Source organism: Cytobacillus sp. FSL W8-0315, from assembly GCF_038002905.1.
Taxonomy (GTDB): Bacteria; Bacillota; Bacilli; order Bacillales; family Cytobacillaceae; genus Cytobacillus; species Cytobacillus pseudoceanisediminis.
In genome coordinates, this window is the sequence record NZ_JBBOOC010000001.1 from 3397723 (window position 1) to 3455187 (window position 57465).

Annotated in this window: 59 protein-coding genes, 2 pseudogenes and 3 riboswitches (1 of these 64 only partly in view); of the genes and pseudogenes, 36 read left to right on the forward strand and 25 right to left on the reverse strand. The window is 41.1% G+C overall.

The features are described from left to right. Positions 1 to 362 precede the first annotated feature (362 nt). On the reverse strand, positions 363 to 560 hold the full coding sequence (locus MKY20_RS17350; RefSeq protein WP_009334494.1) for a hypothetical protein: 198 nt from the start codon (positions 558 to 560) through the stop codon (positions 363 to 365). 164 nt (positions 561 to 724) lie between these two features. Here MKY20_RS17350 and MKY20_RS17355 point away from each other — a divergent pair, with 164 nt between their 5' ends. After that, positions 725 to 1867 carry a metallophosphoesterase gene (locus MKY20_RS17355; protein WP_009334495.1) on the forward strand — a complete coding sequence of 381 codons (1143 nt, stop codon included), beginning with the start codon at positions 725 to 727 and terminating at the stop codon, positions 1865 to 1867. A gap of 25 nt (positions 1868 to 1892) precedes the next feature. On the opposite strand, the gene MKY20_RS17360 is transcribed toward MKY20_RS17355, so the two are convergent. From MKY20_RS17360 to pxpB, 5 genes are all read right to left on the reverse strand, one after another. Then, on the reverse strand, positions 1893 to 2684 hold the full coding sequence (locus tag MKY20_RS17360; protein WP_009334496.1) for a putative hydro-lyase: 792 nt from the start codon (positions 2682 to 2684) through the stop codon (positions 1893 to 1895). Positions 2685 to 2704: 20 nt separating this feature from the next. Continuing rightward, positions 2705 to 3895, reverse strand: a complete 1191-nt coding sequence (locus MKY20_RS17365) for an NRAMP family divalent metal transporter (RefSeq protein WP_341002151.1) — start codon at positions 3893 to 3895, stop codon at positions 2705 to 2707. A gap of 269 nt (positions 3896 to 4164) precedes the next feature. After that, a complete protein-coding gene (locus MKY20_RS17370) occupies positions 4165 to 4935 on the reverse strand; it encodes a LamB/YcsF family protein (protein WP_019379805.1) in 771 nt (256 codons plus the stop codon). A gap of 1 nt (position 4936) precedes the next feature. Beyond that, positions 4937 to 5947: a 5-oxoprolinase subunit C family protein gene (locus MKY20_RS17375; protein WP_009334499.1), complete on the reverse strand. Its 1011-nt coding sequence runs from the start codon at positions 5945 to 5947 to the stop codon at positions 4937 to 4939. Continuing rightward, entirely contained in the window at positions 5944 to 6654 is a 711-nt protein-coding gene (gene pxpB, locus MKY20_RS17380) for a 5-oxoprolinase subunit PxpB (RefSeq protein WP_341003389.1), read from the reverse strand. Before pxpB ends, MKY20_RS17375 begins: the two co-directional genes overlap by 4 nt. Before the next feature lie 336 nt (positions 6655 to 6990). On the opposite strand from pxpB, the gene MKY20_RS17385 reads away from it, so the two are divergent. Further along, on the forward strand, positions 6991 to 7713 hold the full coding sequence (locus MKY20_RS17385; protein WP_226280726.1) for a CBS domain-containing protein: 723 nt from the start codon (positions 6991 to 6993) through the stop codon (positions 7711 to 7713). Positions 7714 to 7762: 49 nt separating this feature from the next. Here the strand turns inward: MKY20_RS17385 and MKY20_RS17390 are convergent, their stop codons facing one another. Continuing rightward, a complete protein-coding gene (locus MKY20_RS17390) occupies positions 7763 to 7891 on the reverse strand; it encodes a hypothetical protein (RefSeq protein WP_019379809.1) in 129 nt (42 codons plus the stop codon). Between the two features lie 152 nt (positions 7892 to 8043). Beyond that, a riboswitch (PreQ1 riboswitch) is annotated at positions 8044 to 8086 on the forward strand. 52 nt (positions 8087 to 8138) lie between these two features. On the opposite strand from MKY20_RS17390, the gene queC reads away from it, so the two are divergent. The 9 genes from queC to MKY20_RS17435 all read left to right on the forward strand — a co-directional run bounded on the left by queC (position 8139) and on the right by MKY20_RS17435 (position 15881). After that, complete coding sequence (gene queC / locus MKY20_RS17395; protein WP_009334502.1) at positions 8139 to 8798, forward strand: 7-cyano-7-deazaguanine synthase QueC; 660 nt, start codon at positions 8139 to 8141, stop codon at positions 8796 to 8798. A 3-nt stretch (positions 8799 to 8801) separates the two neighbouring features. Further along, on the forward strand, positions 8802 to 9278 hold the full coding sequence (gene queD / locus MKY20_RS17400; RefSeq protein ID WP_009334503.1) for a 6-carboxytetrahydropterin synthase QueD: 477 nt from the start codon (positions 8802 to 8804) through the stop codon (positions 9276 to 9278). Further along, on the forward strand, positions 9271 to 10002 hold the full coding sequence (gene queE, locus MKY20_RS17405) for a 7-carboxy-7-deazaguanine synthase QueE (RefSeq protein WP_009334504.1): 732 nt from the start codon (positions 9271 to 9273) through the stop codon (positions 10000 to 10002). The genes queD and queE overlap by 8 nt, the downstream gene beginning before the upstream one ends. Positions 10003 to 10149: 147 nt before the next feature. Next, a complete protein-coding gene (locus MKY20_RS17410) occupies positions 10150 to 11256 on the forward strand; it encodes an ABC transporter ATP-binding protein (protein WP_009334505.1) in 1107 nt (368 codons plus the stop codon). Beyond that, the gene (locus tag MKY20_RS17415; protein WP_009334506.1) at positions 11246 to 12049 is read left to right on the forward strand and encodes an ABC transporter permease; all 804 of its coding nucleotides are present in this window, start codon (positions 11246 to 11248) and stop codon (positions 12047 to 12049) included. The genes MKY20_RS17410 and MKY20_RS17415 overlap by 11 nt, the downstream gene beginning before the upstream one ends. Then, on the forward strand, positions 12049 to 12852 hold the full coding sequence (locus MKY20_RS17420) for an ABC transporter permease (RefSeq protein WP_019379810.1): 804 nt from the start codon (positions 12049 to 12051) through the stop codon (positions 12850 to 12852). Before MKY20_RS17415 ends, MKY20_RS17420 begins: the two co-directional genes overlap by 1 nt. Then, positions 12849 to 13922, forward strand: a complete 1074-nt coding sequence (locus MKY20_RS17425; RefSeq protein WP_009334508.1) for an ABC transporter substrate-binding protein — start codon at positions 12849 to 12851, stop codon at positions 13920 to 13922. The genes MKY20_RS17420 and MKY20_RS17425 overlap by 4 nt, the downstream gene beginning before the upstream one ends. A gap of 86 nt (positions 13923 to 14008) precedes the next feature. Beyond that, positions 14009 to 14782, forward strand: coding sequence for a divergent polysaccharide deacetylase family protein (locus MKY20_RS17430; protein ID WP_009334509.1), 774 nt, complete (start codon positions 14009 to 14011; stop codon positions 14780 to 14782). Between the two features lie 946 nt (positions 14783 to 15728). Further along, complete coding sequence (locus MKY20_RS17435) at positions 15729 to 15881, forward strand: lmo0937 family membrane protein (RefSeq protein ID WP_019379812.1); 153 nt, start codon at positions 15729 to 15731, stop codon at positions 15879 to 15881. Positions 15882 to 16006: 125 nt separating this feature from the next. On the opposite strand, the gene MKY20_RS17440 is transcribed toward MKY20_RS17435, so the two are convergent. Beyond that, entirely contained in the window at positions 16007 to 17311 is a 1305-nt protein-coding gene (locus tag MKY20_RS17440) for an ATP-binding protein (RefSeq protein WP_341002159.1), read from the reverse strand. Between the two features lie 201 nt (positions 17312 to 17512). Further along, positions 17513 to 19243: an AAA family ATPase gene (locus MKY20_RS17445; RefSeq protein ID WP_019379814.1), complete on the reverse strand. Its 1731-nt coding sequence runs from the start codon at positions 19241 to 19243 to the stop codon at positions 17513 to 17515. Between the two features lie 285 nt (positions 19244 to 19528). Here MKY20_RS17445 and MKY20_RS17450 point away from each other — a divergent pair, with 285 nt between their 5' ends. The 4 genes from MKY20_RS17450 (at position 19529) to MKY20_RS17465 (ending at position 22417) form a co-directional block, all read left to right on the forward strand. After that, on the forward strand, positions 19529 to 20869 hold the full coding sequence (locus tag MKY20_RS17450; protein ID WP_341002162.1) for an MATE family efflux transporter: 1341 nt from the start codon (positions 19529 to 19531) through the stop codon (positions 20867 to 20869). Between the two features lie 51 nt (positions 20870 to 20920). Then, positions 20921 to 21023, forward strand: a riboswitch (TPP riboswitch). 66 nt (positions 21024 to 21089) lie between these two features. Then, positions 21090 to 21689: an energy-coupled thiamine transporter ThiT gene (thiT, locus tag MKY20_RS17455; RefSeq protein ID WP_019379816.1), complete on the forward strand. Its 600-nt coding sequence runs from the start codon at positions 21090 to 21092 to the stop codon at positions 21687 to 21689. Between the two features lie 99 nt (positions 21690 to 21788). Continuing rightward, on the forward strand, positions 21789 to 22058 hold the full coding sequence (locus tag MKY20_RS17460) for a hypothetical protein (protein ID WP_009334515.1): 270 nt from the start codon (positions 21789 to 21791) through the stop codon (positions 22056 to 22058). 119 nt (positions 22059 to 22177) lie between these two features. Beyond that, on the forward strand, positions 22178 to 22417 hold the full coding sequence (locus MKY20_RS17465) for a hypothetical protein (RefSeq protein WP_009334516.1): 240 nt from the start codon (positions 22178 to 22180) through the stop codon (positions 22415 to 22417). A 75-nt stretch (positions 22418 to 22492) separates the two neighbouring features. Here the strand turns inward: MKY20_RS17465 and qoxD are convergent, their stop codons facing one another. From qoxD to qoxA, 4 genes are read right to left on the reverse strand one after another with little or no spacing between them, the layout of a single operon-like run. Continuing rightward, a complete protein-coding gene (qoxD, locus tag MKY20_RS17470) occupies positions 22493 to 22798 on the reverse strand; it encodes a cytochrome aa3 quinol oxidase subunit IV (RefSeq protein WP_019379818.1) in 306 nt (101 codons plus the stop codon). Next, on the reverse strand, positions 22799 to 23404 hold the full coding sequence (gene qoxC / locus MKY20_RS17475) for a cytochrome aa3 quinol oxidase subunit III (protein WP_009334518.1): 606 nt from the start codon (positions 23402 to 23404) through the stop codon (positions 22799 to 22801). Further along, on the reverse strand, positions 23394 to 25370 hold the full coding sequence (gene qoxB / locus MKY20_RS17480) for a cytochrome aa3 quinol oxidase subunit I (protein ID WP_341002170.1): 1977 nt from the start codon (positions 25368 to 25370) through the stop codon (positions 23394 to 23396). Before qoxB ends, qoxC begins: the two co-directional genes overlap by 11 nt. Further along, positions 25360 to 26349, reverse strand: coding sequence for a cytochrome aa3 quinol oxidase subunit II (gene qoxA, locus MKY20_RS17485; RefSeq protein ID WP_009334520.1), 990 nt, complete (start codon positions 26347 to 26349; stop codon positions 25360 to 25362). The genes qoxB and qoxA overlap by 11 nt, the downstream gene beginning before the upstream one ends. 458 nt (positions 26350 to 26807) lie before the next feature. On the opposite strand from qoxA, the gene ltaE reads away from it, so the two are divergent. Beyond that, positions 26808 to 27839 carry a low-specificity L-threonine aldolase gene (ltaE, locus tag MKY20_RS17490; RefSeq protein ID WP_019379820.1) on the forward strand — a complete coding sequence of 344 codons (1032 nt, stop codon included), beginning with the start codon at positions 26808 to 26810 and terminating at the stop codon, positions 27837 to 27839. A 125-nt stretch (positions 27840 to 27964) separates the two neighbouring features. Here the strand turns inward: ltaE and MKY20_RS17495 are convergent, their stop codons facing one another. Continuing rightward, positions 27965 to 28111 (reverse strand): hypothetical protein, encoded by a 147-nt coding sequence (locus tag MKY20_RS17495; RefSeq protein ID WP_019379821.1) that lies wholly within the window; start codon positions 28109 to 28111, stop codon positions 27965 to 27967. A 280-nt stretch (positions 28112 to 28391) separates the two neighbouring features. Between MKY20_RS17495 and MKY20_RS17500 the strand changes: the two genes are divergently transcribed. Beyond that, positions 28392 to 28520: a hypothetical protein gene (locus tag MKY20_RS17500; RefSeq protein WP_019379822.1), complete on the forward strand. Its 129-nt coding sequence runs from the start codon at positions 28392 to 28394 to the stop codon at positions 28518 to 28520. A 42-nt stretch (positions 28521 to 28562) separates the two neighbouring features. Here the strand turns inward: MKY20_RS17500 and MKY20_RS17505 are convergent, their stop codons facing one another. After that, positions 28563 to 29501: a DMT family transporter gene (locus MKY20_RS17505; RefSeq protein ID WP_217024862.1), complete on the reverse strand. Its 939-nt coding sequence runs from the start codon at positions 29499 to 29501 to the stop codon at positions 28563 to 28565. A 147-nt stretch (positions 29502 to 29648) separates the two neighbouring features. Between MKY20_RS17505 and MKY20_RS17510 the strand changes: the two genes are divergently transcribed. The 3 genes from MKY20_RS17510 (at position 29649) to MKY20_RS17520 (ending at position 33499) form a co-directional block, all read left to right on the forward strand. Continuing rightward, complete coding sequence (locus MKY20_RS17510) at positions 29649 to 31817, forward strand: beta-propeller domain-containing protein (RefSeq protein WP_251175630.1); 2169 nt, start codon at positions 29649 to 29651, stop codon at positions 31815 to 31817. Positions 31818 to 31978: 161 nt separating this feature from the next. After that, a complete protein-coding gene (locus tag MKY20_RS17515; RefSeq protein ID WP_009334525.1) occupies positions 31979 to 32983 on the forward strand; it encodes a DUF3231 family protein in 1005 nt (334 codons plus the stop codon). Positions 32984 to 33091: 108 nt separating this feature from the next. Then, positions 33092 to 33499, forward strand: a complete 408-nt coding sequence (locus MKY20_RS17520) for a hypothetical protein (protein ID WP_019379826.1) — start codon at positions 33092 to 33094, stop codon at positions 33497 to 33499. Positions 33500 to 33582: 83 nt separating this feature from the next. Here MKY20_RS17520 and MKY20_RS17525 read toward each other — a convergent pair. Beyond that, positions 33583 to 33968 (reverse strand): annotated as a pseudogene (locus MKY20_RS17525) (globin domain-containing protein). A gap of 146 nt (positions 33969 to 34114) precedes the next feature. On the opposite strand from MKY20_RS17525, the pseudogene MKY20_RS17530 reads away from it, so the two are divergent. Beyond that, a pseudogene (locus MKY20_RS17530) lies at positions 34115 to 34320 on the forward strand (zinc ribbon domain-containing protein). 128 nt (positions 34321 to 34448) lie between these two features. Continuing rightward, the gene (locus MKY20_RS17535; protein WP_251156375.1) at positions 34449 to 35276 is read left to right on the forward strand and encodes an aldo/keto reductase; all 828 of its coding nucleotides are present in this window, start codon (positions 34449 to 34451) and stop codon (positions 35274 to 35276) included. A 43-nt stretch (positions 35277 to 35319) separates the two neighbouring features. On the opposite strand, the gene MKY20_RS17540 is transcribed toward MKY20_RS17535, so the two are convergent. After that, positions 35320 to 35520, reverse strand: a complete 201-nt coding sequence (locus tag MKY20_RS17540) for a hypothetical protein (protein WP_009334530.1) — start codon at positions 35518 to 35520, stop codon at positions 35320 to 35322. Positions 35521 to 35680: 160 nt separating this feature from the next. On the opposite strand from MKY20_RS17540, the gene MKY20_RS17545 reads away from it, so the two are divergent. Next, on the forward strand, positions 35681 to 36253 hold the full coding sequence (locus tag MKY20_RS17545; RefSeq protein WP_009334531.1) for a hypothetical protein: 573 nt from the start codon (positions 35681 to 35683) through the stop codon (positions 36251 to 36253). 32 nt (positions 36254 to 36285) lie between these two features. On the opposite strand, the gene MKY20_RS17550 is transcribed toward MKY20_RS17545, so the two are convergent. Beyond that, positions 36286 to 36594 (reverse strand): hypothetical protein, encoded by a 309-nt coding sequence (locus MKY20_RS17550; protein WP_009334532.1) that lies wholly within the window; start codon positions 36592 to 36594, stop codon positions 36286 to 36288. Positions 36595 to 36748: 154 nt separating this feature from the next. Between MKY20_RS17550 and MKY20_RS17555 the strand changes: the two genes are divergently transcribed. The 3 genes from MKY20_RS17555 to MKY20_RS17565 are packed head-to-tail and all read left to right on the forward strand — an operon-like array spanning position 36749 to position 37777. Then, complete coding sequence (locus MKY20_RS17555; RefSeq protein WP_009334533.1) at positions 36749 to 37273, forward strand: hypothetical protein; 525 nt, start codon at positions 36749 to 36751, stop codon at positions 37271 to 37273. After that, on the forward strand, positions 37273 to 37416 hold the full coding sequence (locus MKY20_RS17560; protein WP_019379830.1) for a hypothetical protein: 144 nt from the start codon (positions 37273 to 37275) through the stop codon (positions 37414 to 37416). Before MKY20_RS17555 ends, MKY20_RS17560 begins: the two co-directional genes overlap by 1 nt. A gap of 25 nt (positions 37417 to 37441) precedes the next feature. Then, positions 37442 to 37777 (forward strand): DUF3889 domain-containing protein, encoded by a 336-nt coding sequence (locus tag MKY20_RS17565; protein WP_009334534.1) that lies wholly within the window; start codon positions 37442 to 37444, stop codon positions 37775 to 37777. Between the two features lie 52 nt (positions 37778 to 37829). Here MKY20_RS17565 and MKY20_RS17570 read toward each other — a convergent pair whose 3' ends face one another. The 6 genes from MKY20_RS17570 to MKY20_RS17595 all read right to left on the reverse strand — a co-directional run bounded on the left by MKY20_RS17570 (position 37830) and on the right by MKY20_RS17595 (position 46636). After that, a complete protein-coding gene (locus tag MKY20_RS17570; protein ID WP_009334535.1) occupies positions 37830 to 38384 on the reverse strand; it encodes an HAD hydrolase-like protein in 555 nt (184 codons plus the stop codon). Between the two features lie 92 nt (positions 38385 to 38476). Then, positions 38477 to 41923, reverse strand: a complete 3447-nt coding sequence (gene metH / locus MKY20_RS17575) for a methionine synthase (protein ID WP_341002180.1) — start codon at positions 41921 to 41923, stop codon at positions 38477 to 38479. Further along, the gene (locus MKY20_RS17580; RefSeq protein WP_341002181.1) at positions 41916 to 43766 is read right to left on the reverse strand and encodes a bifunctional homocysteine S-methyltransferase/methylenetetrahydrofolate reductase; all 1851 of its coding nucleotides are present in this window, start codon (positions 43764 to 43766) and stop codon (positions 41916 to 41918) included. Before MKY20_RS17580 ends, metH begins: the two co-directional genes overlap by 8 nt. Positions 43767 to 43770: 4 nt before the next feature. Further along, a complete protein-coding gene (metC, locus tag MKY20_RS17585; RefSeq protein WP_251267233.1) occupies positions 43771 to 44955 on the reverse strand; it encodes a cystathionine beta-lyase in 1185 nt (394 codons plus the stop codon). Beyond that, the gene (locus tag MKY20_RS17590; protein WP_341002183.1) at positions 44952 to 46064 is read right to left on the reverse strand and encodes a methionine biosynthesis PLP-dependent protein; all 1113 of its coding nucleotides are present in this window, start codon (positions 46062 to 46064) and stop codon (positions 44952 to 44954) included. Before MKY20_RS17590 ends, metC begins: the two co-directional genes overlap by 4 nt. A 77-nt stretch (positions 46065 to 46141) precedes the next feature. Further along, positions 46142 to 46256: riboswitch (SAM riboswitch) on the reverse strand. 200 nt (positions 46257 to 46456) lie between these two features. Continuing rightward, complete coding sequence (locus MKY20_RS17595) at positions 46457 to 46636, reverse strand: H-type small acid-soluble spore protein (protein WP_341002184.1); 180 nt, start codon at positions 46634 to 46636, stop codon at positions 46457 to 46459. Positions 46637 to 46800: 164 nt separating this feature from the next. Here MKY20_RS17595 and MKY20_RS17600 point away from each other — a divergent pair, with 164 nt between their 5' ends. The 3 genes from MKY20_RS17600 (at position 46801) to odhB (ending at position 51755) form a co-directional block, all read left to right on the forward strand. Then, positions 46801 to 47040, forward strand: a complete 240-nt coding sequence (locus MKY20_RS17600; RefSeq protein WP_009334542.1) for a hypothetical protein — start codon at positions 46801 to 46803, stop codon at positions 47038 to 47040. Between the two features lie 616 nt (positions 47041 to 47656). After that, positions 47657 to 50500, forward strand: coding sequence for a 2-oxoglutarate dehydrogenase E1 component (gene sucA, locus MKY20_RS17605; protein ID WP_217024875.1), 2844 nt, complete (start codon positions 47657 to 47659; stop codon positions 50498 to 50500). A gap of 1 nt (position 50501) precedes the next feature. After that, entirely contained in the window at positions 50502 to 51755 is a 1254-nt protein-coding gene (gene odhB, locus MKY20_RS17610) for a 2-oxoglutarate dehydrogenase complex dihydrolipoyllysine-residue succinyltransferase (RefSeq protein WP_009334544.1), read from the forward strand. Between the two features lie 317 nt (positions 51756 to 52072). On the opposite strand, the gene sda is transcribed toward odhB, so the two are convergent. Then, positions 52073 to 52204 carry a sporulation histidine kinase inhibitor Sda gene (sda, locus tag MKY20_RS17615; protein ID WP_009334545.1) on the reverse strand — a complete coding sequence of 44 codons (132 nt, stop codon included), beginning with the start codon at positions 52202 to 52204 and terminating at the stop codon, positions 52073 to 52075. 208 nt (positions 52205 to 52412) lie between these two features. Here sda and MKY20_RS17620 point away from each other — a divergent pair, with 208 nt between their 5' ends. The 7 genes from MKY20_RS17620 to MKY20_RS17650 form a co-directional block, all read left to right on the forward strand. Next, positions 52413 to 53207, forward strand: coding sequence for a VOC family protein (locus tag MKY20_RS17620; RefSeq protein WP_217024879.1), 795 nt, complete (start codon positions 52413 to 52415; stop codon positions 53205 to 53207). 13 nt (positions 53208 to 53220) lie between these two features. Beyond that, complete coding sequence (locus MKY20_RS17625) at positions 53221 to 53619, forward strand: secondary thiamine-phosphate synthase enzyme YjbQ (RefSeq protein WP_217024887.1); 399 nt, start codon at positions 53221 to 53223, stop codon at positions 53617 to 53619. 234 nt (positions 53620 to 53853) lie between these two features. After that, complete coding sequence (locus tag MKY20_RS17630) at positions 53854 to 55506, forward strand: AMP-binding protein (RefSeq protein ID WP_217024889.1); 1653 nt, start codon at positions 53854 to 53856, stop codon at positions 55504 to 55506. 160 nt (positions 55507 to 55666) lie between these two features. Continuing rightward, complete coding sequence (locus tag MKY20_RS17635) at positions 55667 to 55825, forward strand: hypothetical protein (RefSeq protein ID WP_009334549.1); 159 nt, start codon at positions 55667 to 55669, stop codon at positions 55823 to 55825. Positions 55826 to 55921: 96 nt separating this feature from the next. Then, entirely contained in the window at positions 55922 to 56791 is an 870-nt protein-coding gene (locus MKY20_RS17640) for a gamma-glutamylcyclotransferase (RefSeq protein ID WP_341002191.1), read from the forward strand. Between the two features lie 106 nt (positions 56792 to 56897). Next, positions 56898 to 57146, forward strand: a complete 249-nt coding sequence (locus MKY20_RS17645; protein ID WP_064328215.1) for a hypothetical protein — start codon at positions 56898 to 56900, stop codon at positions 57144 to 57146. 280 nt (positions 57147 to 57426) lie between these two features. After that, on the forward strand, positions 57427 to 57465 hold the 5' end (the start) of the coding sequence (locus tag MKY20_RS17650) for a hypothetical protein (RefSeq protein ID WP_026041563.1). 204 nt of this gene lie beyond the right edge of the window; the window shows 39 of its 243 coding nt (coding positions 1–39); the start codon lies at positions 57427 to 57429; the stop codon falls past the right edge of the window.

A 57465-nucleotide genomic window follows, 5' to 3' on the forward strand; every position in this document is an offset into this window, starting at 1 on the left:
GTTTTTTTTACTCCAAATTTTATTTAATCTGCTGAGTTGATCTTCGCTGTGGGCACTTGATCCTTGAAAATGCATACGCATTTTCTTCGTGCGGTGATGATTCAAGGAAGACAATTCAAAGTCCTTCGGGAGGAGAGGGAGTAAGAGACCCCACAAGCGAAGCAAAGGAGGCTCTCATGCCTCCCCGCGGAAAGAAACGGACATCATTAAACACTAAAACAACAACAAATTAACTTATAAACAAATACACCGTAATTATTATCCCAACGATAAAAAAAGCAAATGTCCCTGAAAGAAACGGATTGATATGAATGAAAAATTCAGCTCTTTCTTCTTCATTCATATGAGTCATCATATTTAGCTTAATCAGCAATCACATTATTTGTCCAGGCATCATCCTGTGAAAAAGCAAATAGGCTTAATGCAAAAAGAATAAAGCTGCTGTAGGCAATGGTATCAAGCAGAGGGAAGTGAAGAAAAAACGAAATACCCGCTGCTAAAATTGATTCTAAAATAAAGAACAACAATGCCCAAACCCAGAATTTTTTTTGTCTAACCATGCAGGACCTCCTATTTTTGTTTTCTTTTATAACGAATAGGATGATAAAAAGTTTCAAAATTTTCCTTTTTTTCTTCTTTTTTCTTAAGCCCCCAATCTCTGATTAATTTTCATGTATCGAGAGAAAATAAGAAAACTTATCTTAGATCATCTGGGGGAGATGGAATGAAAAAGGGAATGAAAAAATACTTAATCACGCTGTTATTATTCATAGCCCTGCTGATTGTCTGGAACCAGACGGAAGCTGAAGTCTCCGGACCGCCAACCATCCATCTGCGCCTGATGGAAACAACGGATTTGCATGGAAATATGATTGGTTATGATTACGAAGACCGCAAGAAAACAGTGGAGTTTGGGCTTTCAAGAACGGCCAGCTTGATTAAACAGGCAAGAAATGAGTCTCCTAATTCCCTTCTATTTGATAATGGGGACATTCTTGAAGGCAACGGACTCGATGAGTATGCCTATAGAAGCCATCCGCTTGACATGGCTAATGTCCATCCTGTTTTTAAAGCCATGAATACTCTGCTTTATGATGCTGCTACGGTGGGAAATCATGAATTTAATTACGGAATTGATTTTATGGAAGAAAGCCTCAGGGGGGCTAACTTTCCTTATGTCAATGCCAATATATATGTTGAAGACAGCAATCAGCTCGATGAGGATGATTTGAATTATTTTAATCCCTATACCATTATAGAGAAAGAAGTGACAGATACAGCCGGGGAGAAGCATAAGCTGAAAGTTGGAGTCATCGGCTTTATCACACCGATTGTTGCGGAATGGAATAAGGAGTATTTTCACGGAAACCTTAAAGTGAAAAATATAAAGGAAACTGCCGAGCATTTTATCCCTATTATGAAAAGCAAAGGGGCAGATATTATTGTGGCTCTTGCCCATACAGGTCTAGAGTCCGATAAAGGACTGGATGAAAAAAAGGGCAACTCAGTTCATGCCCTCAGCAAGGTTAAAGGATTAGATGCCATTCTATTCGGGCACAGCCATTCTGTTTTTCCTGTCAAAGATGAACTGCAAAAGCTGCCTGGAATCGACTTAAAGACTGGCACCATTAACGGAACTGCTGCAGTCCAAGCTGGATATTGGGGCAATCATCTTGGTCTCATCGATTTGAAAATTGTTTTCCAGGATAGCGAATGGAAAGTTAAAAGCAGTCTTTCGTCGATCAGGCCCGTTTACCGGACAATCAATAAAAAAAGCAGGGAAGTAATACCCGCAGACCCAATAATTGAGCAGATTATGAAAAAAGATCATCATGATGCCCTGAATTATTTGAAAAATAAAAAGTAAAAGGCGCCCATGGGACGCCTTTTTCCTATAAAACCGAAAACTCCTCATTTTTCAAATCAGTAATAAACATATGTCCCGGAGCATGTGTAATCATAATTTCCGGCTTCACATGCATGGCAACTGCCTGGGGTGTTACCCCGCAGGCCCAGAAAACCGGTACCTCTCCATCTTTAATGGTCACAGGGTCCCCAAAATCTGGGCGTTGGATATTGCTAATGCCGATTGCTTCTGGATTTCCAATATGGACAGGGGCCCCATGGACAGATGGGAAGCGGCTTGTCACCTGTACAGCCCTAATGGCTTCCTTTTCTGTCATCGGACGCATACTCACTACCATCGGGCCTTCAAACCGGCCTGCACCCACACAGCCAATATTGGTTTTATACATCGGGACATTCCGATTTTCCTCAATATGGCGGATAGGGATATTATTTTTGAGCAATGCGTCTTCGAATGTAAAACTGCATCCGAGCAGAAATGCTACCATATCATCATTCCAATAAGATGTTATATCTGAAAGTTCCTCAGCGAGCTCTCCGTTTTTATATACCCTGTATTTTGGCAGGTCGGTTCTAATATCAGCATTTGGAGCTGACAGCATTGGCACTGGTGAACCTGGTTCAGTCACATCAATGATTGGACATGATTTAGGATTACGCTGGCAGAAGAGCAGAAATTCAAAGGCCAGCTCCTTTGGCAATATAGCCAGATTAGCTTGAATAAAGCCATTAGCCATTCCTGCAGTTGGATCATCCCAATCCTTTACACGGATTAATTTGCGCGCCTCTTCGGGATTCAATTGAGAAGGGGTGATCATATGAAAATCTCCTTTCATGCTTATTTAAATAGCTCGGGGATACCATTGATTAATGAATAAACCCCCATGTAAGACATGGCTATCACGATAATGACTCCGAAAATCGTCATCCAAAGGGGATGTTTATAATCACCGACAATTTTGGTTTTATAGGCAGCAATCAGCATTACACCTAGTGCAATCGGCAGGATAAGCCCGTTTAATGAACCAACTAAAACCAATATTTTTACCGGTTTTCCAATCAAAACAAAAACAAATGTAGAAATGGCGATAAAACCGACAATGACCCATTTATGATATTTCTCGACAGCAGGGCTCAATGTCCGAATGAATGAGACCGATGTATAAGCTGCACCGACAACAGAAGTTATGGCAGCTGCCCACATAACTACTCCAAACATCTTATATCCAATATTCCCCGCTGCCAGCTGGAAGACAGAAGCAGGAGGGTTGGATGGATCGAGTGCAAGGCCCTGTGAAACCACACCCAGTGCGGCAAGGAACAGGAAGATACGCATAATGGAAGCAATCCCGATTGCACTGACAGAGCTCTTTGTGACTTCCGGCAGAGCTTCTTTTCCTTTGACTCCAGCATCAATTAAACGATGCCCGCCAGCGAAGGTAATATAACCGCCAACCGTTCCGCCGACTAGTGTAATAATGGCCAGAATATCAATTTTATCCGGCACGAACGTTTTGACAACAGCTTCACCAACAGGAGGCTGTGCAGTAAACATTACATAAAGAGTTAATCCAATCATGACAAATCCTAAAATCTGTGTGAAACGGTCCATTAATCTGCCCGCTTCTTTTACAAGAAAGATGCCGATTGCCAAAATTCCGCTTAGAAGGGCGCCCAATTCAGGGGATATACCGAAAATAACATTTGTACCTAACCCGGCACCGGCAATATTCCCAATATTAAAAGCAAGACCGCCCATGACAATCAGGGCAGCAAGGAAATATCCCATTCCCGGAAGGACATCGTTGGCAATATCCTGTGCGCGCTTTTCAGAAACGGCTATGATTCGCCAGATATTCATCTGTGCCCCAATATCGATAATAATAGAAATTAAAATTACAAATCCAAAACTCGCAAGCAGGGTTTCTGTAAATACTGTCGTTTGTGTCAGAAAGCCTGGTCCAATGGCAGAAGTGGCCATAAGGAATGCCGCACCCAGCAAAAGACTGGCATTAGATTGCTTTTTCATTCATTTTCCCCCAATAATTCTATTTGTGGTTATCTTTCGTGCTTCTTTTACCTTGCATCAGCACTATTTGTAATGATTGAGTTCCATTCGCGCTAGAGTATTCTTCTTCAACAGAACTATTCCCGACAATCGCCCCTAAAAGCCTGCACGCTATTTTTTAAAACCTCATATGCACTATTTCAACCCGATGAGAACATCGGAATCCCCGCAAGATAAATAAGTCTCCTTAAAGGGGCACCAACTTTTCATTACTTCCACGAATATCGGTTTTATTTCAAAAACTCGCTGATTTTCGCTACCTGGATTCCTGCTTCATTCAGTGCCTTCGGAATATATTGGGCAAATTCAAGTGCGCTTTCCCCGTCACCATGGATGCATATCGTATTGGCCTCAATGGAAACGTCAGTACCCTGGACAGAATGAACCTTTCCTTCCTTGACCATGCGGATTACCTGATTTACAGCTTCGCTATGATCTGTAATAAGTGCATTGTGTTCCCTTCTTGAAGTAAGAGTTCCATCCTCCTGGTACGTGCGGTCTGAGAACACCTCATTTGCAGAGCGGAGTCCAATTTTCCTGCCGGCTTTTACTAATTCGCTTCCTGAGAGCCCGAAAAGAATCAGTTCAGGATCCACTTTATAAACCGCTTCTGCGATTGCTTCTGATAATGGTGCGCTTTTTGAGGCCATGTTGAATAATGCACCGTGCGGTTTTACATGCTGAAGCTTTCCGCCTTCAGATTTAACAAAGGCATACAAAGCACCAATTTGATAGACCACTAAGTCATAAGCTTCCTGAGGGGTTATGTTTATATCCCTCCGGCCGAATCCATGCAGATCCTGGAGTCCCGGATGGACACCCAGGCCAACATTCTTCTCAAGTGCCATCTTAACTGTTTTTCGCATGGTCGCAGGGTCGCCGGCATGAAAGCCGCATGCAATATTGGCAGAAGTAATATAATCAAGTATTTCCTCATCGCTCCCCATCTTGTATGAACCAAAGCTTTCTCCCATATCACAATTAATGTCTACAATGTGCATCTTAATTTCCTCCTCTTGTTTTTAAAAATATGCCTTGCTTTAATTCCCTTAATTTCATTTCTCTATTAATTAATAACTGCTGCGCCTGTTCATTTGATATTTCTGCAAAACTTAAGGAGTCTCCGGGTTTGGCCTGCGCCAGAAGGGGGAGGTCGACAGCAGCAACCTGTCCAATTTTTGGATAACCTCCAGTTGTTTGCCGGTCAGCCAGCAATACAATCGGATTTCCATCCGGAGGAACTTGAATGGAACCAAAATTTACGGCTTCAGATATTTGCTCAGCATGTTCTGACAGCGAAAGAGCAGGGCCTTTCAGTCTATATCCCATCCTGTCCGATTGTGAGGTAACTTCAAAGGCATGTTTGAAAAGCTGAACCTGGCTTGCTTCGGAAAATAAATCAAATTGGCGGCCCCTTGTTATTCTGATTTCTGGATTTGCCGCTGTGTCCGGTATGAGTTCTGATGCAATACCCCAGTCGTTTTCAACAAAAGTCCTATCAAGAATCTGTTTTGTCAAATACTCCGTTATTTTCAATGATTGGAGAGAAGGTTTGCCGGTTTCCAGCAGGTCTCCTGACTTTAATGCTCTGCCTTTATAACCGCCAATTCCTGCACGCAGGTAGGTGGATTTGCTGTTCATTACATCAGGTACGGCAAATCCGCCCGCAGCAGCCAGATAGGCTCGGCACCCTTTACGGCACCGGCCGAATTTAAGTTCACTGCCTTTTTTCACAAAAACGGATCTCCATGTCCGAACAGGCTGGCCATTGATGGAAGGGGAAAGGTCACCGCCGCAAATCGAAATGAGGGTATCTTTTTCAAATGTTAAAATTGGACCCATCATCGTTATTTCTAAAACAGGATCATTTTCTTCGTTTCCAGCCAGCAGATTGGCCATCCGGTGTGAAAATGGGTCCATGGCCCCGCTGGAAATCACGCCAAACTTTTGATAGCCGGTTCTCCCCAGGTCCTGAATGCTAGAAAGGAGTCCAGGCTTTAAAACGTTAATCATTGTTCCGTCTCCTCCCAATGATGGTATTCTTCCAGACTGATTGGCTTGAATTTGATTTGGTCGCCTGCTTTGAGTAGGGTAGGGGAGTCATCCGTCGGCCGAAACAATTTAACAGGAGTACGCCCAATCAGCTGCCAGCCGCCTGGCGTCTCGATGGGGTAAATACCCGTCTGCATCCCGGCAATCCCCACTGTTCTCTCGGGAATCTTTAGACGCGGCGTATCCCGTCTTGGTGCGGCAATTTGTTCTGACATTCCGCCAATAAAAGGGAATCCTGGTGCAAATCCAATCATATAGACCAGGTAGCTGCCTGAGGAGTGAAATTCAATAACTTCTTCGGGGGTAATCCCATTATGCTCTGCCACAAAATCAAGATCCGGCCCAAATTCTCCTCCATAGCATACCGGGATTTCAACAATTTCAGGTTCCGGCATATTATTTTCCGTCATCTCTTCAATAAGCGGTTTAATCAGTGAACACACGAAATTAAACGGGAGCTGGCCATTTGAAAGCTGATAGGCCTTAAATGGATTATAAAACATGGTTACAGTTGTGTAAGCAGGTATGTATTCAATCATCCATTCGGGAGGGTACTTTTCAAGAAAGGCAGTCAGCGACTGAACTTTCTGATGAGTTTCCTTGCTGATTTCTTTCCCAAGCTCAACAAGAACAGCATCATCCCCTAATGGGTGAAGGGTGTATCTCATCATTTCACCAGCTTTCGCAGTAAATTTGTTTGTACTGAGGAATAAAATATTATTTGGTAATAATAAATCTTCATTTTTATTCAAAAGAATTTCATTCATTATTCTTTCTGAAAAAAGGGAAAATCATGTCTTCTAATGCTTGATTGAAAAACATTTATTAGTAATGTTATATATTTATGCAATGTCCTTAGCAGAAGAATATAATATTATATAATAGACTGAAAATTCTATTTGTGCAAATTATTCTGCTAGAAGGCGTACCAATATCTTCAAAGTTTAGTTTGTCCATCATTTTGGGAATAGAGGAGGTACATCACCATTTAGGGAGAGATCATATTGGAAGCAGATTTAGAAATGAACTTATCAGAAAGATTTGAGGCTGCCTTTAACCGTATTCACAAAGCCTTAAAACAATCTGCTAAAAACGCCAGAACAGATAGATTTTATAAACTTATAGAAATACAGAAAAATCATTCGCTGATTCGATTATATGAAGATGATTTGCATCAGTTTGCCAAGCTGCGAAATGCCATTGTCCATGAAAAAATAGACCTTGATTATTATATTGCGGAGCCTCATCTCGAGACGGTAGAAAAGATTGAAAGGATTGCCGGCCATTTTGAAAAGCCAAAAACCGCACTTTCCATAGCTGCAACTCCGGTATTTTATTTTTATGAAGATGGCAAGCTAACGGATGTACTGGCCATAATTAATAAATTTTCACACTCCCAATTCCCCATTTACTCGAGAAAAGAGGAATACTCATGGCTATTAACTTCGGCAGATATCGTGAAATGGATGGCAGAGCACTTTACAGAAGAAACAATCCAGTTGAAAAAGGTGAGAATTAAAGAGCTTTTCAGCAAGAAATCAAAGTATCAAATCTCGTTTGCAGGCAAACATACATCTATCTTTGAATTAGAGGATATGTTTGAGGACTGCCGAAATAAAAATGAAAAGCTTGAAGGGATCATAGTTACCGAGAACGGAAAGCCGACCGAAAAACCAAAAGGCATCATAACAGCGTGGGACCTCCTGGAAGCCGATTCAGAAAATTAAAACGCAAAAAAGGTGCAAGCAATAGCTGCACCTTTTTTGCCGGTTCCGATTATTGCAGCAGTCCCAGACGCATCAGAGTAGACCTATCCTGAATATTCATTCCTGCAGACCTTCTTATAAATGTCCCTTTTTTTGCAATGCCAAAGGAATAGCGTGAAGTCGATGTAAACCTGATCATGGCTTCAGTCCCTCCTTATGAAATTGGCGCTGCATTATTACTTTCCCGCGATTTTGAATAATAAAACTTTTTTACTGTATAAATTTAAGCCTTCTAAAAAGCCAATAAAGATGATAATATAAACTGATAGTTCAATAGCTAAATCCGTGTACACGGTAGAGGTTCTAGCTACCCTCTTTAAAAAACTAAGGAAAACAGGTCTGCTTTCTTAGTGGTCCTGTTTTTCTATTTAAAGGAGAATTTTTATATGAAAAATGATAAAGCACTCGTTGTGTTCAGTGGCGGTCAGGATAGTACAACTTGCTTATTCTGGGCAAAGGAACGTTTTGAAGAAGTGGAAGCCGTCACTTTTAATTATAATCAGCGTCATAAGCTGGAGATCGAATGTGCACAGCAAATAGCAAAGGAACTGGGGATCAGGCACCACATTCTAGATATGTCCCTATTGAATCAGCTGGCACCAAATGCACTAACCCGTGATGAGATTAAAGTAAAGGATGGGGAGGAAGGCGGGCTTCCATCCACATTTGTGCCTGGGAGAAACCTTTTATTCCTGTCATTTGCTGGTGTGCTGGCCAGTCAGATTAATGCAAAGCATATTATAACCGGGGTGTGTGAAACAGATTTCAGCGGCTACCCAGACTGCAGGGATATTTTTATAAAATCATTGAATGTCACCCTTAATCTATCAATGGATGAACAGTTTGTGATCCATACACCATTAATGTGGCTCAACAAAGCAGAGACATGGAAGCTGGCAGATGAATTAAATGCCCTTGATTATGTGCGTGAGAAAACACTGACATGCTATAACGGAATTCCGGCTGATGGCTGCGGTGAGTGTCCAGCATGCCATTTAAGGAAAAATGGCCTTGAAGAATACCTCAAGGAAAAGGAGGAGCTTTAAGCCATGTACGGTTTCAGGATTGTTGATAAACTGCAGAAGATAAATGAGGATATCAAACCCGATCAGCTGAAATACCACCATAAGCGTGTAATGGTCAGCAAGGAATTCACTTTTGATTCAGCCCATCATCTGCATTGCTATGAAGGCAAATGCAAAAACCTGCATGGGCACACCTACAAGGTGATTTTTGGCATAAGCGGATTCGTGGATGACAGAGGATTAATGATTGATTTCGGCGACATTAAAAAAATTTGGAAAAACGAAATTGAAATATTCCTTGACCACAAGTATCTGAATGAAACGCTGCCGCCAATGAATACGACAGCAGAGAATATGGTTGTCTGGATTTATGAAAAAATGGCACAAAGCCTCCAAAACAGAAAAGAGCAATATGTTGGTGCAAGAGTAGAATTTGTGCGCCTTTTTGAAACTCCTACAAGCTATGCGGAAGCAAGAAGGGAGTGGATGGAGGTTGAGTAAGATTCCTGTTCTCGAAATATTCGGACCAACCATTCAGGGTGAAGGAATGGTGATCGGCCAGAAAACGATGTTCGTCCGTACAGCAGGATGTGATTATTCATGCAGCTGGTGTGATTCATCCTTTACCTGGGATGGAAGTGCGAAAGACAGCATCCGCCAAATGGAACCGGATGAAATTTGGAAAGAGCTTAAAGAGCTGGGTGGGGATGGATTTTCCTTTGTGACCATATCCGGGGGTAATCCTGCACTTTTAAAAAATTTGAGTGAACTCATTTCTTTGCTCAAAGCAGAAAAAATTAAGATCTGCCTGGAAACACAGGGGAGCCGCTGGCAGGATTGGTTTTATGAAATTGATGAACTGACCCTATCCCCAAAACCGCCGAGCTCAGGCATGAAAACAGACTTCGATGTGCTCGGTTATATTGTGAATAATCTTCAGACCAAAAGAAAGGCAGAACAGCAGGTCTCACTGAAGATTGTTGTTTTTGATGATAAGGATTATGAATACGCTAAAAACATTCATAAGCGCTATCCCGGTGTTCCGTTTTATCTGCAGGTGGGAAATGATGACACTGTTACAGCTGACGACCGAAATTTATTGCAGAAACTGCTTGACAAATATGATTGGCTCATTGAAAAAACGATACATGACAATGATTTGACAGATGTTAAAGTACTTCCGCAGCTGCATACATATGTATGGGGCAATAAGCGGGGAGTGTAGTATCTGCTAATCCCGCACCAATTGGTGCGGTTTTTTTTGTAAAGGATGTTCAACAATTTATGACAGATTCCGAGAAATTTATGATATTATACGTTTGAACTTAACAATACATTAGTGCTGTAAATTTCTATAGATAGGGAGAGTTAGATGACAGATAACACCATTATTCGATTTAATTCCGTTACAAAAAGATATGATAATGATCCGCCAGTTTTAAAAAATGTCAGCTTTGAAATTGAGCGCGGGAAGTTCTATACCCTTTTAGGGCCATCGGGCTGCGGGAAAACGACCATATTGCGATTGATTGCCGGATTTACTGAACCTTCCGAAGGGGACATTTATTTTAATGGGCGAATAATAAATAATGTTCCAGCCAACAAAAGGCAAGTAAACACCGTTTTTCAGGATTACGCTCTATTTCCGCATTTGAATGTGTATGAAAATATTGCATTCGGTTTAAAAATCAAAAAAATGAAGAATGCCGATATTGAGAGGAAAGTAAAGGAAGCGCTAAGATTTGTAAACCTTGAAGGCTACGAAAATCGTGAAATCAAAGAAATGTCAGGTGGACAGCGCCAGCGTGTTGCCATCGCGCGTGCCATTGTCAATGAACCAGAGGTTATTCTCCTTGATGAACCTTTATCCGCACTTGATTTAAAGCTGCGGACCGAAATGCAATATGAGCTGAGGGAACTGCAGAGAAATCTGGGCATTACGTTTATTTTCGTCACACATGACCAGGAAGAAGCATTAGCCATGTCAGATGAAATTTTCGTACTTAACAGCGGAAGCATCGAGCAAAGCGGAACTCCTACTGATATTTATGATGAGCCGATCAATCGTTTCGTAGCAGATTTTATTGGGGAATCAAATATCGTTGCTGGAACGATGATCCAAGACTATCTGGTGAAGTTTGCCGGCAAATTATTTGAGTGTGTTGATGGGGGCTTTGAGCCAAACGAAGATGTTGAGATCGTCATCCGCCCTGAAGACCTGGCTATTACCGCACCGGAAGATGGGAAACTGAAGGTACAAGTTGACTCCCAGCTCTTTAGGGGAGTCCATTATGAAATCAGCTGCTATGACAGCGATGGCAATGAGTGGCTGGTCCATTCAACGAAAAAGGCGACAGTCGGGGATCAAATTGGCCTTCATTTCGATCCCGAAGCAATACACGTCATGAGGCACGGGGAAACAGAAGAGGAATTTGATAAGCGTCTTGAAGCTTATGAAGAGGAAAGCCATGAGAACTAATTCCCGCAACTTTTATTTAATTCCTTATGTCCTTTGGATTGCTCTCTTTGTAGTAGCGCCATTGCTTCTTGTTCTGTATTATTCGTTTTTTGATATTGAAGGGCACTTCACTTTGGAGAATTATAGAAAGTTCTTTACACCCGTTTATTTAAAAATGACTTTAAGCTCCTTTTGGTATGCCTTTTTAATAACGTTATTTTCATTGCTGATCGCTTATCCGACAGCTTATTTGCTTACTAAGACGAAACATAAGCAGCTGTGGCTCTTATTAATTATACTGCCATCGTGGATTAATTTGCTTTTAAAAGCCTATGCATTCCTGGGTATCTTTGGAACATATGGTGCAGCCAATAGCTTTTTGGATGCAATGGGAATAGGGGGCAGGCAAATTCTGTTCACTGATTTCAGCTTTATCTTTGTGTCAGTATACATCTTTCTTCCTTTCATGATTTTGCCGATATTTAATTCTCTGAATGAACTGAATCCAACCCTTCTTGATGCCAGCAATGATTTAGGCGGGTCTTCCTGGGTAACATTTAAACGCGTAATTTTTCCTTTGACACTTGATGGCGTGAAATCGGGATGCCAGATCGTCTTTATCCCTGCACTGTCATTATTCATGCTGACAAGGCTGATTGCAGGAAACCGTGTCATCACTCTTGGAACAGCCATTGAACAGCATTTCCTTGTGACACAGGACTGGGGAATGGGCTCGACCATTGCCGTATTTCTGATTATCGCAATGGTGTTCATTATGGTGCTGACAGGCAGAAGAAAGCGGGGGATCCTATAATGAAAAAGAACAGGAAATGGCCGGCGATTTATTTGGCACTTATCTTTATCATCCTGTACGCCCCGATCTTTTACTTGATATTTTATTCATTCAACAGCGGAGGGACCATGTATCAATTCGAAGGTTTCACCCTGGATTGGTATCGGGAGCTGTTTGCTGATGCCCGATTACTCATCATTGTCCTTAACACCATTATTATTGCCCTTTTATCTGCAGCGATTTCGACCATTATTGGAGTGGCTGGAGGACTAGCCATTGCCTATGCTAGAAAACGCAGAGTGAAAAATACGCTCCTGTCACTGAATAATGTGCTGATTGTCAGTCCGGATGTCATTATAGGCGCCTCGTTTTTGATTCTGTTTACAATGATCGGACTTAAGCTTGGATTTGTATCTGTTTTGCTTGCTCACATAGCCTTTAGTGTACCGATTGTTGTGCTGATGGTTTTGCCTAAAATAGAAGAAATGAGCACGTCCATGATTTATGCAGCCATGGATCTTGGGGCAAGCAGATTCGATGTGCTGACCAAAGTCATTCTCCCTTATATTACTCCTGGAATTTTCGCTGGCTTTTTTATGGCCCTGACGTATTCCCTGGATGATTTTGCGGTAACTTTCTTTGTTACAGGCAACGGCTTTACCACTTTGTCTGTTGAGATTTATTCACTGGCAAGACGGGGAGTTTCTTTAAATATTAATGCTTTATCTGCTTTGCTTTTCCTATTTACAATCATTCTGGTAATAGGCTATTACTTTATTACGAAACGAAATGATAAGCCGAATGGAATGGGGGTAAGGCAATGAAGAAGCTTGTTCAGGCACTCGCCGCGGTATTAATTGTTTCATTTGCCTTATTGTACATCGCTTCAGGGCTGAATTCCTCCCAGGGCTACACAAGCGGAAATACTTTGACCATTTTTAATTGGGGCGACTATATAGATGCAGACTTGGTGGACAAATTCGAACAGGAAACAGGCATAAAAGTCATCTATGAGACATTCGATTCCAATGAAGCGATGATGACGAAAATTGAACAGGGTGGCACAGCTTATGATATTGCTGTTCCATCTGAATATGCGATTGAAAAAATGAAAGAGGAAGACCTGCTTTTGCCGGTTGATCATTCAAAAATTCCGAACCTGAAATATATCGATCAGCGTTTTATGGACCTGCCTTTTGATCCCGGGAATGAATATTCAATTCCCTATTTCTGGGGTACTGTCGGAATTCTTTATAACACCGATATTTTAGGAGATAAAAAAATCACAAGCTGGAATGATTTATGGGACCCTGAATTAAAGAACCAGATCCTGCTGATAGATGGGGCAAGGGAAGTAATGGGCATGGGTCTCAACAGTCTCCATTATTCGCTGAATGACAAAAATAGAGACCATTTGGTCGAAGCTAAACAAAAGCTCGATAGTCTTACTCCTAACATTAAAGCCATTGTCGGTGATGAAATCAGAATGCTGATGGAAAATGATGAAGCCGGCATTGGGGTGGTCTGGTCCGGCACGGCTCAGGAACTCATGTGGGAGAAGGATAATCTGGAATATGTACTTCCGGAAGAAGGCTCCAATCTTTGGTTTGATAATATGGTCATCCCTAAGACTGCCAAAAACCCGGAAGCAGCCCACCAGTTTATGAATTTCATCCTTGACCCGGAAAATGCGGCACAAAATACAGAATACGTTGGATATTCAACGCCGAATAAAGAAGCGCTGAAATATATGGACGAAGAAACAATTTCAGATGAACGATTCTATCCGGATGAAGAAATGACAGCTCGGCTGGAGGTTTATGAGAACCTGGGAAAAAGAATGCTTGCTTATTATAACGAGCTTTTCCTTGAATTTAAAATGCATAAAAAATAAAGTGCTGCCAGGATCAATTCCTGGCAGTTTTTGCATTGGAACTGTTTTAAAGAATCAGGGAATGCTAGCTCAAAGGAGGATGGAAAATGAAAATATTCATCAGTATATTTTTATTGATTTTTTCATTCGCAAGTATAGGGAATTCCATAAGTGCTGCCCCGCTAAAACCTGAATTGGCGATTGTCATTGACGATCTGGGAAACAACATGAAGGGAACAGCAGAAATGATGGAGCTTCCGGTGACCTTAACAGTTGCCATCATGCCTTTCATGCCAACGACAAAAGAAGATGCAGAACTGGCAAGTGAAAATGGACATGAAGTGATCGTTCATATGCCAATGGAGCCGAAAAGAGGAAAGAGGAGCTGGCTTGGTCCGGGGGCAATCACAACAGATTTAACTGATGAAGAAATCCGCAGCAGGGTAGAGAGTGCCATCAAAGAAGTGCCGCATGCGGTCGGGATGAATCACCATATGGGTTCAAGAGCCACTGAGAATGAGCGGGTCATGAGAATTGTCCTTAAAGTATGCAAAGAACACGGATTATTTTATCTTGACAGCAAAACAACCGGCAAAAGCGTCGTCGGCAAACTGGCAAAAGAAATCGGTGTACCATATGTAGAAAACAATATTTTCTTCGATGACATATACACTACTGCCCATATTACAAAACAGGCTGACAGACTTGCAGAAAAACTGGTGAAAAATGAACGCATTATCGCAATTGGCCATGTCGGCATCACAGGTACAAAGATGGTTAATGTGCTTAAAGAGTATATACCTGTTTATAAAGAGAAAGCAGAAATAGTGCCGCTCTCAGAACTGATTCCAGGCTATGAACTTATTGACGAAGGTCCTTGAACTAAAGCGGAAGCTCCTTGATCAGGGTAAACGTCAACTAAAAACCGCCACGTCCTGTGGCGAACGTTGAAGCCGGCACATCCTGTGCAAGTCCGACAGGCATATGACGAATCACGCAGGAAACCTTCCAAAGCAGCTTTGGTCGGGCGATGTATCCGATGACGAAGCGTTCCTTGTCCTGATTTCTGGAGTGATTTGGCTTATGACCCGAGGGGCTAGGCGCTGGAGGTAGATGCAATCTTTCCACAGAGTGATTCACACAGTTCCATTTTATAATTTACTATAAATAAAAGCTGCAAGCCTGGTGTGGTTTGCAGCTTTGTTCATGGTGTGTAATAAAACGGTGCAATGGTGAAATACGGCTTAAATCCTAAAAGGTGGCCGCCCACATTCCGGTCTGGTTAGTCCCGCAACGAAGCGATGTTAGAAGAGGTGGGCGACCGTGAATATAGTATATGCAGTGATGCAAAAAGGATGCAGCAAAACTTCCCTGAATACAGGAAGGTTTTGTATGATCTTACTGAACTTGTGTGGCATGGGTGTCCGGCACCTTTTTAAAAGAGATACATCATTGTAACAATGATAAGGGTTAGAATGACCGAGAAAAAAGATGCCTGAGATGTTAATGGATTTTGCTGTTGAAATGGCAAAGATGGTGCATTTATTTCTTTTGAGAAAAGGGAGCAGGCATGGAAAACGTTTTATCACAAGCTTAAGGATTTGAAAAAAAGTGAAGCATCCTCATTAAAAGAAATTGCCAATCGGGGCTGCTGCAAAAGAACTGGAAAATGCAATACTCTCTGAATAATAATATCCATCCACTGCAAAACATAACATTGTCAGAACTGTAAAAAGTGCGGCAATGTTTTTTTTTTCATTTACTCATGATTTTGTCCCGGTTGTTAGGGGTATGTAAATATTAAATCAACAGGAAGGGGTGAATTGCATGCTTTGGACTATAGCAGGTATTTTGCTTGTATTATGGATACTCGGATTAATATTTAAAGTAGCAGGAGGCATCATTCATATACTGCTGGTAATAGCAGCGATCATCTTTGTTGTAAACTTTATAAGAGGCCGTGCATCCGGCAGAGGATAAATGAAAAAAGCCTTCAGATTTTGGAGGCTTTTTTTAAAGTTAATGTATTTGATCCATCACGATTAAGCTACCCTGTGCTGGCGATCATTTATTTTCGGAAAGATTCCCATTCAGGGAATATGGAGTTAACGCTCATTCATACGCTGACCTTCAGACATGTTCTGGAAAGAAGGCTGCCGTATCTCTTCAGGCGAGTAATATAGAGGCAGCGAAATAGTAAAGCTGGTTCCTTTATTCTGTGTGCTCTCTATTAAATATTTTCCTTTCAAACGATTGATGATGTCAAAAGATATCATTAACCCTAAGCCGGTTCCTTTTGTTTTCGTTGAGTAATAGGGCTGACCGAGCATTTGAAGCTTTTCTTTCGACATTCCGACACCTTCATCTTTAATTTGTATATCTGCTGTAGTATTTCTTTTGAATGCTGAAACCTCTAGAATACCGCCATCAGGCATGGCTTCTATACTATTTTTCATTAAGTTTATAAATAATTGCTTTATTTCATTCGGATTACCCATGATAAAAATGCCTTCAAAAATACTTGTCCTTATTTCAACCTTTGTCATCAGTCCATATGGCCGCATAAAATCAGCCACCTCAAATAATAATCCGGAAAGTGAAACTTTACTGGCAACAGAAGTTTCCGGGCGTGCAAGTGAGAGGAAATCACTAATAATATGATTGGTTCTGTCCAGCTCTTCCAAAGAAACTTTAATAAATGTCTTTTGATCTGCAGTCAGGTTTTTTTCATTTTTAAGCATTTGCAGAAAACCTCTTACAGTAGTCATTGGATTCCTAATTTCATGGGCGACTGACGCAGCCAGCTGACTGATTGCATTGATTTTTTCGGCATTTCTCAGTTTTTCCATCATATTTTCCTGAACCAGATTCATTTCAATCAAATAGATGATTATAGAAAGCGTCATAATGGAAACTGCTGAAAACAATAGTAAGTATACAGCGTCTTCGTTTATATCCTTTTGGAGGAAAATAACATACCTGGTTATCGTAATGGGAAGATAAAATAAAACTGCTATACTGAGTTTTTGCCTAAATGTACATTTTTTATAGATTTTTGACGCATAGAAAAAAAGCACAGAAATTATTGTGTAATTTACAAGCGCAATCCAAATATCTCCTGGTGAAAAAAAGCCCTTAAAAGAAATCAATGCAAAAATAGTCAGGAAGCCTGCACGGGGCTTAATGTAAAAATAGGCGACAAAAACAGGAATAAATTTCAAGTCAAAAAACTGACCGCCTGCAATTTCCACAGGAAAAGTCATAGTGAGGAAAAGTGCTAAAAAAAGAACAGATAAAAGCGGGGCAGAAGTCTTCCAGTAATCCCCCCGATAAGAAGAGATTTTATGGATAAAAGGGATCATGATCATAATCAGAAAGTGAAAAATCAAGTCAGCTGTAAAATCATACAAAAGAACCATTCCTCCATTATGTAGGTAATATTAGTAATTAAACAAAAGAAAGGAAGAATCCTTTATATGGGAACATTTATTTATTCTGGTTATATGAAAGAACCATTTGTTTACATAACATTATTATGGGTTAATTTGATTATTTACAAATGACCCGCAGTTCCATTATAAAAAACCGGCCCATAGTGGGCCGGTTTCTCATCATGCCAGTACCATTTCAGTCTTCAATTCTCCAACAATCTTCTGGACTTCACTGCCTTCAAGAGTTTCTTTTTCAAGAAGGGCCTCTACCAGCGTTTCAAATTGAGGCTGATGATTTGCGATGATCAATTCGCATCTTTCCAGTGCTTTCTGGAAAAGATCCTGCATTTTTGCTTCTTTTTGACCTTTGTTAAAAGTAAGCTCAAAGCCGTTATCCAGTAACCCGGTATCAACCATTTGCTCAATGATATGCTTGGCTTGTTTTACGTCACCGCTTACTCCAATGCTATGCTCGCCAAGAATCATTCGTTCTGATACACCGCCAGCGAGAATCATGGCAACTTGATCAAGCAATTCACTTGTTGTCGATAAGTGAAGTTCTTTTTGAATGGGGGCCACGTAACCAAGAGCTTCACCTCGGGGAATGATGGTTGCTTTTCGGACGGATCCTGGTTTTGTTAAAGCAGCCACTAAAGCATGGCCAGCTTCGTGTATGGCCACCCGCTGCTTCGTGCCGGGATCCTGCAATGCACGGGTGGTAGTTCCCAAAATGGTCCGATCCAGCGCATAATCCAAATCATCCTTAGAGATAATTTCCTGGCCGTTACGGACAGCTCTGCGGCTTGCCGTTTCAAAAAGGGAATGAAGATCTGCTCCCGAGAATCCAGAAGTGCTTTCTGCCAGATCGCCAAGTGTTGTCATGACATCCTCAGCAAGTAATCTATTTTTCGTGTGAATATTGATAATCTCTCTTCGGCCCTTTGTATCCGGAAGAGGGACATTGAAGGAGAAGTCAATACGCCCAGGACGGAGGAAGGCTTCATCGAGCATATCCTTCCTGTTTGTCGCTGCAATAAATAGTATTCCATCATTGGAATATCCGCCGTCAAGCTGAACTAGCAGCTCAGTTAATGTTTTTTCACTTTCTTCCCCGCCATGCTGCTTTCTTCTGCCTGCCAGTGCATCTACTTCGTCAATGAAGACAACAGCAGGGGCATGCTTTCTTGCATTTTGGAAAAGATTTCTTACACGGGATGCTCCCACACCAACGAACAATTCATTAAAACCGGAACCGCTGGTTGAGAAAAAAGTAGCTCCAAGCTCTTTAGCGATTGCCTGAGCCAGCAACGTTTTCCCCGTTCCAGGAGGCCCGTATAACAGAATTCCCTTTGGCGGCTTAATCCCCATCTTCAGGGAGCGCTCAGGTTCTTTTAAAATTGAAAGAGTCTGCATGATTTCCTCTTTCATTTCTTCCTGAATTCCGCCAACATCCTCAAGTGAAATGGAAGGAAGGGCCTTTGGCTTAGATACACTTTGCTTCATAGTATTTGTAGCGCCCATTCCGCCTTTTCCTGACTTAAACAGGTAAATGCCAATGGCTATAAACAAAAGGACTACACCGCCCAGAATCCAAGGGGTATAAGGTCCTGTGTTTGCGAACGTATATTGTATATTATAGGTTTCTACTAATTTATCAACCATCTCACTGTTGGGGGGCACATGGGAGATGTACTCGCCATCAGGGGCTGTGATCAGCAGTTTCCCATTTTTATATTCCTGTACTGCAACAGTCTTCCCATCCTGGGAGGCAATAATTTTTTCCACAGAAGAAAACGGGACTGTCACATCCTTTTTTCCTGCTTGTACGGTCCAAATAACCGCCGCCAAAATCACCGTGATCACCAATGCAATAGAAACAATCGTCGAAGGCTTCTTAAGACGTGATTTCAACTATTTCCCTCCTCATTAAACATACCTACATTATAAGGAAAAAGAATTGTTAATTACAGGGTTTTACACTTTTTAAACGTTGTAAATTATGGAAAAATAATATCTCCTTAGAGGAATTGTGCTATAACAGCATTCCAGGTGCATCAATTTATGATAAAAATGTGACAGAGATGAAGCAAATAAAATTATAAAACATAATAACAATCAAAACTATAAAATTGGAAACTGGATATGAAATAGTGAATAATAGAAACTGTGAAAAAAATATGGGAAAAAGGTGTAAAGATGGCACAGCAGGATTTTACAAAAGGAAATATATTCAAACAGCTCTTGGTGTTCTCAACTCCAATCATGCTCACTAATTTTCTGCAGGTTTCCTATCAATTTATTGATAGTCTGTGGGTTGGGAATCTGCTTGGGGCCGACGCATTGGGAGCTTTGGCGGTGTCCGGCACTGTAATCTTTACAGTTCTTTCTTTTATCATTGGAATAAACAATGCGGCGTTAACGATTTTATCCCAGCAAAAGGGTGGGGATCATGAAGAGGGGCTGAAACAATATTTGAATGCCTTTACCGTCATTCAGACAATTATGTCAGTTGCTCTTGGAATAGCCGGATTCCTGTTTGCAGAAAGAATTTTGGCCATAATGGGCACACCTGCAGGAATGGCTGAAGGTGCAGCATCCTATTTGCAGATTAACTTCATTGGTATTCTGTTTTTATTTGGATACAATTTTATAGGAACCGTACTCAGGGCGCTTGGAGACAGCAAGAGTCCACTGTACTTTGTCCTGATAGCAGTCGTATTAAATGCAATCCTGGACCCTCTTTTTATATCTGTATTCCAGCTTGGTATTGATGGGGCAGCTTGTGCTACGATCCTTTCACAGGGGTTCGCATTTATGATCGGAATGATATTCATACTCCGCAAAAAGCTGGCGCCGTTCACTATTCCTTCTTGGCCGCATAAAGAGGAAGCGGCATTAATTTTCAAGCTCGGCATCCCTTCTGGACTTCAAATGACCGTTATATCGGCTGGTGTTATGGCTATTATGTCTGTCGTCACCTCTTTTGGCGATGACGTGGTTGCGGGATTTGGTGCAGCTCAGCGTATTGACAGCATCATTATGCTTCCTGCGATGGCATTGGGGACTGCAGTCAACAGTATGGCCGGTCAAAATATAGGGAGAAATCAATGGGAACGGGTTCATCAAATCGCCTTGTACGGAGTCATTTACAATCTTGGAATCATGTTTATCATCGCTTTTGGTACGGTCCTATTTGCAGAACACGGGGTGCGCCTGTTTATACAGGATAAAGAATCAGTTCAGTATGGCACTGACTATTTAAAGATCATTGCCTTTTTTTATCCGCTCCTGGGCATTAATTTTATATTGAATGGTGTGGTAAGAGCTTCCGGTGCGATGTTTCAAGTGCTCATACTGAATATCATTTCATTCTGGATCCTGCGCTATCCTTTAACATTCCTATTTTCAAAGTTTATGGGTGATAAAGGAATTGCTGCAGGCATGGGGATAAGCTTTGCTATAAGCAGTGTCATCGCCTTTATGTATTACCGTATCGGAAAGTGGGATAAACAGGCTATATTTGGAGAGGGAAAATAATCCTTTTCACTTTCATTTATTTCATTTATACTAAAATTGGATAATACAATAACGTGCCACAAGGGGAGCATTCTGCTGAGAGTGAATAGTTCGCTGTTCTGACCCTTTGAACCTGTTAGATAATGCTAGCGCAGGAATGTGGAATAAAAGGCGGAAGGGGTTTTTCTGCCTGCTTGTTCTCCCTTGGGGTATCGTCATACGATTATAGGGGGATTTTTTTATGAAAAAATTAAGCCTGACGGCGATGATTGAAGCTTCATTTTTTGCAGCATTTGCTATTATTTTGGATTTCCTTCCATCTATTAAGCTGTCGCCTTCCATTTCGATTTCTGCTGCGATGATTCCCATATTCATTTTGGCATTCAGATGGGGCTTTAAAGTCAGCTTCATTGCCGGTCTATTATGGGGAATATTGCAGATTGCCATGGGTGATGCCTGGATTGCGACTCCGCTTCAGGCATTTATTGAGTACTTTGTGGCATTTGCCTGTATCGGTTTTGCCGGTTTGTTTTTCCGACCAATTCAAAATCAGCTGCGCAGCGGAAACAAGAAAAAGGCATTGGGCTGGGTTGTTTTAGCTGTGTTTGCCGGAAGCCTTGCCCGGTATTTCTGGCATTTCATAGCAGGTGTCCTTTTCTTTGGGAGCTATGCGCCGGAAGGGATGTCACCGGTTCTCTTTTCCTTCCTGGCAAACGGTGCAACCATGCTCGGAGCAGCTATTCTCTGCTCGATTTTAGCAGTATTAATTATATCTTCAGCTCCAAGATTGATCATAAGAAAAACGGATGAAGTTATTCAATCACAAAAACGCGCTTCCTAATATAATCAGCCTCTTTGGAAATTTCCAAAGAGGTTTTTTCTTATTTTAGGAAACTGCTCCTGAAAAATGGGTATATTACTCAAAAAGGGGAGTGATTGTTTGTCAAACACATTGCAGGGCAATATTATTACAGGTGTATATGATGCAGAAACCAGTGCCTTTGAGATCCAGAAGGTTAAAAATTTCAGCACCCAGTCTGTCCTTAACAAAAATCAATGTGAAAATTTGTATAACTATTTATCCCTTCATGAAGAGGATGAGGGAGGACAGATTATTACACTTTACGATCAAATGCCATTAATGCTGACCAGGCAGGAAATAGGCAATTTAAAGAAAGATTTGGAGAACATTAAAAAGCTATATCAGTAGAAAATTGCTTTGCACCTTTGCAAAGCTTTTTTTGCATAAATAAATTTGACAATTTTGTGACAAAAAGTTTGACAAATTTGTGAACATAGTTAGAATATTAAATAAAAGGGGATGGAAATATGACTTTAAAACAGCAAAAGGTGCTGCATTTTTTTAGAAATGTTACTGCGGCCGGTATTCTTTTAGGGTTAATTGTCTTTATTTCAAGCTTTTTTGTAAGCGGTCTCACGGGTGAGTATGTTTTATCAATCGGTTTAAGCATTATGGTATCATCCATGCTAATTTTTGGATTCGGATTTTTTATTAATGTGATGGAAGAAATGACAAAGGGCAGCAAGGGAATCAGACAATACAAATAAAACCGGCCTCCAAAAGGGAGACCGGTTTTATTATCTGGCTCATGGGATGGACAAGGCGATTCCGCTTTTCTTGAATTAATGAGCCGCGTGCCCAGAAGTGAGAACCCAAATAGAACCTACTACAATTACAATAACCATAAATACGGCATAAATCATATTAACTAAGTTCGTTTTGCCGTCTTCTCCTTCTCTTAAGTGCATGAACATGAACAGCTGCATGCCTGCCTGAATGACAGCCAGCGAGCCGATGATCCACATGATCACTTTAAAAGAGAGGTTCGTTTTTAGGGCAATACCTGCTGCTGCAAATGTCAGCACAAGGGAAACAACAAATCCAATGACATGGCTTATAGGGAAGCTTTTTGATTGATGATGTTCCATTTAAGCCACCAGTCCTTTCAAATACACGAATGTGAAAATAAAGATCCAGACCACATCAAGGAAGTGCCAGTAAAGGCCGATAATAAACGTTTTTCTTGCTGTAGTAGGGGTAAGGCCTCTTTTTAAAAGCTGGATAATGACCATAGTTGCCCAGCCAATTCCCAATGTAACATGGGCTCCGTGTGTACCCAGCAGGACAAATAAGCTGGATAGGAACGCACTTGTCTGCATCGTTGCACCTTCATGGGCATAATGGATAAACTCATTAATCTCCATGAATAGGAATCCTGCGCCAAGTGCAAGGGTAATCACCAGCCAGGTGATTAGCCCTTTCAGGTTATGGCGGCGCATTTCAAAAATGGCGATGCCCATTGTAAAGCTGCTTGTCAAAAGGAGGACTGTCTGAATCATGACATCCTTGATCACAAAAATGTCTTTATGTGTTGGCCCTCCAGCAAAGCGTTCATATAAAACTCCATATACTCCGAACAGAGTGGCAAATAGAACGATTTCAGCGCCAAGGAAAACCCAGAAGCCAAGAATATTCATCCGGTCCTGTTCAGTTTGATATTCAAGGGGCAAAGAAGTATCCACTTTAGCTGACATGATCGTGCACCTCTCCTTCTGTTTTTCTCCACGCATTTTCAATTCTGTGGATTTCATCTTTTGTAACATGGAAGCCTTCATTGTAATCGAATGAACGAATGATCAATCCAGCAAAAATGCCGATGGCAGCTACAGCTGCAGCGATGTGCCATTCAAATACAAGGAGGAAGCCTGCGATGCCAAAGATGACACCCATATAAATCGGAAGCCAGGAATTGCTTGGCATATGAATCTCTTCGATTTCACTGTCATATAACGTTAAGCCTTCATTCTTTTTTTTCATGTGCCAGAAAGGATCAAGGGATTTAACTTCCGGCAGTTTTGCAAAGTTATAGAATTGAACAGGTGACGCAGTAGACCATTCCAATGTTCTTGCGTCCCATGGGTCGCTTGAAATGTTTCTGTCGGCATAGCGGATGCTCCAGTAAATGTTGTAGCAGAACACCGCGAATCCGGCTGCCAGAATGATGGAACCAATTGCCGAAAGCATAAAGAGTGGTGCAAATCCAGACTCGGCAGAGTATGTGTATGCACGTCTTACAGCTCCGTTTAATCCAAGGAAGAACATAGGCATGAATGTTACGTTAAAGCCGATAACAAATAGCCAGAAATGCCATTTACCGATTTTTTTATTCAGCATGAAGCCGAACATTTTTGGCCACCAGTAGTAAAGACCTGCAAATACCGCAAATACGACACCTGGAATTAATACATAGTGGAAGTGGGCAACCAGGAATAATGTATTGTGATACTGATAATCCGCTGCACCCATTGCAAGCATTACGCCAGTAACCCCGCCTATGACGAAGCATGGGACGAATGCAAGTGCCCAAAGCATGGCGGAAGTAATTTTTATGCGGCCTTTACGCATCGTAAACAGCCAGTTAAACATCTTGACTCCAGTCGGTATGGCTATCGCCATCGTCGTGATGGAGAAGAAAGAGTTTACAGCAGGGCCTGATCCCATTGTATAGAAATGGTGGACCCAGACAACCATACTTAAAAGGGCAATTCCAAGGATGGAAAATACCATTGATTTATATCCAAACAATGATTTTCTTGAGAAAGTGGCAATAACTTCTGAGAAAATCCCGAATGCAGGAAGGGCAACAATGTAAACTTCAGGATGTCCCCAAAGCCAGAACAGGTTAGCCCAAAGCATATCCATTCCTCCGCCTGATACTGTAAAGAAGTGTGTTCCATACAGACGGTCGAATGTCATCAGTGCCAATGCAACTGTGAAAATAGGGAAAGCTGCCACAATCAGAATGGATGTTACAAAGGTAGTCCAAGTGAACATCGGCATTTTCATTAGTGTCATGCCTTTTGTTCTCATTTTCAAAATCGTGACGATAAAGTTTATACCTGTCATCAGTGTCCCGATACCAGCAATTTGCAGCGCGACTGCGTAAAAATTATTGCCGATTCCAGGGCTGAATTCCTTGCCTGCAAGAGGGAAGTAAGATGTCCAGCCTGCATCAGGCGATCCCCCGATAACAAAAGAAATATTAAATAGCATAGCTCCGCTGAAGAACAGCCAGAAGCTAAGTGCATTCAGCTGCGGAAAGGCAACGTCACGCGCACCAATTTGAAGCGGAATGACAACGTTCATTAATCCAATCAAGAATGGCATTGCCATGAAAAGAATCATAATAACGCCGTGTGTTGTAAAAATTTCATTATAGTGCTGTGAATTCAGAAATTCCATTTCAGGGCGTGCTGTCTGAGCTTTCATCAGCAAGCCGTCCATCCCGCCGCGGAAAAACATCAATACTGCGGAGATGATATACATGATACCGATTTTTTTATGATCAACTGTAGTCAGCCATTCGGTCCAGAGGTATTTCCACTTTTTTAAATACGTGATGGCAGCGACTGCACCAATCATCGTTAATAAAATAGCAATCTGTGAACCTAGTATAAGGGGGTCCCCAGTAATAAAAAACTCATCCCATTTAATGCCCATGATGGCCACCTCCATGGTTTTCTTGACTATCATGGCTCTCTTCTTCACCATGACCTTCAATTACGTTTGGATTCTCATTTTTATAATTGTCATCTTCTTCGAATGTTTTACCTTGATATCCATGGCCTCTGTAGAGCTCAGGATTTGTATAAGCCTTCGAATTTGGATCAGCATGGTTAACCCATTCTAAATGAGTATTGGAATATGTCAGTCTTCCTAAATGCGTAGGCTTCAGCAGCCCTTCATACTCTTTCTCAGTCAGTTTAGGTGCTGTTTCTTTAACGTCGTCAACCCATTGGTCAAAATCTTCCTGTGTTTGAGCAAGAACCTCAAACTTCATATCCGCATAGCCGCGGCCGTTAAAGTTCGTGTTCTGTCCTTCATATGATCCAGGGTTATCAGCGACAAGATACATTTCAGTTTCCATTTTGGGCATCGTATATTTCTGTCCGCCAAGTGCAGGCACCCAGAAAGATTGCATAGTGCTGGCAGATGTCATTTTAAAGAGAACCGGCGTATCTTCAGGAATATTGACATAGTTCACTGTTTCAATGCCTTCTTCAGGATAGCTGAAGATCCATTTCCAGTCAGCAGATGTTACATGTATTGTAATAGGTTCTTTTTCTTCATAGCCCTTAGGTGTTTCTTCCAGCGCATAAAGTGTTTTTACTGTCGGGATTGTTAGGGCGATGACAATTAAAATCGGAATCCCGGTCCAAATAATTTCAAGTAGTGTACTTCCATGCTCCTCAGGGGGTTCATAATCTTTATTCTCAGGTCGTTCACGGTATTTCCAGACAATGTAGCCGAATAATCCAAACACGACTGCAACGACAAGAAGCATCCAGATCAGGGACCAGTTAATTAATTCGGTAATGCTTCTTGCAACGGGGCCCTGAGGTTCAAATACAACCATATTGCAGCCGCTTAAAACCATTAAGGGCAATAGGGCTGTTAAAGAGAGCAGCATTTTCTTCATCTGATGTTTCATCTCCTTTTGACAAAAACTATTGTTAAATAATTCACAAATAATGTGCGGGTTTTCACAAAGATGCCAAAAAAATATATAGCTGGTAAACATAAGCATCCTTAAAAACCTTTATTTAACTTAGTTATCACTGTGTAAATGATATTAACATAAGCAAATGTGAAAAGTTGTGACAAAAGTGGGAAGGAAATAAATGTAAGCTATTTGGACAGCTTATATTTTTGTTCAAATAGCATTATTACAGGGTTTTGGTCATCAAAACAACTTTTGAACAAATTTTGAACTTTAATGCGACACCCTAATTATCTTATGTTACATCCATATTCAAGCAAAAAACCACCAAATAAAATTCTCCATACAAGAATTAATTAAATGAATTCTCTCTTTGTTGAAAAATACTGAATAGTACAGTAACATGGACTAATAATAGAGAAGGACAGGGTGAGGAAATGACTGATTTAAGAAGTGATACGGTTACAAAGCCAACTGAAGAAATGCGGAAAGCTGCTTATGAAGCTGAAGTTGGGGATGACGTATATGGAGAGGATCCATCAATAAATAAATTGGAAGAGACAGCTGCTGAGGTGCTTGGTAAGGAGGCAGCTCTGTTTGTAACGAGCGGCACACAGGGAAACCAGATTGCCATCTTAACACATTGCCGTCCGGGCAATGAAATTATTCTTGAAGCAGAAAGCCATATTTTTTATTATGAAAGCGGCGCTTCATCTGCCTTTGCCGGAGTCCAGACAAGGACGCTAAATGGGATAAGAGGTGCAATGAATCCTTCAGAAGTGGAGTATGCCATTAGGGGAGAAGATCAGCATTATCCGGAAACAGGATTGATTTGTCTGGAAAATACCCATAACAGAGCTGGCGGTGCCGTAATACCTATTGATAATATGGAAGAAATATACAGAATTGCCAAAACGAATAATATTCCCGTACATATTGATGGGGCAAGACTGTTTAATGCAGCCGCAGCCTTAAACCTGCCGGCTTCTGAAATGGCCAATCATTGCGACACTGTGCAAGTATGCCTCTCTAAGGGGCTCGGAGCACCTGTTGGTTCCATTCTTGCAGGCAGCAGAGAATTTATTGCTGCAGCAAGAAAATGGCGCAAAAGATTGGGAGGGGGACTCCGCCAGGCTGGGATCATAGCAGCTCCGGGAATTGTTGCATTAACGAATATGAGAGAGCGTTTAGCCGAGGATCACGAAAATGCTCAATATCTTGCACAGCAGCTTGGACAAATCAAAGGGATTGAAATCGTAAATCAAGTAGATACAAATATCATTGTGGCTGATGTAAAAAACCTTAAAATGAACTCATCGGAATTTGTTGAAAAGTTAAAAGCTGAGGGAGTGCTTTCAGGAACTTTCGGACCTTCTTATGTGCGTTTTGTCACTCACTATGATGTTACTAAAAAGCAGCTTGAAGATGCAGTCATAGCCATACACAGAACAGCTGGTCAAATGATCTAACTGCAAATAAAAACGCATGTTTTCTGCAGCAAGCGTTTTTCCGTTTCAAATGAATCGCATATCTCAGCTTAGATGGCTCAAAAAGCACACAAATGGTTATAAGAAAATAAAAGGAAATCGGCGCATTAGCCGATTTCCTTTTTGTTGATTAAAGGTTCAAGCTGATTTTTTATATCATCAAGCAATTCATGAATGGTCACTTCATTATCTGTTTGTCCTTTATCAAGAGCGGATTCCAAAAGCTTTGCAAAATCATTAAAGTTAGTTTTCATAATAGACACCTTCAAATTGCAATGTATTTTATGACTCTATTCCCTGATAAGATTTTTTAAAACTCATTATATATTATTAATTTTCCGGCTGAGGTGTGACGAATAGTGAACAGCCATTCAATCTTGTTCTTTGTATGAATGTTTAGGTCCTAAGAAATCTGGGTAATTAATACTGATAAATTTCTCAGCTGCCCCCATACCTGTCTAATACAAAGCGAATAGTATAGCAGAAAGAGATTATAGATTCATTCATTCATTAATTAAATCAGGAGGTCTGGTTATGAGATTGGTGCAAATGGATATTGATCAGCTATTGGAAGCCACATCGGAAATTGCCGAAGAAGATCTTGGCTATATGATCAGACATGTAGAAATTGATCATTTATTAGAACGAACCCAGGATTGGTAATATATATGGAAAATCCCCGCAGTCAGGAACTGAGGGGATTTTTTATGCTGAAGACTTATTTTCTTGAACATGGTTCTTAAATCGCAAAGTTTTTTTAGAAGATATAACTACCCCCAAGGTGACAATGCCTCCGCCGATTATCTGATACAAATACAATTTTTCCTCCGTAAAACACAATGCGAAAATGATAGCGAAAATAGGGAGAAGATTCAGGAAAACCCCTGCTTTGGCTGCTCCTATTAAGGAAACTCCAAAATTCCAGGATAGAAAAGCCATAATTGAAGCCAGAAAACCAACATACAGCAAGATTCCTGCGGAAGTTAAGGTGAAGACAGGGGTTTTTTCCATCACTAGATATTCAATAAGGCTTAAAGGCACCAATAGTAAAATGCCGATATATGTTGATGCATAAAAAGAAGTTAGCACAGGCAAAACGTTTGAATATTTTTTGCCAATTACCGAATACGATGCCCACATAATGACTGCTGCCAATACGTATAGATCTCCGGCATTTATTTTCCATGAAAGAAACATTTCAATCGATCCCTTTGAAATAATATATAAAATTCCAAAGACTGACAGGAGAATTCCTGCTGCCTGGTGGGCTAGAAGTTTTTCTCTTAAAATAAATATGGCTAGAATGGCGATAAAAAGCGGTGTAGTACTATTTACCACAGATGCATTAATTGATGTGGTGTATTGCAGCGCAAAATAAATGATTGTGTTGTAACCGGCAACACCTGTCACCGCCAATAGCAAAAGTATCCGCTTATGCTCCCAAATTATGTTCCAATCTCTTTTTAGCTTCTTGACCATAAAAGGAGTTAAAAGCAAGAATGCAATGATCCATCGCATTAGGGAAAAGAGCAGCGGCGGAAAATAATCGACACCAATTCTCCCTATAACAAAATTCCCTCCCCAAATCATGTTCGCTAAAATCAGCATTAAAAAACCATACTTTTTGTTTGTCCCATCCAGCATTTGAGAAAACCTTCTTCCTGCACTGTAATAAATTAAATTTTACCTTTACCGCCAGGAAAATTCATTAATTTCAGAAATTTTATAAAAATTAATTTGTAACTATTGGAAGATTCAACCCGTCAACTTACTTAAAAAGGGGTGTCTTTCATGAAGAAGAAATGGATTTTTCTGGGCGGAATCACACTGATCATTATTTTATTGGCGTACTTCTCGTTTCTTAACAGGTTAAAAATTGTCAGTAACCTGGCAGAAAATAATGAAGAAGTGACAGTTTTAAAGAATAAGGTGTGGGAAGTTACGTTTTCAAAAGAACTTAATCCAGATAGTGTGAACAACAGCTCCGTTTATATTTTGAATGAGGAGGGCGGAAAAGAGCAGGTTAAAGTCTCACTGGAAAATAATAATAAATCCATCGAAATTCAACCGCCTGATGAAGGATATAATCTAAATTCTCCAAACTATACATTGGTCCTTACTAAAGATATCAAAACAAAGGGCGGACAAAACCTGAATCAATCAGTAAAAACTGCTTTCAAAGTTATAGATACTCTGCCGGCAATCGGCTCAAGAAATAAATTGAACGATTACTTTTCAAAAATGCTCAATGAAGAAAGGACATTCCTTGCTGGAAGGGATATGGCAGTGAGCGAGGAGAGCAGCAGTGAAAAGAGCTCAGCAGATTCTGCAGGTGCAGACTTTTCCGCAACAAATGTTCAAGTAGCCGGTATAGATGAAGCTGATCTGATAAAAACGGATGGTACGCATATATACAAAATTACTGATAATAAAGTCCAGATTATTAAGGCCATCCCGGCTGACAAAATGAAGATGGAATCTGAATTATCATTTAATCAGGAATTCTCTCCCTATCAGCTATTTATAGAAGGCAATCAATTAATTGTTATGGGCCACAGCTATAAAGATGCTCCTGTTCACATAGGAAAACCTGCTTCAGAAAAAAAGATTGCACCTGCATTTCATTCCACAAAAACGATTGTTTTCAATATCGATAATAAACAAAATCCAGCACAAATCAGAGAAGCAGATATCGAAGGCAGTTTGCTTGCTTCCAGGCTAATGGATGGAAAGGTATATTTGATTACAAGTCATTTTCCCGAATATTGGATTTTGGAAAGAAATAAAAATGCAGATATGCGTCCCCGTTATTTTGATACTGCCGAGAGCAGGGAGCAGCAGATCGTCGATTATAATGAGATAAAATATTTTCCAGGTTCCCAAAACGCAAATTATATTAATGTAGCTGTATTGAATTTAAGAGCCGACAAAGAGCCACTATCAGTCACAAGCTACTTAGGCAGCGGAAATGAATTCTATATGTCCCATAATAATCTATATTTATCAGCAGCCAATTACAATAATGAAACAATCGGAGACAGACAGATGCCCCATCCGGATACGAGCATCTATAAATTCAATATAAAAGACGGAAAAGTAGAGTTCCAGACATCAACTGAAATAAAAGGCACCGTTTTAAACCAGTTTTCAATGGATGAATATAATGAAAACTTCAGAGTGGTAACAACCAAAGGAGAGGCCTGGGACGAAAGAACCCCTTCTTCCAACAGCCTTTATATTCTGGATAAGAATTTAAAAAAGATTGGACAGCTGGAAAACCTGGCTAGAGGAGAACGGATTTATTCTGCAAGGTTTATGAATGACCGTATTTATATGGTTACTTTTAAGGAAACGGACCCGCTCTTTGTCATTGATGGATCAAATCCGGAAAAACCTTCTGTTCTGGGTGAGTTAAAAATTCCCGGCTTCAGCAATTACCTGCACCCATTAGACGAAAACCACCTCATTGGCTTCGGACATGATACGAAGATAACAGGAGGCAAAGGAGCAGGCAGCCAGCCTGTTATTACAACAGACGGTGTAAAAATATCTTTATTCGATGTAAGCAATACCAATAAGCCAGTTGAAAAAGATACAGAAATAATAGGAGGACGCGGAACATATTCACCTTTAAATCACGATCACAAAGCTCTGTTTATCCATAAAAAGAAAAATCTATATGGATTTCCGATTTCAATCTATCAAAATAAAGAAGGAAGCCAGTTTGAATCAAATTTCGACTACCAGGGTGCGTTAATATACAAAATTACTGCCCAAAATGGAATCGAGCTTCAAAGACAAATAACCCATCAGACAGAAAATGCAATTTATGAAGAATGGGAAGATACAATTGAAAGGCTTATCTATATCGGCGACCACATATATAGCATTTCCCCTAAAAAAGTGGATGCCTACCATATAGATGGATTCAAAAAAGCAGGAGAACTTGAGTTAAATTAATTGGAGGAACCAGCCATTTTCTGGCCGGTTCTTTTTTATGCGCACACTGAAAAACAATAATGGAAATGAATTACCACATATTAGAATGAAAATGTCGAATAAAGGCTAATATAAAGCTGATAGTATATAAATATAATTTTACTAAAACGGCTGGTGAGAATATGAAAGGCGGGAGTACCCCTAAATTAATATCTTCTGAAATGGCCATGCTCTGGAACACCTATGTAGCTGATACAGCAGCAGTCTGCTGCATAAAACACTATATAAAAACAAATGAAGATCCGGATGTCTTGCCGGTTTTGAAATATGCGCTATCCATCGCCAAGGATCACATAGACGACATTTCCTCACTCTTTCAAAAAGAAGATTTTCCCATACCTGATGGATTCAATGAAAAAGACCTGCACAATGACACACCCAGGTTATTTTCAGACGTAACCTATATTAGATTCATGCATCATTTAGGAAGAACCGGATTGAATGCCTATTCACTTGCTAAATCAGTTTCTGCAAGAAAAGACATTCGCAGCATGTTTAAAAAATACTATGAGCAAACAGAGAAACTTTTTGATATGGCCGCTGAGGCCATGGAGGAAAAGGGAATATTCATTCGATCACCATATATAGATTATCCTAAAAAAGTAGAATATGTATCAAACCATCGTTTCCTTGGCGGAATTGCAGGCAAAAAGAGGCAGCTGCTGGCCATCGAAATCGCCCATTTGGGTACGAATATCGAGTTATCCAATATTGCTAAAACTATGCTTTTGGCATTCAGCCAGGTAGCTAAACAAAAAGTCATAAGCGATTATTTCAAAAGAGGCTATGATATGAGCCTGGAGCATGCGGAATATTTTCTCAATGTCTTAAAAAATGACGATGTGGCATATCCAAGCACATGGGATGGGTCTATTACAGACTCAACCATCTCACCTTTTTCGGATAGATTAATGATGTTTCTGATCGCCAGCATAACTGCGGTCGGCGTAATGGACTTTGGAATAGCCATCGGGGCAAGCATTCGAAAAGACCTGGCTATTCAATATGCTAAAATGATGATCAAAGTCGGAAATTTTGCAGATGAAGGAGCAAAAATTATGATTGACAACGGCTGGCTGGAAAAGCCGCCTCAATCACTTGATAGAGAAAAGCTCAGAAATAAGTAGCTGAAGCACCTTTTTGCGGGTGCTTTATTTTTTTTATGATGAATGCAGACCAAAAATTGGGGTAATAGATTACTAGCTTAGAAGAATTAAAAAAGGAGATGAACTCTTATGCGAAAATGGATGCTTGTTTTTACCGCCTGCATACTGATGACAGCATGCAGTGCAGAGGAAGAAAATAAGGAAGGAGCAAAGAATGATTCAACTAATAGCCAGGAATATAATGAAGCTGTGAATACAGAAGGTGAAGAAAAGCCTCTCTCAGTTGCTGAATTGGATGACCGCATTGATGAGGGAATGAATATTGATACTTACTCGGCCGAAGTTCAATCTTGGGCGGAAAAAGGGCAGCTTGAAATGGAAGAAACAGTTACCGTCGAAGATGAAAACACATCATCTGCTGATATCCTGCAGCTTGCGGATGGATTTCTCGGAGTAGCATATGATGAAAAAGAGGTGACAGAAGTTAAAATGTTCCAGTCGGTAGAACATGCAAAAGAATATTTTGAATCTCTGTAACTGGAAAAGTGCTGGAGCTTACCTAACAAAATAATAATTTCTAACCCAACTGATAGTAGACCTTCCGGATGGAAGGTCTTTTCTCATTCTGGACTATTTACCATAATGGCCGCCACCTGCAAAAGCCGATCATAGAATAGAGCGGATGAAGGGTTTTGATCCAGCTCCGTTTCCTTGAAAGCATCTTTCATGCAGGCAAGCCATCTTTGTGCTCTTAAAGGTGTAATATCAAATGGCATTGCCTTTGTTTCATGGCCGGCGGTCCAAACTCCTGGCTGTAAAGTGGCGGTCCTCCAAGAAATTGCGTAAGAAACATTTTTTGCTTTCTCTTAATTTCCTCTATATCACCTTCAAAAAGGGGACTTAATACAGGATCTGCATAAACCCGGGGATAAAACGCCTCCACTAGCTTCTCAATGGTTTCAGTTCCGCCTATTTCTTCAAAAAGTGTCTTAAAATCATTCACGATTCTCACCTGACTGAATTACATTTTTTTAATTTCATTATATAGAAGTTATACTAACTTAAATGTGATTTAAATCACAGTATGATTATTGGCGAAACTTTTTTCAGCTGTGAACGTAAATTAAAGTAAGAAGTCGAAAGGGTGAGAAGATGGGCAAAAAAGGCTGTATTAAATGCGGCAGCAGTGATGCCGGCCAAAAAGAAGTTGCCATGACTGGTACAGGACTTTCCAAAATGTTTGATATTCAGCATAACCGTTTTCTGGTAGTTTACTGTAAAAAATGCGGATACTCAGAATTCTATAATAAAACTCTTCCACTGCAGGAAATGTTCTGGATTTTTTCTTCGGCGGATAAAAGTAACGGATCATGCATTGCCCATCATGCGGCAATGTTTTTCTTTTTTAGGCAAAAAATTTTGTTAGCTGAATGGAATGTGAGAAAATTATCCAGTACCCTAATTAATAAAAAGAGGTGAAAAAAGAATGGAAAATTTACAATCTGCTGTATCATTACATAACGGTGTCAAAATGCCGTGGCTGGGACTGGGTGTTTTTAAAGTTAAGGACGGAGACGAAGTGGTTCAGTCAGTGAAATCAGCCCTTAAAGCAGGATATAAAAGCATTGATACGGCTGCAGTCTATCAGAATGAAGAAGGTGTAGGCCAGGCAATCAAGGAAGCAGGCGTACCTCGTGAAGAACTTTTTATTACCACAAAAGTTTGGAATTCTGACCAGGGCTATGATTCTACAATCAATGCATTTGAAACCAGCCTTGAAAAGCTGGGCCTCGATTATATCGACCTTTACCTGATCCATTGGCCTGTGAAGGGGAAATATAAAGAAACATGGAAAGCCCTTGAAACTCTTTATAAAGAAAAAAGAGTAAAGGCAATTGGTGTGAGCAACTTCCAGATCCATCACCTCGAAGATCTGATGCAGGATGCTGAAATAAATCCTATGGTTAACCAGGTTGAGCTTCATCCTTTGCTGAACCAGGCAGAGCTTAGGGACTTCTGCAAGAAGCAGGACATTCAAATAGAAGCATGGTCACCGCTGGCACAGGGAGAGCTTCTTGAAAACGAAGCATTGAAGGAAATTGCCCAAAAGTACAGCAAATCGGTGGCACAAGTGATCTTAAGATGGGATCTTCAGAACGAAATTGTAACAATACCCAAGTCAGTGAAAGAACATCGCATCATTGAAAATGCTGATGTATTTGACTTTGAGCTTTCTTCAGAAGATATGGACAAAATCAGCAGCTTAAATGAAAATAGACGAGTAGGTCCGGACCCTGACAACTTCGATTTCTAAATAATGCAGGAAACCGGCAGGCAAAAAGCCTGCCGGTTTCCTTTTACTCCTCAAAATAATCCCGAAATTCTTCTGTATCCGTTTCGGCTTTATTCTTAAAGTAAGGGTTATCTTCAGTCGAATTTTCCGGATCGAGATTTGTCTTTATCACAAGTGTTGGCCCCGAAGTATGCCCGGCAATCATCCGATCATCCAGTTCTTCGAAATCCGGCAGCTTTTTGCTTCCTGGTTTTATTGGATCCATGGCTGCACCTCCCATCAATAGCGTGCAATGAGCAGGCGGAATTTATTCACATACGTTCCTTAAAAGCTAAAGAATGTTTGCATAGAGGAAAAAAAGGTTATTAGGGAAGAAAACATTCTTAGGCAGATATAACGACCGTGTTTTGATGGAGGAAGAAACAATGAGTATTTTCGAGAATATTTTGGATATTTTGGAGAAAAAGGGAGCTATATCAATCCCTTCTTTGCTTGATGAAATGAATAAACTAAGTAACTCTCAGAATACCAGCCGAAAACCGCTTGAATTATCACATGTAAAATCTGTCATCAGCAGAAAAAGAGAAATTTTCCATATAAAAAATAATATTGTCACGATTGACCCTGATAAAGAGCCCATCCTTTTGAGTGTCAGCCTCGGCGGTTATCCCGGACCCTGGTACAAAGTCGAAGTGGATTTTATCAATGGACGTTTTGTATACTTTGAATGGCATTTAAGCTCGTTCTCACATAGAACTGAACTGCCTGCAGCATCAGGCAGCATTGAGGAATTTAAGAAGGAATTATATCGGCTGAAAATTTGGAAGTGGCAGAAGGAATACCAAAACCCTGGAATCATATTGGATAGTGTGACGTGGTCCATAAAGCTGATTACAAAGGAGAATATTTTTGAGAGTCAGGGGATACAGGCATTCCCTGAGGGCTGGGAAAAGTTTTGTAAGGCACTTTCAAAGCTGACAGGAAAATATATATGCTAAAAAGCTGCTGCTAAGGAATAGCTGCAGCTTTTTTAGCGTTCTGAAATCATCTTAAGGACAAAACTCTTATCCTCCTCATCAATGAAAAGGCAATATTCTTCTTCCTCTGTTATGTCAAGAAGATGCTGAAGTTCTTTTGGAATATGGATAGAGCCATTTTCAGATATAAGTCTTTTATTATGGGTTGATTCCAAATCAGCCTTCTCAATAATAATTTGATCCTGGTCGAAGCGAAGATCAGCCAGTTTTCCCGGCATAAGCCCAAATTGGCTGCGCCACTTGCTTGGGAGCAGAATTTTACCAGTTTTATTGAAATTTTTGCATTTATACATTGTTAACATGCTGATCAGCTCCTTCTATGCTTGTTAATCTATTACACATATTGGAATGTTCAAAACACATATTTTAAGCAAATTTAAAAATATCTGCCGTTCTTGCGGAAAGAATGAATAATTTTCCTTTAAATACAAAACCTTTAAAAAAAGGTGGGGTAAGATGAAAAAGAAGCTATATTTGGTGCTTATAATTCTCCTTTCCTGGCTGACTGTTCCATTCATAGGCAAAAGGGATTTTAAACGTTTTTATCCAGCAGCCATTTTTATGTGCCTTTATGTTCTGATAGAAGGGTTTATCGCTGAAAAAAACAAATGGTGGACTATTAAGGAAAGATTACTTCCAAAGCTCAGTGGTGAACTCCCATTGATATTAGGGCCGTTTTTTGCGGGATCTATATGGATATTAAAATTAACTTATGGCAGGCCCTTGCTGTATATCCTTTTGAATTCAGTTGTTGATGCCTTTTTCGCCTACCCTTTTTATACTTGGTTCAAAAAGATTGGGATTTGGAGGCTTCTCCGTTTTACACAGCTGAAGCTATTTATGCTTTTCATGATGAAGTCAATATTCATGTATGTTTTTCATATGGCATTTGTGGATAAAAAAATATTATCGGCGGCAGTTGGCGGATATAGGAATTATTTTAATAAATTCCGAATGAATGAGAGAGAGGAGAGGGGATAATGGAAAAAAGAAGAGACATGTCCTGTACAGATGATAAAGATATTCTCCATCATCTAATGGAAGAACAAATTGCTTATATCTGTGTAGAGGAAGAAGAAGAACGAATGAAGGAAGAAACCATGAATAACGGGAATAACGATTAAGATCTTTTACTGAACGAGGTGGAAAATGAAAAAAATAATTGTCAGCCTTATGGTTTTGATTGCTTTATCAGAATACATTCCCATTCGGGCATTGTCCGTAGAAGCGCATGCTGAAAGACCAGAACCAGCCTATGCTAAATGGGGCAGACTTGCTATGGAAACAGCAAAAAAGAAATATCCTAAAGCTAAAATTCTTGACTACTTGCATATCGGCAGAGAAAGGAGACAAACAACAGACATCGAAAAGTTCAAGCTATGGATAGAAGATGAGGGCAAAGAATTCGGTCTATACATTGATATTGAATTTGATTCAAAAACTGACAGAGTCATCAGGATCAATACGCGAAGATCAGCTAATTAACTTGATCAGAATAAAACCAGGGGCTTTATGATATTATAAAGTCCCTGGTTTCTTATTTCTCAAATTCAAATTTTGAATAACAATCAATCGCGAAGTCTGCATAGGGGTTAGGGTTGCGGAATGCACAGGTGCTGATGCCGATCTGTCTGGCAGGCATTAAATCTGTATCCTGGTCGCCAATGGCCAGATCAATATGATAACGCCGATGAAGATATTCATAGGATTCCGGATGCGGCTTTAAGGAGAAACCATCAAATTCAGGGCAGATAACTTCTTCAAAATGGGAAGTGAGTTTCCAATACTCGAGCAGCTCCTCAGTTGATTGCCGGTTCCGATGGGTTACCAGCACGTTTACATTATTTTGCTCTAATATTTCCCTTACATATGGGAATAATGGCTTCTCATCATGCTTAAAAGTAGCTTCCATTTGACGGAAATCCGCAATTTTATCCGGAGAAACATTAAATTTCTGATAGGCTGTCCCGTTTTTAAGAGGCATAAGTACTTCATGAGGATTCAGCTCTTTACCGGATATGCGAATAAAAGCCTGAACCAATGTGGGCCATGTATCTAGAATGGTGCCATCTAAATCCCAGAGAACATTCATAAAAATCTCACCTCCTTGCTATGTAACCATTGTATAGGTATTTAAAGGGGAAAGGCAAATACCCGGCAATCTTTTAATTGCCGGGTTTAATACTATCTTAATACATTAAAATATCTTGCTTCCGGATGAGCAAAGACCATTGCAGAGACAGATGCTTCCGGTTCCATCATGCATTCTTCTGTTAGCTTAACCCCGATATCCTCAGGCTGTATAAGCTTAAATAGCTTCTTCTGGTCCTCTAGATCAGGGCACGCAGGATATCCATAAGAAAAGCGTTGTCCCTGGTACTTCGCCGCAAAACGGTCCTTCATAGTCATTTCAACTGGATCAGGGAATCCCCAGCGATCCCGTATCTGACGATGGATCAGCTCGGCAAGCCCTTCAGCTGTCTCCAAAGCGAGCGACTGCAGGGCATGGCTTTCCAGGAATCTGCCTTCGGCTTTTAAACGGTCTGCTATACCGCGTATACCTTTTCCGGCAGTCACAGTAAAGAAGGCAGCATAATCCATTTGACCGCTTTCTTTTGATCTAAGGAAGTCCGCCAGACATAGGAATGGCTCCGTTTCCTGACGCGGGAACTCAAACGTTTCAATGATCGTTTTTTCATCTTCATCATAGATATACACCTTATCGCCATCTGACTGGGCAGGGAAGAATTGATAAACTGCTTTTGGTTCAATCCAGTTTTTCTCTTTTGCTTCAGCAATCAGTTCATCAACCATTGTGTTAATCTTAATCGCTTTTTCATCTTTTTCTGCAAGCAGCTTTTGCAAGTTTCCTTTTAAGCCAAGGTGATGGCCAATCAGCATTTGCTTATTTATATACGGCTCAATATGTGAGAGGGAATATGTTTTCAGCAAATGCCGCTTTAAGTCTTTTGGAACAAAAACTGGCACTTTTGTGCTGACTGTTGGTTTAGGCTTTACTGCAACTGCAACCGATCCGCGGTCAAAAGGGACTGCATTCAGGACCGCTGCCTGTTTTTCTGCCTGCTGAATCCGCAGTTTCTCCACTTCTTCTGGCTCCTGAAGCTGATTGGCTAGAGAAAGTCCATTCATGGCATCCTTGGCATATAGCACGAGTCCATCATATTCTTTGGAAATTTTAGTATCTGTAAACTTTCTCGACAATGCAGCGCCGCCTACTAATATCGGAATATCGATTCCTGCCTGTTTCATGTCATGTGCCGTAATGACCATCTGCTGTGCGGATTTAACAAGCAGACCTGAAAGGCCGACCATATCCGGATTCTCACGCCTGATTTTTTCAATCAATTCAGCAGGGGAGACCTTGATTCCCAGGTCTATCACTTCATATCCATTATTGCTTAAAATAATATCCACAAGGTTTTTCCCTATATCATGGACATCCCCTTTAACGGTTGCCAGGATGATTTTCCCCTTGGATGAAGATTGTGCAGCATCCTTTTCCATATATGGCTCCAGATATGCAACAGATGCTTTCATAACCTCTGCACTTTGAAGGACTTCTGCAACAATCAGCTGGTTATCATTGAACAATCTTCCTACTTCCTTCATTCCATTCATTAATGGCCCATTAATGATATCAAGCGGAGCAGGGTATGCTTGCAGGGCCAGTTCAAGATCAGGCAGCAGCCCTTCTTTTGTTCCCTCCAGAATATAATAGGCGAGGCGTTCCTCAAGCGTCATATCCGGGAGGACACTTTTACTTTCTTTCTTCTTATCCCGGTAAAAATCAGTGAAAATGGCAAGTGATTCATCAGTAGTTTCGAAAAGAAGCTTTTCAGCCATTAAGACCTCTTCCTTTGAAATGGAGGCAAATCTTTCGAGCTTTTCCGTATTCACTATCGCATAATCGAGTCCTGCTTGAGTACAGTGATAAAGGAATACTGAATTTAATATCTCCCTGCCGACAGGAGGGAGGCCAAATGAAACATTACTGATTCCCAATATGGTTTGAACCTCCGGTAAAGCCTCTTTAATAAGTCTTATCCCATCTACCGTTGCCTTTGCAGACCCGATGTATTGCTCATCCCCTGTGCCGACAGGAAAGACGAGGGGGTCAAAAATAAGATCCTCAGGCGGAATTTGATACTTATTTACAAGCAAATCATACGAACGCTTTGCAATTTCCAGTTTTCTTTCAGCCGTAACACCCATTCCGGCTTCATCTATAGTACCTACTACCACAGCTGCACCATATCGATGGATCAGTGGGGCAATTGCTTCGAATCTTTCTTCGCCATCCTCCAGATTAATGGAATTTATGATGGCTTTACCCTGTGAATAGGTGAGGGCCTTCTCGATAACCGTTTCATCAGTTGAATCAATGACCAGCGGAACCTTAATTTTTTTTACTAATTCCTTGATAAAGTTTTCAACATCCTGCATTTCTTCACGGTCAGGATCTGCAAGGCAAATATCAATTACGTGGGCTCCGCCTTTTACTTGCGCCCGGCCTATTTCAGCAGCTTCCTCGAACTTCCCTTCAGCAATCAGTCTTTTAAACTTGCGTGAGCCAATTACATTTGTGCGCTCGCCGACCATAATGGGCGTTAATGTCGGGTCATCATAAATCAGAGGTTCAATTCCGGAAACTTTATGCACTGAATTCCCCTCATAATTTCTGGGTTTATAATCTTTAACCGACTCAGCAATCGCCTGAATATGTTCAGGGGTGGTTCCGCAGCAGCCGCCTACGATATTCAGCCAGCCTTCCTTGGCAAAGCCCTCAAGCTTGCTCGCCAGTGATTCCGGAGTTTCATGGTACTGTCCTTCTTCATCAGGCAATCCTGCATTGGGATAGCAGCTGACTGCAGTAGATGCCAATCCTGACAGAGAACGGATATGGTCCTGCATGAATTCGGGCCCTGTCGCACAGTTGAGTCCGACTGCCAGTGGTTTCATGTGTTCCAGCGAAATATAAAATGCTTCAATCGATTGGCCAGCAAGAGTCGTGCCCATCGGTTCAATCGTTCCCGAAACGATAAGCGGAAGTTTTATTCCCGTCTTTTTTGATGCATTTTCAATGCCGATAAAACCAGCCTTCACATTCAGCATGTCCTGGCTGGTTTCCAGGAGAAGAAGATCGGCTCCACCGTCAATTAACCCTCTGGCTTGTTCTTCATAAGCCGCAATCATTTCTTCAAATGTAGACCCGCCGGTTACACTCAGCGTCTTCGTCGTAGGTCCCATGGCACCAGCCACATATCTTGGCCATTCAGGAGTTGAAATGCGGTCTGCAGCTTCCCTGGCAATTTCAACAGCAATTTTATTTAGTTCATAAGCTTTTTCTTCCAGATCGTAATCTGCCAGAACAATGCTGGTTGCGCCAAAGGTATTGGTTTCAATAATATCTGCGCCGGCTTTTAAATATTCAAGGTGAATATGTTCGATCACCGAAGGAGCTGTTATATTTAAATTCTCGTTGCAGCCTTCATATTCTTCGCCGCCAAAGTCAGCAGCGGTAAGATCGGCCCTCTGCAGCATGGTGCCCATTGCTCCATCCATGATCAGGATTTTCTTTTTTATCTGCTCCTGCAGTGATGGTTTATGCATGTTGTTTCCTCCTTGAAAGCCGTTCGGTTGTCTCACGGGCATAGTTTGATAGTTCAACAGTCATTTCATAGCGCATAAATGGAGTGATGAGGTAAATGCCATTAAACAGCTCTGCCGCGGCATCGATCAGCGACTTGGCAATAGCTATGCCTTCAGCTCCAGCCTGTGCAGGATCATCCTTTAATGAAGCCATCCGGTTTCTAATGCTGTCGGAAATTTTGATTCCAGGAACTTCATTATGCAGAAACTCAGCATTCCGGCTGCCGGTAAGAGGCATTAGGCCTATATAAACAGGTGCTTTTAAATCTTTCACAGCCTCATGAACTTCCAGCAGCTTCTCTTCAGAAAAAACAGGCTGCGAGATGAAATAGTCCGCACCATGTTCAATTTTCTTTTCAAGCCGTCCAACAGCTTTTTCCAATGAGCGGACATTGGGATTAAAAGCCCCTGCAACTGAAAAGGCAGCTTTCTGGCCGAGATCTTTCCCTGAAAAAGATAACCCTTCATTTAACTGCTTGATCATACTGATCAATTCAAATGATGAGACATCATATACAGAAGATGCTCCTGGAAAATCACCGACACGTGCAGGATCACCCGTTACGGCAAGAATATCATTTAATCCAAGTGCGTGCAGACCCATTAAATGGGATTGCAGTCCAATAATATTCCTATCCCTGCAGGTCACATGAACAAGCGGGCGCAATCCTGTCTGCTGCTTGACGAGATATCCAAGCGCAGAGTTGCATACCCGGGGGGAAGCAAGGGAGTTATCTGCAAGTGTAATAGAATCTATTCCGGCTTCTTTCAATGCTTTTGCACCTTCGAAAAAGCGTGAAGTATCAAGCTTCCTTGGAGGATCCAATTCAACAATGACAGAAGGCCTTTCCCTGACAATATCCTGAAGAGGAGGGAGCTCTCTTGATGATGATGGCTTTTCAGAAACCATGACTTTATTGATTGCCTTTGTCTCTTTTTCCTCTATTGGCGGAAGTCCGTTTAAAACGTCAGAAAACGCCTTGATATGGTCAGGTGTTGTTCCACAGCAGCCTCCAAGCAGGCGGACACCCTGATTTCGGAATTCAATCGCTGACTGCCGGAAATATTCTGCATCTCCTTCATAATGAAATTTGCCATCCGTATAGGCTGGAATACTGGCATTTGGATAAGCAGAAAGATAGGCATGCTTTGGCAAAGGCACACTTTCGAGAGTTTTCAGCATATGATGCGGACCAAGCCTGCAATTGATTCCCACAACATCCGCACCAATTCCTTCAAGCTTTGCTAAAGCATCAGCGATAGAAGTCTGGTTCTGAAGAACACCCGCTTCCTGAAGAGACACCTGTGCGATAATCGGCAAATCAGTTTCTTTCCTGGCTATGGCAAGGACAGTCTCAAGCTCTTCCAGGTCATAATAGGTTTCAAGCAAAATACCATCTACATCCTCAAGCAGCAGGCAATAAAGCTGCTCCCTGAAGCTTCTTTTTATTTCTTCAAGTGTAATCATGTTGGGCTTGAATCCCCTGATCCCGCCGATTGTACCAGCAACATATGCGCGTTCCTTGGCAGCTTTTTTGGCAATCCTTGCTGCAGCACTGTTAATCTCCTTAACGGAGTCTTCCAGTCCATATCGCTGAAGCTTCAGATAATTCGCCGCATACGTATTTGTTTGGATCAATTCAGCCCCTGCGCCTATGTATGCTTCATGGATGTGCTGGATCTGTTCAGATTGTGATAAATTTAATTCCTCAAAACAGCTGTCGGTACCATAGGAGTACAGAAGAGTTCCCATCGCGCCATCTGCTATGATGATTTCATTCTTTAATTTATTTAGGAAACTCAAAATATCACCCCCGCTGTAAAATCGAATGTTTTGTTTTTCCGGCAGCAGATAAAGCTGCCTTGAAATCTTCTATAATATCATCTGCGCTCTCCAGGCCAACAGATAGACGAAGAAGACTGTCCGTTATTCCGCGCTGCTCCCGTTCGGATGCTGGCATGGCTGCATGTGACATTTTTGCAGGGTAGGAGAGGATGGATTCAACAGCTCCCAGACTTACTGCAAAAACAGGTATTTTCGCATTTTCAACAAATCTTCTCATCGATAGCTCATCTTCAAGCTCAAAAGATAGGACGGCACCTGCGTTCACAGCCTGCATTTTCTGGATTTTATATCCGGGATGATCTGCAAAACCTGGATAATGCACCTTCTTAACAGATGGGTGATCATTAAGGAAACCAGCAATTTTCTTAGCTGATTTCACAGACTGATCAAGCCTGACCTGCAGCGTTTTAATGCCTCTCAGCACAAGCCACGCATCCTGAACACCCAAAACGGCTCCAAAGGAGTTCTGGAGAAAAGCAAGTCTTGCACCTAAATCCGGATCTTTCACAACCGCTAGGCCAGCCACGACGTCGCTGTGTCCGGATAAAAATTTGGTTGCGCTGTGCAGCACTATATCTGCACCTAAAGAAAGCGGTTTTTGAAGGGCAGGGGTCAGGAAGGTATTATCCACAAATGTCAAGGCTCCATGCTGTCTTGCAAGTGAACTGATGGCCTGTATATCTGTCACTTTCAGCAGCGGGTTGGAAGGAGTCTCTACATAGAAAACTTTCGTGTTGGGACGGATTGCTTCTTTTACTTCCTCAAGATTTGTCATATCAACAAATGTGTGCTCAATGCCAAAGCGGGACAGGACTTCTGTTGTCATTCGATAGGTTCCGCCATATACATCTTCTGTAATGACAACATGATCTCCCTGAGATAAGAGGAGGAATGCTGTAGAAATGGCAGCCATTCCAGAAGAAAAGGCAAACCCTCTAATACCTTCTTCAAGCTCCGCGATGACTTCTTCAAGTGCTTCCCTTGTTGGATTCAGGCTGCGGCTGTAATCATATTTTCCGAACACATCAATATCTTTTTGATGAAAAGTGGAGGCATGCTGGATCGGTACACTGACAGCTCCTGTTTCCGGGTCGAATTTTTGATTATTGTGAAGTAATTTCGTTTGGAATGTGTAATTCGAACTCATCGTACTGCCTCCTTAATAACCTTAGCAAAAGCATGTTCAAGATCCGCCTTCAAATCTTCTGCATTTTCTATTCCAACCGAGAAACGCAGAAGCCTATTACAGACACCGGTTTCAATACGGATTTCTTCAGGAATGTCCGCATGTGTCTGGGTTGCTGGATAAGTTATGAAACTCTCGACTCCTCCGAGGCTTTCAGCAAAGGAGATAAGGGAGAGGCTCTGCAGAAATGGATTCACCCAGGATTCATCCTTGATTCGGAATGATATCATGCCGCCCTTGCCGGGATAAAGGACATCTGTTACTGCATCGTGGCCCGATAAAAATTCTGCTAATTCCTTCGCATTTTCTTCATGACGTTCCATGCGGAGAGAGAGTGTCTTCATCCCTCTGATCAACAGCCATGAATCAAAAGGGCTAAGGACAGCACCTGCGGCATTGTGGTTCATCGCCAGTGCCTCACATAACTCTTTGCCTTTTGCAACAATTAATCCGGCAAGGACATCATTATGCCCGCCAAGATACTTGGTTGCACTATGGATCACAATATCAGCTCCAAGCTTTAACGGCTGCTGAAGGAGAGGGGTATAAAACGTGTTATCAACTATAAGGAGGATATTATGCTTTTGGGCAATGTCTGCTATCAATTGAATGTCAGTCTGTTCCATAAGCGGATTAGTTGGAGTCTCCAGAAATATTGCCTTGGTCTTTTCCGTGATTAATAGTTCAACATCTTCGGAATTGCTGGTATTTACATATTTGCACTGAAGTCCCCACTTCTTGAAGCCCTGTTCAAGCAGACGATATGTACCGCCATATAAATCCTTTGATACAATCCATTCATCTCCGGATTTAAAAAGAGAAAGAATGGTAAGAATTGCGGCCATTCCAGAACTGCAGGCATAGCCTTGGTCGCCTTCTTCCAGATCGGCGATTGCCTCCTCAAGCAGCTGGCGGGTAGGGTTGCCTGTTCTGCTATAGTCAAAGCCAGTTGACTGGCCAATGCCTTCATGGCGATATGCCGTGGAAAAATATACGGGCGGGTTGACAGCACCTGTTGCTGACTCGCTCCTGTTTCCGATTTGCGCTAATCTGGTGTCAATATTATACATGCTTGTAACCACTCCTTATAAAAAATAAAAAAAAAGCCTTCTATAAGAAGAAGACTTTTTAATGTGATCAGCCATTCTTCTTATCTTTCAAGTTTTAGAAACTTGCAGGAATTAGCACCTTTTCAATCAAAAAAATGATTGCTGGTTGCTGAGGCGTCGTCGGGCCTTACCCTCGACCTCTCTGGATAAGAAATCAAATATTAAATTTTCTCTAAACTTTACTACAGTAAACCGCTAATCGTCAACACTTTTTTGAATATTTTATGTTATAAAAAATATCCGACCAGGTATCTTGCGTCCTTTTGCCCTCAGTCTCCATTTTTTAGGGGGAATGAGGAAAATTTTGAACAAAAAAACTTCCCATCAGATTCTGGAAAGTTTTTTTGGGGTATTCATTCTTCAATCAAATCGTTAACCGGCACATCCATTTCTTTTTCAGAATCTGCTTTTGTGTAAACACGTGCTGTCTTAGTCTGCTCATCTACATGCTGAATGATGATCGGGATGCCATTCAAAGTAACACAGTGCATTTCAGCAGACTCAGCAATCTCTTTTGCTCTGCCAATATTCATGGAAAAACCTCCTGAATTTGAATAATTTTAATGTGTCTTAAAAATACACAAATTATTCTTTTGAAAAAAACCTGGCATAAAATGTTAGAAGGGGATCACTTTAAAGTTCAGAATATTTGTTTTATAATGAACGTAAATGAAATTTTTCTTGGAGGGGAGCTAATATGCGTGAACATAGCCACTGCCGCCACCGGTTTGCGGAATCCGAGGGTCCAGCAGTATTCCAGACCATGGATGGCATTGAAGTAAATGTTTCTGGGTCCATGTTCGAAAAATGTACAACTTGCGGCCATTTTGATTTTCCTGTGGAAACGAGAGAAGCAATTGAATCTTCCCTAAAAGAAAACAGAAAAAATGCGAATGCAGTGAAACAAATCTATATTAACTTAGTTGAGACTTTTTAAAGCCGGACGACTGCCGGCTTTTTTATTTTGTCTTCTATATAAGAAAGTGCTTTTACAAAATGTTTTTGAATTTTTGCTTGAACTTAGTTATTAACCTGAACTGATCATCGCTATGGGCACATGATTCTCGAAAATTCATCCGCATTTTCGTCGTGCGGTATTAGTCAAGGAAGCCTTTTTAAATGTCCTGCGGCAGGAGAGGGAGCGGGAGACCGCGCAGGCGGAGCTGAGGACCTCTGTTCCTCCCGGCGGAAAGAAGGTCCCGTGCTGAAATCAGCGGGCAACATTTTAAGTATAATAACAATCTAAAATGAACCCCTAAAAACCACCCAGTTATTTCTTATTTATAATTGTTTAACATTTAACAAAACATTTTATTAGAATAAGTAATTACTAAAAAAAAATTTTTAATAGTTTTCCACTATATTCATGTTTTTATCTTTGTACAACTAGATTTTCCGTGTTAGAATAACTGTGGAAACGTTTTATCCTCTGAAAAATATTATTATTCGTAAAAATAAAACGTTAATGCATCATATAGACGGGTATTGTATTTTCAGGGGAGAAAAATGTATTTGAATTATTTACTTAAAAACAGTTATGGAGGTAATTTTCCATGAAAAAGCCATCGAATGGTGAGGGACCTTTTGAACAAGGATTTCATGGCCCCAACCTTGGCTACGTTATTGAACTATATGAAAGATACTTAGAGGATCCATCTTCTATCGATCCTGAAATGAAAGACTACTTTGAAAGAAATGGTTCCCCTCTAGCGAGTGAAGGAACTCCGCAAATGGCTTCATCAGCAAATCAGCCAATGAATGCCGGACAGCTTGAAAAAACACTTGCTGCGATTCGCCTTGCTGATAATATCCGCACATATGGCCACTTGGCTGCAGATATTTATCCGCTGGGTAACAATAAATCTGAAAGTGCATTATTCGAACTGAGCAAATATGGCTTAACTGAAAATGATTTAAAAGAGATTCCTGCCGGTGTCATTACTAAAGACGCCACCTATCCATTACGCAACGGACTTGAAGCAATTGAATTCCTGAAAAGCGCTTATATGGGACCAATTGCGTTTGAATTCCAGCATATATTTGATGAAAACGAAAAAGACTGGCTTCGCCGTAAAATAGGGGCCAACAGCCATAAACTGTCAATGCAGAAGGCAGAAAAACTGAAAGTTTTAAGAAGACTGACTGAAGTTGAGGAATTTGAAAAATTCCTTCATAAAACATTCGTTGGCCAGAAAAGATTCTCAATTGAGGGTCTTGATACAATGGTTCCATTACTGGATGAAATTGTTTCTGAATCCGTTTCTGATGGAGCCAAAACAATTAACATCGGCATGGCCCACCGCGGAAGATTAAATGTTCTTGCCCATGTGCTTGGAAAGCCGTATGAAATGATCTTCGCGGAATTCCAGCATGCGCCAAATAAAGAACTCGTTCCTTCCGAAGGATCTATCGGAATCAATTACGGCTGGACAGGCGACGTTAAATATCACCTTGGTCTTGATAAACAGATCAAAGATGAGAATACGACCATAGCCAGACTGACATTAGCTAACAATCCGAGCCATCTTGAATTTGTAGGTTCACTGGTTGAGGGCTATACCAGAGCTTCACAGGATAATAGAACAAAGGCCGGTTATCCTGAAGTAGATCCAAAAGCTGCTTTAGCCATTATCATACATGGAGACGCAGCATTCCCAGGACAGGGAATTGTAGCAGAAACACTGAACCTTGGACAGCTGACTGGCTACAATACGGGCGGTTCGATCCATATCATTGCCAATAATACAATTGGTTTCACAACAGAATCACATGATTCACGTTCTACCAGATATGCAAGTGATCTTGCCAAAGGTTATGAAATGCCAATTCTGCATGTGAATGCAGATGAACCTGAAGCAGTAGTTGCAGCGGCAAGAATTGCTTGTGAATATCGTGCGAAATTCCAAAAGGATATCCTTATCGACTTAATCGGATACCGCAGATTTGGGCACAACGAGATGGACGAGCCTATGACGACTAATCCTCTTATGTATAACATTATTCGCAAGCGTCCAACCGTGAAAGCGCTGTATGCTGATAAGCTTCTAAATGAAAAGATCATTTCCAAAGAGGAAGCAGAGGGCATTCATCATGAAGTACTGGAAAAAATGAAGGCTGCCTATGAAAAGGTTCCAAAAGAAAAGAAAGAGGCGGAGTTAACCAATCCACCTGAAACAGTCGAAAAGGGTCTGCCAAAAATTAAAACAGCTGTGTCTGTCGATAAATTAAAGCAAATTAACGAAGAATTATTAAAATGGCCAGAGGATTTCAAAGTGTTTGATAAACTCGGCAAAATCCTGCAGCGCAGATTGGAAGCGCTTGAAGGAGACGGCAAGATTGATTGGGGACTTGCTGAAACACTGGCTTTTGCAACCATTTTATCTGATGGTACCCCTGTCAGACTGACTGGCCAGGATTCCGAGAGAGGTACATTTGCACAAAGAAACGTTGTTCTGCACGATCATACAACTGGAAAAGCGTATTCACCTTTGCACAAGCTTTCAACGGCTAAAGCATCATTCGCTGTCCATAATAGCCCATTATCTGAAGCTGCTGTCGTAGGCTTTGAATATGGATATAATGTATTCGCTCCGGAAACGCTTGTTCTATGGGAAGCTCAGTATGGTGATTTTGCCAATGCGGCACAGGTAATGTTTGACCAGTTTATTGCTGCTGGCCGTGCGAAATGGGGCCAAAAATCAGGTCTTGTCATGCTTCTTCCACATGGCTATGAAGGACAGGGACCTGAACATTCAAGTGCCCGCCTGGAAAGATTCCTGACTCTTGCAGCAGAAAACAACTGGACAGTTGCTAATCTATCTTCTTCAGCACAGTACTTCCATATCTTAAGAAGACAGGCTGCCATTCTCGGAAAAGAGGAAGTTCGCCCGTTGGTGATCATGTCTCCTAAGAGTCTGCTGCGCAATCCGAATGTCGCTTCAAATGGACTCGAATTGAGCGAAGGAGAATTCAAGTCTGTTATTGAACAGCCTGGCTTAGGCCAAAATCACGAAAAAGTGAAACGCATCATTCTTGGAACAGGTAAGATCACAATTGATTTATCCGAAAACCTGAAAAACTACCAGGATCAGGATTGGTTCCATATTTTACGAGTGGAAGAAATCTATCCGTTCCCAATGAATCAAATTAAAGAAATTTTAACCCGCTATCCTAATGTAGAAGAAATCGTTTGGATTCAGGAAGAACCAAAAAATATGGGTGCATGGAATTTCGTTGAACCTAGACTGAAAGAAATCGCAGGCAGCGATATCGATGTCAGCTACATTGGAAGAAGACGCCGTTCAAGCCCGGCTGAAGGTGACCCGACTGTTCATAAGAAAGAACAAGCACGTATAATAGATGAGACCCTAACACGGAAGCAAGAAGGAGGAAATTAAGGTGGCAGAAATCAAAGTTCCAGAATTGGCGGAATCCATTACAGAAGGTACGGTGGCACAGTGGCTAAAACAGCCTGGTGATACAGTAAATAAAGGGGATTATGTTGTAGAACTTGAAACAGATAAAGTAAATGTTGAAATCATTTCTGAACATAGCGGTGTTTTACAGGAAATTAAAGCACAGGAAGGCGACACGGTTAATGTTGGTGAAACCATTGCTATCGTTAATGAAAGCGGACAAGCTGCACCTGCTCCAGAAAAAACGGAAGAAAAACCTGAGGCTCCTAAAGCTGAACAGCCTAAAGCAGAGGATCAGCCCGAACAGCCAGCAGCTGAAGAAAAAGCTGGCGGACAGCGTCCGATCGCTTCTCCGGCAGCACGCAAGCTGGCAAGAGAAAAAGGGATTGACCTAAGCCAGGTGCCGACAGCTGATCCACTGGGAAGAATCAGAACCCAGGATGTTGAATCCTTCAATCCAAATCAAGCAAAACAGCAAGCTCAGGCACCAAAACCGGCAGCAGCTTCTAAACCTGCTGAACAGCCAGCCGCCGGAAAAGAAGTGGAACGAATCAAAATGTCACGCCGCCGCCAGACCATTGCAAACCGCCTTGTAGAAGTTCAGCAAACTGCAGCGATGCTGACAACGTTCAATGAAGTGGACATGACAAATGTGATGAACCTTCGTAAGAACCGCAAAGATAAATTCTTTGAAGAAAATGATGTTAAGCTTGGCTTCATGTCATTTTTCACAAAAGCGGTAGTAGCAGCCCTTAAGAAAAATCCTTATTTAAATGCTGAAATTCAAGGCAATGAAATTGTCCTTAAGAAATTCTATGACATTGGTATTGCCGTGTCAGCACCAGAAGGTCTTGTCGTGCCGGTTGTACGTGATGCAGACCGCAAAAACTTTGCTGAAATCGAAAAGGATATCATGGACCTTGCGGTTAAGGCGAGAGACAATAAACTTGCTTTATCAGATCTGCAGGGTGGAAGCTTCACTATCACTAATGGCGGTGTATTTGGCTCCATGATGTCTACTCCAATCCTGAACGGACCACAGGTTGGTATTCTTGGAATGCATTCCATCCAATTGCGCCCGGTTGCAATTGATGCTGAAAGAATGGAAAACCGCCCAATGATGTATATCGCACTTTCCTATGACCACAGAATTGTTGACGGTAAAGAAGCTGTCACATTCCTGAAACGCGTCAAGGAACTGATCGAAGATCCTGAAAGCCTTCTTTTTGAAGCATAATAAAATAGAAACCAGAGCGGAATCGGCTCTGGTTTTATTTTTTTCTTTATTGAAAATTATTTGCATTAAGGAAACATTGTACTTGTTATGCATAATATATTAAAAAGCAGGTGATGAGCTTGAGACGAAGACAAATGAAGATACTGCAATACAGTACGGTTTTAAAGAAACTCGGTGTTCTCAGTGAACAGGAATATGAAAATATTAAAAAGGCTAATAATCTTTCAGCATACTTGCGGAAATATTAAAAAAAGCGGGAATAGCTCCCGCTCCTACATATTTACTAAGTATTTGGCAAATTACTATTAAGTTGAAACTTACTCTTTAAACGGCTTCAATCCCCGTTTTTGAATTTCAGTTTTTAATATCCTAATCCATTCCTTTTCAGACCCTGACTTCAATGCATCACGATACGAGACGACCAGCTGTTCATTACTCATAATTTTCATTATGCATACCTCCTGGTTAAATGGATTGAATATTCTATTTTTAATTATTGTAAAGGTTTTTTAAGTTTTTGTGAACCCTTTATAAAGAAAAGATTTATTTCATTATGATGACATTTTTTGCGGCGCATTTCAGCAGCTGATAGTGGACTCGAATACAAACCGAAGGTAAGATTTATATAAATAGATTGCTGAAAGGAGGAAGCCGCTAATGAATCTGGCACTAGACCATCTCGTACACTTTATTAAAGCTGAACCATCTGAACCAGTGAAGAAATGGGGGAATGTGGGATATAAAGCAGTATTGGGAGGAAGCCATGAGAACTGGGGGACATATAACAGCCTTTTATATATCGGGCAGTCATACATTGAATTTTTATCAATTGAATCAAATCATATTGCCGCTGCTGCTGAAAACCCGCTCATTAAACAGCTGACAGATGAACTCCCGTCAGGGGAAGGCATCGGGCAGCTCTGCTTCCGAACCAGTAATATTGAAGAGCTAAAGGCTGAATTAAAGAGGAAAGGCTTTGAGTCCCTTCCAATTTTTGAAGGAAGCAGAAAGAGGCAGGATGGAAGCTTGCTTTCGTGGAAGATGCTGTTCTTTAAAGAAAACCCACATTATAAATATCCTTTCTTTATTGACTGGGGCGTGGAAGACGATAGAAGATTTGAAGAACTGCGACATCTTGGCTTTATTGATGAAAACCTTGAAAATAAAAAAATCGAAGAAGTATTTATAGCCTCCAGTGACTGTGAAATGTCTGCGGATTCATGGAAGGCGATTATGCCGAATTTCATGACCGATGTTTACATAAGCAGCAATGGAAAAGAGAAGAGAGCATCCATTGGAATTGGATCAGTAAAACTCACCTTTTGCCAGCCATTACAGGATGAAGGAAGGGTTTTGGAAGTTCTGAAAAAAAGAGGGGAGAAGCCATTTGCTGTTCAGCTTTCGCCTGGCCTTGAAAAAGAAATAACCCTATTTGAAGCTGTTTATTTTTAAAGGAGGGAGCCCATTGTTAAGGAAATTCACTGTTAACACATCTGAACGAGACCAGTTTCTCGAAATAACTTCAGAAGTACAGGCATACATTAACCAGTGCGGAACCGCTGAAGGAGCAGCAATCGTCTATTGCCCGCATACAACTGCCGGCATCACCATAAATGAGAATGCAGATCCGGATGTTAAGACAGATTTGATCCGCCGATTCGATGAAATATATCCTTGGGATCAGCAAAAAGACCTTCATATGGAAGGGAATACCGCAGCGCATATGAAAGCGGTCACTGTCGGTTCCTCACAGCATATCGTCATTACAGAAGGACAGCTGCTTCTGGGCACCTGGCAGGGGATTTACTTTTGTGAATTTGACGGACCAAGGACGAGGACATTTTATGTAAAAATTTCAGATTGAACATAAAAGAAGCTGCTCCTATATTAAAGGGCAGTTTTTTTATTATGGAGAATCCACATTAGATGAATCTATAGTTATGAGAATTGAGCCAGAAAAATTTATAAGTTATCAATATATGAAAATATTGAATATTCAGCAATATATGATAACATAAAATGTAAGCGTTTTAGATCAGCATCTTAGGGAACTCTTTACACAATGAATAGATCATCATATACCAAGGAGGATTTCTGGATGACGGAATTATTGAACCTAACAGTAGGGAAGCTCCTGGAGGAGAAAGCCGGCCTTCACCCGGATCACGAAGCAGTAGTTTACGCAGATCGCGGGCTCCGAATGAGTTATAAGGAGTTTAATGAATATTGCAGGCTTGCTGCCAAAGGGTTTATGAAGCTGGGTCTTGAAAAAGGAGAGCATATTGCCGCATGGTCAACCAATACGCCCGAGTGGCTTACATGCCAGTTCTCAACAGGCAAAATGGGGGCTGTCCTTGTAACAGTTAATACAAACTATCAAGCTGCTGAGCTTGAATATCTATTAAAGCAATCTGACAGTACAACCATTGTTCTGATGGAAAAGTTCAGAGAAACCTCCTACATAGAAATGCTATACAGTATCGTCCCGGAACTTAAGGATTCTGAGCCAGGGCAGCTGAAAAGCAAAAGACTTCCTTTTTTAAAAAATGTTATCGTGATGGGAGAAAAACGTTTTCCCGGAACTTACAGCTGGGAAGATATGATCAGGATGGGCGAATCAGTTCCAGACGCAGAACTCAATGAGCGTATGGAGAGCCTGGATCCGGACGATGCCATCAATATGCAATACACATCAGGGACGACAGGCTTTCCAAAAGGGGTTATGCTAACCCATAACAACATTGTTAATAATGGCTATAATATTGCAAATTGCATGCGTTTAACAAAAGATGACCGCTTATGTATTCCTGTTCCGTTTTTCCATTGTTTCGGGTGCGTGCTGGGAACGATGGCATGCATATCCGTCGGCGCAACCATTGTGCCGGTCCAGGAGTTCAGTCCTAAAGCCGTTCTGAAGACGGTCCAGGATGAGAAATGTACAGGCCTGCATGGGGTGCCGACAATGTTTATTGCAGAGCTGAATGATCCCGACTTCTCAAAGTATGATCTATCGACTCTCCGCACTGGCATAATGGCTGGATCCAATTGCCCTATTGAAGTCATGAAAGGCGTTATTGAAAGAATGGGTGCAAGCGAAATAACCATTGCTTATGGACAAACAGAATCCTCTCCCGTTATTACGCAGACACGGACGGATGATCCGATTGAGCTGAGAGTGGAATCTGTGGGAAGAGCACTGCCGAATGTGGAAGTAAAAATTGTGGAACCAGGCACCAATAATGAAGTACCTACTGGAGAACAAGGGGAATTGTGTACAAGGGGCTATCATGTCATGAAGGGATATTATAAAAATCCTGATGCTACGAAAGAAGCCATTGATGAAGAAGGCTGGCTCCATACAGGTGATCTCGCTGTAATGGATGAGAACGGGTACTGTAAAATCACTGGAAGACTAAAGGATATGATCATTCGCGGAGGAGAGAATATATATCCCCGCGAAATTGAAGAATTTCTTTATACGCATCCAGCGATCCTGGACGTTCAGGTAGTTGGAGTCCCAGATGCCGTATATGGTGAGGAAGTGGTCGCCTGGATAATCCTTAAAGAAGACGCTGAATTAACACCAGCCGACCTTCGGGAATACTGCAAAGGGAAAATTTCACGCCATAAAATCCCCCGCTATATTGAGTTTACTAAGCAGTATCCAATGACAGCATCCGGAAAAATCCAGAAATTCAAATTGCGTGAACAGGCTAAAGAAGTCATTGAAAAAGCAAATACATTGAAATAAAGGACATTTAACCTGTTGGGACTTTTCCAGCAGGTTTTTTTATGGAACTCCGCCTTCCCTCATTCATAAGTCTTAATAAATCTCAATCTCCCAGCCAATGTTTTACTGCGTGAAAGTATATAAAATGAGATTAAAGATAAAGTGAAGGGAGAAATGGAAAATGTATGAGGACATCTATGTCATAGAAATTTTAAATAAAGCTAAGCTTAAGGAAATTGCTGAACTAAACACGGCTGATCCATTTCAGGAAAATACGAAGGAAAAATTGTGCTGCAGGCTTCCTTTAGCAAAAAAGTTCACAGTATGCCAATGCAGCTAGGACGGGGAATATTCTCCGTCCTATTTTTTTGAAAAGAATCTTCTGAAAATGATAGTATAATAAACAAAAGAGAATAAAAAGGGGGAGCAAGTGCTAATGACAACACAAAAGCTGTTTGTTTATGGAACCTTAAGAAAACATGAGTCAAATCACTTTGTTTTAAAAGGCAGTCCCTGCATTGCCGAGCAGGCATGGGTATATGGGGAGTTATATGATACTGGACTCGGCCATCCCTCTATGAAACCATCACTTGACCAAAAAGTATATGGAGAGCTTTATGAAGTGCATTTAGATCATTTCACTGACCTGGATGAACTTGAAGATTTTATCCCGGGCAGAAAAGATAATTTATATGATCGGGTGGAACAGACTGTTCATACTGATGCAGGAGAGGCAAATGCACTAGTATACGTCTCCTGCCGGGATGATCTTTTAGCCGAACCCATTCTTTATGGAGATTGGAAGCTCTACCGTTTAATGAAGGATAAGCCCGAAAAGACCTTTTATTTTGCATACGGTTCCTGCATGGATGATGAGCGGTTTTGTGTGGCAAAGGTAGATCATCATTTTAAAAGCATTGTCGGCGGGGGGACGCTCACCGGTTATTCGATGCAATACCTATTTTCCAGGGATGATGGAGGAAGGGCGGACATTATAGAAAATGGCGGCGTCACAGAAGGAGTTCTATATGAACTTCCTTATGAAGGAGTTGAATACCTGTTCCATAGAGAAGGTTTTTATGGTCAATGGTATCGTCCTTCCTTTGTGAATGTCAAAGTTGGAGATAAGTTATATGAAGATGTCCTGACTTTTCATGTCTACAATAAAAAGGGCGAGCTTCCCCCGCCAGATCATTACGCTCTTGAAATTCTCCGGGGGGCAAGAGGCAGAGTAAGTGACGATTATTACCGGAAGCTTGAACAGCAGCTGGAAACACTGGGTGTTCAAATTAGATTGGATGCATAGCAGCATAAGACTTAAGGATGAGCATATGTTCATCCTTTTTTCTATATTGTATGGCTGCTGATTCTTCTACAATAAAGGCAGTTAATATGGAATAGGAGGACCATCCATGCATGGAGCAAAATTATATGAAGCACATCTTGATTCAGCCAACTTGGAACGAAGCATCGAGTTTTATGAAAACCTTGGCTTTAAAGCAGCGTACAGAATAGAAGACAGGAAAGCAGCATTTTTCTTTTTGGGGGAAAATAAAGAAACATGCTGGGCATCTGGGAAACAAAAGACTCCCCGATTAAGAGAAGTCATATTGCGTTTTCCGTTTCGCCAGCCAAGCTGCGGGGAACTATGCCTTTTTTAAGGAAAAAGGAATCGAGGCGAGGGAATGCTTTGGCCTACCACCGAAAGAGCCGATTGTCCATACTTGGATGCCAGCTGCTTCGGTATATTTTTATGATCCAGACGGCCATTCATTAGAATATATAGCTGTCTTAGAAGGGGAAGCAAGACCTTACTTGAATCCAACGTACTTAAGTGAATGGGAAGGAATAAAATATGCAAAATTTTTAATTGGTGGTTTGAAACAGGCTAAGCGGGTGGTATATTACCTTTGCCATCATCTTAGAAAGAAGGTCATCAAAATGAAAATTATAGCAGATAATGGCTTTTATGAAGTGGAA

Excerpts from the sequence above, each read along its gene's own strand:
- MKY20_RS17350 (WP_009334494.1), bottom strand. The coding sequence starts at position 560 with ATGGTTAGACAAAAAAAATTCTGGGTTTGGGCATTGTTGTTCTTTATT.
- MKY20_RS17355 (WP_009334495.1), top strand. The coding sequence starts at position 725 with ATGAAAAAGGGAATGAAAAAATACTTAATCACGCTGTTATTATTCATA.
- MKY20_RS17360 (WP_009334496.1), bottom strand. The coding sequence starts at position 2,684 with ATGATCACCCCTTCTCAATTGAATCCCGAAGAGGCGCGCAAATTAATC.
- MKY20_RS17365 (WP_341002151.1), bottom strand. The coding sequence starts at position 3,895 with ATGAAAAAGCAATCTAATGCCAGTCTTTTGCTGGGTGCGGCATTCCTT.
- MKY20_RS17370 (WP_019379805.1), bottom strand. The coding sequence starts at position 4,935 with ATGCACATTGTAGACATTAATTGTGATATGGGAGAAAGCTTTGGTTCA.
- MKY20_RS17375 (WP_009334499.1), bottom strand. The coding sequence starts at position 5,947 with ATGATTAACGTTTTAAAGCCTGGACTCCTTTCTAGCATTCAGGACCTG.
- pxpB (WP_341003389.1), bottom strand. The coding sequence starts at position 6,654 with ATGAGATACACCCTTCACCCATTAGGGGATGATGCTGTTCTTGTTGAG.
- MKY20_RS17390 (WP_019379809.1), bottom strand. The coding sequence starts at position 7,891 with ATGATCAGGTTTACATCGACTTCACGCTATTCCTTTGGCATTGCAAAA.
- queC (WP_009334502.1), top strand. The coding sequence starts at position 8,139 with ATGAAAAATGATAAAGCACTCGTTGTGTTCAGTGGCGGTCAGGATAGT.
- queD (WP_009334503.1), top strand. The coding sequence starts at position 8,802 with ATGTACGGTTTCAGGATTGTTGATAAACTGCAGAAGATAAATGAGGAT.
- MKY20_RS17410 (WP_009334505.1), top strand. The coding sequence starts at position 10,150 with ATGACAGATAACACCATTATTCGATTTAATTCCGTTACAAAAAGATAT.
- MKY20_RS17415 (WP_009334506.1), top strand. The coding sequence starts at position 11,246 with ATGAGAACTAATTCCCGCAACTTTTATTTAATTCCTTATGTCCTTTGG.
- MKY20_RS17420 (WP_019379810.1), top strand. The coding sequence starts at position 12,049 with ATGAAAAAGAACAGGAAATGGCCGGCGATTTATTTGGCACTTATCTTT.
- MKY20_RS17425 (WP_009334508.1), top strand. The coding sequence starts at position 12,849 with ATGAAGAAGCTTGTTCAGGCACTCGCCGCGGTATTAATTGTTTCATTT.
- MKY20_RS17430 (WP_009334509.1), top strand. The coding sequence starts at position 14,009 with ATGAAAATATTCATCAGTATATTTTTATTGATTTTTTCATTCGCAAGT.
- MKY20_RS17435 (WP_019379812.1), top strand. The coding sequence starts at position 15,729 with ATGCTTTGGACTATAGCAGGTATTTTGCTTGTATTATGGATACTCGGA.
- MKY20_RS17450 (WP_341002162.1), top strand. The coding sequence starts at position 19,529 with ATGGCACAGCAGGATTTTACAAAAGGAAATATATTCAAACAGCTCTTG.
- thiT (WP_019379816.1), top strand. The coding sequence starts at position 21,090 with ATGAAAAAATTAAGCCTGACGGCGATGATTGAAGCTTCATTTTTTGCA.
- MKY20_RS17465 (WP_009334516.1), top strand. The coding sequence starts at position 22,178 with ATGACTTTAAAACAGCAAAAGGTGCTGCATTTTTTTAGAAATGTTACT.
- qoxD (WP_019379818.1), bottom strand. The coding sequence starts at position 22,798 with ATGGAACATCATCAATCAAAAAGCTTCCCTATAAGCCATGTCATTGGA.
- qoxC (WP_009334518.1), bottom strand. The coding sequence starts at position 23,404 with ATGTCAGCTAAAGTGGATACTTCTTTGCCCCTTGAATATCAAACTGAA.
- qoxB (WP_341002170.1), bottom strand. The coding sequence starts at position 25,370 with ATGGGCATTAAATGGGATGAGTTTTTTATTACTGGGGACCCCCTTATA.
- qoxA (WP_009334520.1), bottom strand. The coding sequence starts at position 26,349 with ATGAAGAAAATGCTGCTCTCTTTAACAGCCCTATTGCCCTTAATGGTT.
- ltaE (WP_019379820.1), top strand. The coding sequence starts at position 26,808 with ATGACTGATTTAAGAAGTGATACGGTTACAAAGCCAACTGAAGAAATG.
- MKY20_RS17495 (WP_019379821.1), bottom strand. The coding sequence starts at position 28,111 with ATGAAAACTAACTTTAATGATTTTGCAAAGCTTTTGGAATCCGCTCTT.
- MKY20_RS17500 (WP_019379822.1), top strand. The coding sequence starts at position 28,392 with ATGAGATTGGTGCAAATGGATATTGATCAGCTATTGGAAGCCACATCG.
- MKY20_RS17505 (WP_217024862.1), bottom strand. The coding sequence starts at position 29,501 with ATGCTGGATGGGACAAACAAAAAGTATGGTTTTTTAATGCTGATTTTA.
- MKY20_RS17510 (WP_251175630.1), top strand. The coding sequence starts at position 29,649 with ATGAAGAAGAAATGGATTTTTCTGGGCGGAATCACACTGATCATTATT.
- MKY20_RS17515 (WP_009334525.1), top strand. The coding sequence starts at position 31,979 with ATGAAAGGCGGGAGTACCCCTAAATTAATATCTTCTGAAATGGCCATG.
- MKY20_RS17520 (WP_019379826.1), top strand. The coding sequence starts at position 33,092 with ATGCGAAAATGGATGCTTGTTTTTACCGCCTGCATACTGATGACAGCA.
- MKY20_RS17535 (WP_251156375.1), top strand. The coding sequence starts at position 34,449 with ATGGAAAATTTACAATCTGCTGTATCATTACATAACGGTGTCAAAATG.
- MKY20_RS17540 (WP_009334530.1), bottom strand. The coding sequence starts at position 35,520 with ATGGATCCAATAAAACCAGGAAGCAAAAAGCTGCCGGATTTCGAAGAA.
- MKY20_RS17545 (WP_009334531.1), top strand. The coding sequence starts at position 35,681 with ATGAGTATTTTCGAGAATATTTTGGATATTTTGGAGAAAAAGGGAGCT.
- MKY20_RS17550 (WP_009334532.1), bottom strand. The coding sequence starts at position 36,594 with ATGTTAACAATGTATAAATGCAAAAATTTCAATAAAACTGGTAAAATT.
- MKY20_RS17555 (WP_009334533.1), top strand. The coding sequence starts at position 36,749 with ATGAAAAAGAAGCTATATTTGGTGCTTATAATTCTCCTTTCCTGGCTG.
- MKY20_RS17560 (WP_019379830.1), top strand. The coding sequence starts at position 37,273 with ATGGAAAAAAGAAGAGACATGTCCTGTACAGATGATAAAGATATTCTC.
- MKY20_RS17565 (WP_009334534.1), top strand. The coding sequence starts at position 37,442 with ATGAAAAAAATAATTGTCAGCCTTATGGTTTTGATTGCTTTATCAGAA.
- MKY20_RS17570 (WP_009334535.1), bottom strand. The coding sequence starts at position 38,384 with ATGAATGTTCTCTGGGATTTAGATGGCACCATTCTAGATACATGGCCC.
- metH (WP_341002180.1), bottom strand. The coding sequence starts at position 41,923 with ATGCATAAACCATCACTGCAGGAGCAGATAAAAAAGAAAATCCTGATC.
- metC (WP_251267233.1), bottom strand. The coding sequence starts at position 44,955 with ATGAGTTCGAATTACACATTCCAAACGAAATTACTTCACAATAATCAA.
- MKY20_RS17590 (WP_341002183.1), bottom strand. The coding sequence starts at position 46,064 with ATGTATAATATTGACACCAGATTAGCGCAAATCGGAAACAGGAGCGAG.
- MKY20_RS17595 (WP_341002184.1), bottom strand. The coding sequence starts at position 46,636 with ATGAATATTGGCAGAGCAAAAGAGATTGCTGAGTCTGCTGAAATGCAC.
- MKY20_RS17600 (WP_009334542.1), top strand. The coding sequence starts at position 46,801 with ATGCGTGAACATAGCCACTGCCGCCACCGGTTTGCGGAATCCGAGGGT.
- sucA (WP_217024875.1), top strand. The coding sequence starts at position 47,657 with ATGAAAAAGCCATCGAATGGTGAGGGACCTTTTGAACAAGGATTTCAT.
- sda (WP_009334545.1), bottom strand. The coding sequence starts at position 52,204 with ATGAAAATTATGAGTAATGAACAGCTGGTCGTCTCGTATCGTGATGCA.
- MKY20_RS17620 (WP_217024879.1), top strand. The coding sequence starts at position 52,413 with ATGAATCTGGCACTAGACCATCTCGTACACTTTATTAAAGCTGAACCA.
- MKY20_RS17630 (WP_217024889.1), top strand. The coding sequence starts at position 53,854 with ATGACGGAATTATTGAACCTAACAGTAGGGAAGCTCCTGGAGGAGAAA.
- MKY20_RS17635 (WP_009334549.1), top strand. The coding sequence starts at position 55,667 with ATGTATGAGGACATCTATGTCATAGAAATTTTAAATAAAGCTAAGCTT.
- MKY20_RS17640 (WP_341002191.1), top strand. The coding sequence starts at position 55,922 with ATGACAACACAAAAGCTGTTTGTTTATGGAACCTTAAGAAAACATGAG.
- MKY20_RS17645 (WP_064328215.1), top strand. The coding sequence starts at position 56,898 with ATGCATGGAGCAAAATTATATGAAGCACATCTTGATTCAGCCAACTTG.